52 protein-coding genes (1 of these 52 only partly in view) are annotated in these 57192 nt (G+C 70.1%); 28 read left to right on the top strand and 24 right to left on the bottom strand.

The genetic code is table 11. From position 1 onward, the window contains the following. Both FPZ41_RS05530 and FPZ41_RS05525 read left to right on the top strand, forming a co-directional pair. Positions 1-247, top strand: partial view of an FGGY-family carbohydrate kinase gene (locus tag FPZ41_RS05530; protein ID WP_152859679.1) — the 3' portion only. It extends 1232 nt beyond the left edge of the window; 247 of the gene's 1479 nt are visible here — the last part of the coding sequence; its start codon lies beyond the left edge, outside the window; the stop codon is at positions 245-247. Between the two features lie 207 nt (positions 248-454). Continuing rightward, a complete protein-coding gene (locus FPZ41_RS05525) occupies positions 455-1132 on the top strand; it encodes an NUDIX domain-containing protein (RefSeq protein WP_152859754.1) in 678 nt (225 codons plus the stop codon). A 40-nt stretch (positions 1133-1172) separates the two neighbouring features. On the opposite strand, the gene FPZ41_RS05520 is transcribed toward FPZ41_RS05525, so the two are convergent. Next, positions 1173-2081, bottom strand: coding sequence for a LysR family transcriptional regulator ArgP (locus tag FPZ41_RS05520; RefSeq protein ID WP_322619856.1), 909 nt, complete (start codon positions 2079-2081; stop codon positions 1173-1175). Positions 2082-2147: 66 nt separating this feature from the next. Between FPZ41_RS05520 and FPZ41_RS05515 the strand changes: the two genes are divergently transcribed. The 4 genes from FPZ41_RS05515 to FPZ41_RS05500 all read left to right on the top strand — a co-directional run bounded on the left by FPZ41_RS05515 (position 2148) and on the right by FPZ41_RS05500 (position 5996). Further along, positions 2148-2759, top strand: coding sequence for a LysE/ArgO family amino acid transporter (locus FPZ41_RS05515; protein WP_322619855.1), 612 nt, complete (start codon positions 2148-2150; stop codon positions 2757-2759). A 126-nt stretch (positions 2760-2885) separates the two neighbouring features. Beyond that, a complete protein-coding gene (locus FPZ41_RS05510; RefSeq protein ID WP_322619854.1) occupies positions 2886-4211 on the top strand; it encodes an MFS transporter in 1326 nt (441 codons plus the stop codon). A 97-nt stretch (positions 4212-4308) separates the two neighbouring features. After that, positions 4309-5271 carry an aldo/keto reductase gene (locus tag FPZ41_RS05505; protein WP_152859675.1) on the top strand — a complete coding sequence of 321 codons (963 nt, stop codon included), beginning with the start codon at positions 4309-4311 and terminating at the stop codon, positions 5269-5271. A 41-nt stretch (positions 5272-5312) separates the two neighbouring features. Further along, entirely contained in the window at positions 5313-5996 is a 684-nt protein-coding gene (locus tag FPZ41_RS05500; protein ID WP_152859673.1) for a formylglycine-generating enzyme family protein, read from the top strand. Between the two features lie 36 nt (positions 5997-6032). Here the strand turns inward: FPZ41_RS05500 and FPZ41_RS05495 are convergent, their stop codons facing one another. The 3 genes from FPZ41_RS05495 to FPZ41_RS05485 all read right to left on the bottom strand — a co-directional run bounded on the left by FPZ41_RS05495 (position 6033) and on the right by FPZ41_RS05485 (position 8765). Then, the gene (locus tag FPZ41_RS05495) at positions 6033-6569 is read right to left on the bottom strand and encodes a DUF6624 domain-containing protein (protein WP_152859671.1); all 537 of its coding nucleotides are present in this window, start codon (positions 6567-6569) and stop codon (positions 6033-6035) included. A gap of 14 nt (positions 6570-6583) precedes the next feature. Further along, positions 6584-7006 carry an ATP-binding protein gene (locus FPZ41_RS05490; RefSeq protein WP_152859669.1) on the bottom strand — a complete coding sequence of 141 codons (423 nt, stop codon included), beginning with the start codon at positions 7004-7006 and terminating at the stop codon, positions 6584-6586. Between the two features lie 334 nt (positions 7007-7340). After that, complete coding sequence (locus FPZ41_RS05485; protein WP_152859667.1) at positions 7341-8765, bottom strand: tetratricopeptide repeat protein; 1425 nt, start codon at positions 8763-8765, stop codon at positions 7341-7343. A gap of 304 nt (positions 8766-9069) precedes the next feature. Here FPZ41_RS05485 and FPZ41_RS05480 point away from each other — a divergent pair, with 304 nt between their 5' ends. The 4 genes from FPZ41_RS05480 (at position 9070) to FPZ41_RS05465 (ending at position 12523) form a co-directional block, all read left to right on the top strand. Continuing rightward, complete coding sequence (locus FPZ41_RS05480) at positions 9070-9891, top strand: helix-turn-helix domain-containing protein (RefSeq protein WP_152859750.1); 822 nt, start codon at positions 9070-9072, stop codon at positions 9889-9891. Position 9892: 1 nt separating this feature from the next. Then, a complete protein-coding gene (locus FPZ41_RS05475) occupies positions 9893-10138 on the top strand; it encodes a DUF397 domain-containing protein (RefSeq protein WP_131561118.1) in 246 nt (81 codons plus the stop codon). Between the two features lie 817 nt (positions 10139-10955). Continuing rightward, complete coding sequence (locus FPZ41_RS05470; RefSeq protein ID WP_152859748.1) at positions 10956-11765, top strand: SAM-dependent methyltransferase; 810 nt, start codon at positions 10956-10958, stop codon at positions 11763-11765. 74 nt (positions 11766-11839) lie between these two features. Continuing rightward, entirely contained in the window at positions 11840-12523 is a 684-nt protein-coding gene (locus tag FPZ41_RS05465) for a Clp protease N-terminal domain-containing protein (RefSeq protein ID WP_152859665.1), read from the top strand. Here FPZ41_RS05465 and FPZ41_RS05460 read toward each other — a convergent pair. The 4 genes from FPZ41_RS05460 to FPZ41_RS05445 all read right to left on the bottom strand — a co-directional run bounded on the left by FPZ41_RS05460 (position 12520) and on the right by FPZ41_RS05445 (position 16397). After that, the gene (locus FPZ41_RS05460; RefSeq protein ID WP_152859663.1) at positions 12520-12975 is read right to left on the bottom strand and encodes an RpiB/LacA/LacB family sugar-phosphate isomerase; all 456 of its coding nucleotides are present in this window, start codon (positions 12973-12975) and stop codon (positions 12520-12522) included. The two genes, FPZ41_RS05465 and FPZ41_RS05460, sit on opposite strands and share 4 nt — an antisense overlap. A gap of 14 nt (positions 12976-12989) precedes the next feature. Next, on the bottom strand, positions 12990-14144 hold the full coding sequence (locus tag FPZ41_RS05455) for a glycoside hydrolase family 64 protein (RefSeq protein ID WP_152859746.1): 1155 nt from the start codon (positions 14142-14144) through the stop codon (positions 12990-12992). Between the two features lie 327 nt (positions 14145-14471). Next, entirely contained in the window at positions 14472-15623 is a 1152-nt protein-coding gene (locus tag FPZ41_RS05450) for a PP2C family protein-serine/threonine phosphatase (RefSeq protein ID WP_322619853.1), read from the bottom strand. 66 nt (positions 15624-15689) lie between these two features. Continuing rightward, positions 15690-16397, bottom strand: a complete 708-nt coding sequence (locus FPZ41_RS05445) for a TetR/AcrR family transcriptional regulator (protein WP_152859660.1) — start codon at positions 16395-16397, stop codon at positions 15690-15692. Between the two features lie 239 nt (positions 16398-16636). Here FPZ41_RS05445 and FPZ41_RS05440 point away from each other — a divergent pair, with 239 nt between their 5' ends. The 4 genes from FPZ41_RS05440 to FPZ41_RS05425 all read left to right on the top strand — a co-directional run bounded on the left by FPZ41_RS05440 (position 16637) and on the right by FPZ41_RS05425 (position 22229). Then, positions 16637-17989 (top strand): cytochrome P450 family protein, encoded by a 1353-nt coding sequence (locus FPZ41_RS05440; RefSeq protein WP_152859658.1) that lies wholly within the window; start codon positions 16637-16639, stop codon positions 17987-17989. Positions 17990-18228: 239 nt separating this feature from the next. Beyond that, a complete protein-coding gene (locus FPZ41_RS05435; RefSeq protein WP_322619852.1) occupies positions 18229-19461 on the top strand; it encodes a glycosyltransferase in 1233 nt (410 codons plus the stop codon). 189 nt (positions 19462-19650) lie between these two features. Continuing rightward, a complete protein-coding gene (gene helR, locus FPZ41_RS05430; protein WP_152859656.1) occupies positions 19651-21840 on the top strand; it encodes an RNA polymerase recycling motor ATPase HelR in 2190 nt (729 codons plus the stop codon). Positions 21841-22088: 248 nt separating this feature from the next. Beyond that, positions 22089-22229 (top strand): hypothetical protein, encoded by a 141-nt coding sequence (locus tag FPZ41_RS05425; protein WP_322619851.1) that lies wholly within the window; start codon positions 22089-22091, stop codon positions 22227-22229. A 17-nt stretch (positions 22230-22246) separates the two neighbouring features. Here FPZ41_RS05425 and FPZ41_RS05420 read toward each other — a convergent pair whose 3' ends face one another. Both FPZ41_RS05420 and FPZ41_RS05415 read right to left on the bottom strand, forming a co-directional pair. Then, a complete protein-coding gene (locus FPZ41_RS05420) occupies positions 22247-23440 on the bottom strand; it encodes a cytochrome P450 (RefSeq protein ID WP_152859654.1) in 1194 nt (397 codons plus the stop codon). 175 nt (positions 23441-23615) lie between these two features. Then, positions 23616-24503 carry a Gfo/Idh/MocA family protein gene (locus FPZ41_RS05415; RefSeq protein WP_152859652.1) on the bottom strand — a complete coding sequence of 296 codons (888 nt, stop codon included), beginning with the start codon at positions 24501-24503 and terminating at the stop codon, positions 23616-23618. A gap of 296 nt (positions 24504-24799) precedes the next feature. Between FPZ41_RS05415 and tgmA the strand changes: the two genes are divergently transcribed. Together tgmA and FPZ41_RS05405 are read left to right on the top strand one after the other, a co-directional pair. Next, positions 24800-24991 (top strand): putative ATP-grasp-modified RiPP, encoded by a 192-nt coding sequence (gene tgmA / locus FPZ41_RS05410; RefSeq protein WP_131566970.1) that lies wholly within the window; start codon positions 24800-24802, stop codon positions 24989-24991. 12 nt (positions 24992-25003) lie between these two features. Next, positions 25004-25960 carry an MvdC/MvdD family ATP grasp protein gene (locus FPZ41_RS05405; RefSeq protein ID WP_322619850.1) on the top strand — a complete coding sequence of 319 codons (957 nt, stop codon included), beginning with the start codon at positions 25004-25006 and terminating at the stop codon, positions 25958-25960. Between the two features lie 15 nt (positions 25961-25975). Here the strand turns inward: FPZ41_RS05405 and FPZ41_RS05400 are convergent, their stop codons facing one another. Both FPZ41_RS05400 and FPZ41_RS05395 read right to left on the bottom strand, forming a co-directional pair. Further along, positions 25976-27187, bottom strand: coding sequence for an acyltransferase family protein (locus FPZ41_RS05400; RefSeq protein WP_152859650.1), 1212 nt, complete (start codon positions 27185-27187; stop codon positions 25976-25978). A gap of 142 nt (positions 27188-27329) precedes the next feature. Then, positions 27330-28427: a LacI family DNA-binding transcriptional regulator gene (locus FPZ41_RS05395; RefSeq protein ID WP_407698751.1), complete on the bottom strand. Its 1098-nt coding sequence runs from the start codon at positions 28425-28427 to the stop codon at positions 27330-27332. A gap of 225 nt (positions 28428-28652) precedes the next feature. On the opposite strand from FPZ41_RS05395, the gene FPZ41_RS05390 reads away from it, so the two are divergent. The 8 genes from FPZ41_RS05390 (at position 28653) to FPZ41_RS05355 (ending at position 39661) form a co-directional block, all read left to right on the top strand. Further along, a complete protein-coding gene (locus tag FPZ41_RS05390) occupies positions 28653-29579 on the top strand; it encodes a carbohydrate ABC transporter permease (protein ID WP_152859646.1) in 927 nt (308 codons plus the stop codon). 4 nt (positions 29580-29583) lie between these two features. Continuing rightward, positions 29584-30531, top strand: a complete 948-nt coding sequence (locus FPZ41_RS05385; protein ID WP_152859644.1) for a carbohydrate ABC transporter permease — start codon at positions 29584-29586, stop codon at positions 30529-30531. 79 nt (positions 30532-30610) lie between these two features. Then, positions 30611-31954 (top strand): ABC transporter substrate-binding protein, encoded by a 1344-nt coding sequence (locus tag FPZ41_RS05380; protein WP_152859642.1) that lies wholly within the window; start codon positions 30611-30613, stop codon positions 31952-31954. A gap of 66 nt (positions 31955-32020) precedes the next feature. Next, the gene (locus FPZ41_RS05375) at positions 32021-34066 is read left to right on the top strand and encodes a beta-galactosidase (RefSeq protein WP_152859640.1); all 2046 of its coding nucleotides are present in this window, start codon (positions 32021-32023) and stop codon (positions 34064-34066) included. Positions 34067-34166: 100 nt separating this feature from the next. Beyond that, a complete protein-coding gene (locus tag FPZ41_RS05370) occupies positions 34167-36239 on the top strand; it encodes a glycoside hydrolase (protein WP_152859638.1) in 2073 nt (690 codons plus the stop codon). A gap of 119 nt (positions 36240-36358) precedes the next feature. Further along, on the top strand, positions 36359-37051 hold the full coding sequence (locus FPZ41_RS05365; RefSeq protein WP_152859636.1) for a DUF2238 domain-containing protein: 693 nt from the start codon (positions 36359-36361) through the stop codon (positions 37049-37051). A 124-nt stretch (positions 37052-37175) separates the two neighbouring features. Further along, positions 37176-38561, top strand: coding sequence for an LCP family protein (locus FPZ41_RS05360; RefSeq protein ID WP_322619849.1), 1386 nt, complete (start codon positions 37176-37178; stop codon positions 38559-38561). A gap of 173 nt (positions 38562-38734) precedes the next feature. Beyond that, positions 38735-39661, top strand: a complete 927-nt coding sequence (locus FPZ41_RS05355; RefSeq protein WP_152859634.1) for an ion transporter — start codon at positions 38735-38737, stop codon at positions 39659-39661. A 69-nt stretch (positions 39662-39730) separates the two neighbouring features. Here FPZ41_RS05355 and FPZ41_RS05350 read toward each other — a convergent pair whose 3' ends face one another. Next, positions 39731-40666 carry a hypothetical protein gene (locus FPZ41_RS05350; RefSeq protein ID WP_152859632.1) on the bottom strand — a complete coding sequence of 312 codons (936 nt, stop codon included), beginning with the start codon at positions 40664-40666 and terminating at the stop codon, positions 39731-39733. A 164-nt stretch (positions 40667-40830) separates the two neighbouring features. Between FPZ41_RS05350 and FPZ41_RS05345 the strand changes: the two genes are divergently transcribed. Further along, the gene (locus tag FPZ41_RS05345; protein ID WP_152859630.1) at positions 40831-41421 is read left to right on the top strand and encodes a TetR/AcrR family transcriptional regulator; all 591 of its coding nucleotides are present in this window, start codon (positions 40831-40833) and stop codon (positions 41419-41421) included. A gap of 25 nt (positions 41422-41446) precedes the next feature. Next, positions 41447-42634 (top strand): GDSL-type esterase/lipase family protein, encoded by a 1188-nt coding sequence (locus FPZ41_RS05340; RefSeq protein ID WP_152859628.1) that lies wholly within the window; start codon positions 41447-41449, stop codon positions 42632-42634. 24 nt (positions 42635-42658) lie between these two features. Here the strand turns inward: FPZ41_RS05340 and FPZ41_RS05335 are convergent, their stop codons facing one another. From FPZ41_RS05335 to FPZ41_RS05310, 6 genes are all read right to left on the bottom strand, one after another. Continuing rightward, entirely contained in the window at positions 42659-44140 is a 1482-nt protein-coding gene (locus FPZ41_RS05335; protein WP_152859736.1) for a dihydroorotase, read from the bottom strand. 41 nt (positions 44141-44181) lie between these two features. Next, complete coding sequence (locus FPZ41_RS05330; protein ID WP_152859626.1) at positions 44182-44976, bottom strand: ABC transporter permease; 795 nt, start codon at positions 44974-44976, stop codon at positions 44182-44184. Then, positions 44973-45755 carry an ABC transporter ATP-binding protein gene (locus tag FPZ41_RS05325; RefSeq protein WP_152859624.1) on the bottom strand — a complete coding sequence of 261 codons (783 nt, stop codon included), beginning with the start codon at positions 45753-45755 and terminating at the stop codon, positions 44973-44975. Before FPZ41_RS05325 ends, FPZ41_RS05330 begins: the two co-directional genes overlap by 4 nt. Before the next feature lie 39 nt (positions 45756-45794). Then, entirely contained in the window at positions 45795-46922 is a 1128-nt protein-coding gene (locus FPZ41_RS05320) for an ABC transporter substrate-binding protein (protein ID WP_152859622.1), read from the bottom strand. A 246-nt stretch (positions 46923-47168) separates the two neighbouring features. Continuing rightward, positions 47169-50036 carry a type 1 periplasmic-binding domain-containing protein gene (locus tag FPZ41_RS05315; protein WP_152859620.1) on the bottom strand — a complete coding sequence of 956 codons (2868 nt, stop codon included), beginning with the start codon at positions 50034-50036 and terminating at the stop codon, positions 47169-47171. Positions 50037-50276: 240 nt separating this feature from the next. Further along, positions 50277-50495, bottom strand: coding sequence for a hypothetical protein (locus tag FPZ41_RS05310; RefSeq protein ID WP_152859618.1), 219 nt, complete (start codon positions 50493-50495; stop codon positions 50277-50279). 122 nt (positions 50496-50617) lie between these two features. On the opposite strand from FPZ41_RS05310, the gene FPZ41_RS05305 reads away from it, so the two are divergent. Together FPZ41_RS05305 and FPZ41_RS05300 are read left to right on the top strand one after the other, a co-directional pair. Beyond that, on the top strand, positions 50618-50866 hold the full coding sequence (locus FPZ41_RS05305) for a helix-turn-helix transcriptional regulator (protein WP_131560972.1): 249 nt from the start codon (positions 50618-50620) through the stop codon (positions 50864-50866). Further along, positions 50863-51393 carry a hypothetical protein gene (locus tag FPZ41_RS05300; RefSeq protein WP_152859616.1) on the top strand — a complete coding sequence of 177 codons (531 nt, stop codon included), beginning with the start codon at positions 50863-50865 and terminating at the stop codon, positions 51391-51393. The genes FPZ41_RS05305 and FPZ41_RS05300 overlap by 4 nt, the downstream gene beginning before the upstream one ends. Positions 51394-51483: 90 nt before the next feature. Here the strand turns inward: FPZ41_RS05300 and FPZ41_RS05295 are convergent, their stop codons facing one another. From FPZ41_RS05295 to FPZ41_RS05270, 5 genes are all read right to left on the bottom strand, one after another. After that, on the bottom strand, positions 51484-52482 hold the full coding sequence (locus FPZ41_RS05295) for a sugar phosphate isomerase/epimerase family protein (protein ID WP_152859614.1): 999 nt from the start codon (positions 52480-52482) through the stop codon (positions 51484-51486). Between the two features lie 25 nt (positions 52483-52507). Continuing rightward, the gene (locus FPZ41_RS05290; RefSeq protein ID WP_152859612.1) at positions 52508-53704 is read right to left on the bottom strand and encodes a Gfo/Idh/MocA family protein; all 1197 of its coding nucleotides are present in this window, start codon (positions 53702-53704) and stop codon (positions 52508-52510) included. 86 nt (positions 53705-53790) lie between these two features. Further along, positions 53791-54648: a sugar phosphate isomerase/epimerase family protein gene (locus FPZ41_RS05285; RefSeq protein ID WP_322619848.1), complete on the bottom strand. Its 858-nt coding sequence runs from the start codon at positions 54646-54648 to the stop codon at positions 53791-53793. Between the two features lie 137 nt (positions 54649-54785). Then, entirely contained in the window at positions 54786-55805 is a 1020-nt protein-coding gene (locus FPZ41_RS05280; RefSeq protein ID WP_152859610.1) for a sugar ABC transporter substrate-binding protein, read from the bottom strand. Between the two features lie 463 nt (positions 55806-56268). Continuing rightward, the gene (locus FPZ41_RS05270) at positions 56269-56724 is read right to left on the bottom strand and encodes a PaaI family thioesterase (protein WP_322619847.1); all 456 of its coding nucleotides are present in this window, start codon (positions 56722-56724) and stop codon (positions 56269-56271) included. Positions 56725-57192: the final 468 nt, after the last annotated feature.

The raw sequence follows: 57192 nt of genomic DNA, 5'->3' as shown, positions 1-57192 counted from the left end.
CGGCCTGGACCAGGAGATCAGGAGCGTCACCCTCGGGGCCAGCTACGGCGCCGCGTTCCTGGCCGCGGGCGCGCTCGGGGCGGCGCGCATGGACGCCTGGAACCCCGTACGCGAACGCGTCACACCCGATGCCCGACTCCGGTGCCGGTACGACGAGTTGTACGAGCTCTACCGCCGCCTGTACCCGGCGACGCGCGACATCGCGCACACCCTGGCCCGGCACCAGCGCGACGCCCCCGCAACCTGAAGGAGGACGCGGGGCGTTCCGGCGGCCGCCGACGGCGCCGCACCGCGGGCGACACGCGCCGAACCCACCCGTGGGGGGAACGCCTGACACCGGCCGGACCGGAATGGTAGAAGCGATCATGACCAAGTTCAGCTGTGTCTGTTCCCCGTGTTGTCCCTGCTCGCGCACGGTTCCCGGGGTTCCCTGCTCGCACCCGGCCCGCACGCGATGACCGCGGGCATCGACACCCCGGACCGCCGCGGCCGTACCGGACTCGACCGCGTCGGGCGGGACCTGACGGGCAACCCGCGGATCAAGGTGCGGGACGTGAAGCTGCTGTCCTGCCACTGGTACGTGGAGCGCACCACCACCTTCGAATTCCAGCACGCCGACGGCACCTGGAGCACCCAGGAGCGCGAGACCCACGACCGGGGCAACGGCGCCACCATGCTGCTGTACGACGCGGACCGGCAGACCGTGCTGCTCACCCGGCAGTTCCGCTACCCCGTGTACGTCAACGGCCACCCCGACGGGATGCTGGTCGAGACGCCGGGCGGGCTGCTCGACGAGGAGGACGAGCACCCCGAGGTCGCGGTGCGGCGCGAGGTCGTCGAGGAGACGGGCCACACCATCGGCGAGGTCCGGCACGTCTTCGACGTGTACATGAGCCCGGGTTCCGTCACCGAGCGGGTGAGCTTCTACGCCGCCTCGTACGGCCCGTCGACCCGTACGCACGAGGGCGGGGGACTGGACGAGGAGGGCGAGGACATCGAGATCGTCGAACTGCCCTTCCGCCGGGCACTGGAGATGATCCGCACCGGCGAGATCGCCGACGCGAAGACCATCATGCTGCTCCAGTGGGCGGCGCTGGAGGGCCCGTTCAGCGCCGGGGCCGGCGGAGCCTGATCCCCTGCCCCGTCGCGGCCGCTGCGGCGGGGCGCCGGCATCAGGTGCCGAGCGCGCCGGCCGCCGCGGCCGCGACGGCCTCCGCGACGGCGGTGAGCGCGGGGGAGTCGAGTTTCCACTGCTGCCAGAACAGGGGGACTTCCGTGCTCCGGTCCGGTGCCAGAAGAACCAGCCGGCCGACGTCGAGCAGCGGCTCCGCCTGTGCGGCGGGCAGCATGCCCCAGCCCATCCCCGCGGCGACGGCATCGACGAAGCCCTCCGAGGTCGGCACGAAATGCCGTTGCGCGCTTGCGCGGTGACCTCGCCTCAGCTTTTGGACGAACGCGTCCTGGAAGTCGTCCCGCCGGTCGAAGGCCACGACCGGTGCGTCGGCGATCACCTCGCGCAAGGGCACGTCGGACCCCGCGCCGAGCCAGCGCCGCGCGAAGGCGGGGGAGGCGACGGGGAGGTACCGCATCCGGCCCAGCGCGCGCACCGAGCAGCCGGCCACCGCGTCCGGTGACGAGGTGACCGCGGCCATCACCAGCCCCTCGCGCAGAAGCTGGGCCGTGTGGTCCTCGTCCTCGCGCCGCAGCTCGTAGCAGGCCCGCAGCTCCTCGGGCACCCGTGTCAGGGCAGGCAGGAACCAGGTCGCCAGCGAGTCGGCGTTCACCGCGATCGACACACGCGTGGTCTCCGCGGAGCCGGTCATGCCGAGGGCGGTGTGGGCGTCCTGTTCGAGACGGGCCAGCTGACGGGCGAACCGCACGATCACCGCGCCCGACTCGGTGGGCCGTACCGGCTTCGTGCGGACCAGCAGCACCCGGCCGGTGCGCTGTTCGAGCGCCTTGACCCGCTGGCTGACCGCCGAGGGCGTCACGTGCAGAGCGCCGGCCGCCGCGTCGAACGTCCCCTCGTCCACCACCGCGAGCAGGGTGCGCACCAGGTCTATCGGAAGGTCTGACATCACGATCGCTAATGTTACGTAAGAATCTTTAGCTGTACTGCTGTATGCCCGACCCTTAGCGTCGGGCGGGTGAACACCGCTCTCATCACGCTGGCCGCCGGGTTCGGCACCGGCCTCTCCCTCATCGTCGCGATCGGCGCCCAGAACGCGTTCGTCCTCCGCCAGGGCATCCACCGGGACGCGGTGCTGCCTGTCGTGGCAATCTGCGCGCTCTCCGACGCGGTGCTGATCGCCCTCGGGGTCGCCGGAGTCGGCGCCCTGGTCGTGGCCTGGCCCGCGGCCCTGACGGCGGTGGCACTGCTCGGAGGCGCCTTCCTCCTGGTCTACGGCGTCCTGGCCGCGCGACGCGTCCTGCGACCCGGGGCGTTGCGTCCGGAGCCCGGTTCGACCGGTTCACGCCGCCGGGCGGTCCTCACCTGCCTGGCGCTGACCTGGCTCAACCCCCACGTCTACCTCGACACCGTGTTCCTGCTCGGTTCCGTCGCCGCCGAACGCGGCCCCCTGCGCTGGACCTTCGGTCTCGGCGCCGCCGCCGCGAGCCTGTGCTGGTTCGCCGCCCTCGGCTTCGGCGCCCGCCTCCTCAGCCGTTTCCTGTCCCGGCCGTCGGCGTGGCGGGTACTGGACGGTCTCGTCGCCGCGACCATGCTCGCCTTGGGCGCGACTCTGATCGCCAGGGCGTGAGCGGCCACCGGCGACTGAGCGCGCGACCGTCCGCCGGCCGGGTCCACCACCCGCCTGCCGAGCCCGCCGCCGGGTGGGCGATAGTGATGCCCGTACCGAAAGATGTAGCGAGCAACCAGGACGCCGGTGGACACGAGCGAGAACAGTACGAGCAGCGATACGGGACCGGACGGCGACACAGACGGGACAGGGGAGCCGGCCGGGTCCCGCACCCGCGGGTGGCGCCGCTGGGCGATGGACACCCGCCCGCTGCGCCGCCCCGCCTACCGCCGCCTGTGGTCCTCGACCATCGTCACGGCGGTCGGCAGCCAGCTGACCGCCGTCGCGGTACCCAAGCAGATCTACGACATCACGGGTTCCTCCGCTTGGGTCGGCTACGCGAGCCTCGCCGGGCTCCTGCCGCTGATGGTCTTCGCGCTGTGGGGCGGCGCTGTCGCCGACAGCATGGACCGCCGCACGCTCATGCTGATCACCAACGCGGGCATAGCGGTCACCTCCGTCCTCTTCTGGCTCCAGGCCGTCACCGGACTCGACTCGGTCCCGGTGCTGATGGTCCTGCTCGCCCTCCAGCAGGCGTTCTTCGGCCTGAACGCACCGGCCCGCAACGCCTCCATCGCCCGCCTGGTGCCCGGCGACGAACTCGCCGCGGCCAATGCGCTGGGCTCCACCGTGATGCAGACCGGCCTCGTGGTGGGCCCGCTCCTCGCCGGCGCCCTGATCCCGGTCGTGGGACTGGCGGAGCTGTACCTGATCGACGCGCTGGCCCTGTGCGTCACCGTCTGGGCGGTCGCACGGCTCCCCGCGCTGCCGCCCCTGACCACCGCCGGTTCCGGGCAGCGGCGGGCCGGCTGGCGCGAGGTCGCCGCGGGCTTCCGCTACATCTCGCTGCACAAGGTGCTGCTGCTGTCCTTCCTCGCCGACATCATCGCCATGGTCCTCGGCATGCCCCGCGCCCTCTTCCCCCAGCTCGCCGCCGAGACGTACGCCCCCTACGGGGAGGGCCTCGCGCTCGGGCTGCTGTTCGCGGCGATACCCATCGGTGCCGTGCTCGGCGGGCTGTTCTCGGGCACGTTCTCCCGCGCGCGTCGGCACGGTCTCATGGTCATCGCGGCCGTTGTGGCCTGGGGCGTGGCGATCACGGGGTTCGGGATGAGCACGAGCCTGTGGCTGGCGGTGGCGTTCCTCGCCGTCGCAGGAGCGGCCGACATGGTGTCCATGGTCTTCCGCGGCGCCATTCTCCTCTCGGCCGCCACCGACGAGATGCGCGGCCGAATGCAGGGCGTCTTCACGGTCGTCGTCGCGGGCGGCCCACGCCTCGCCGACGTCCTGCACGGCACCGCCGGTTCGGCCTTCGGCCCGCGCGTGGCCGTGGCGGGCGGCGGACTCCTGGTCGTCGTGGCGATGCTCCTCCTGGCCACGACGACACCGGCCCTGCGCCGGTACCGGGTCTGAGAGCCGTCGACCCGCCCGGCCGCCTCCAGCGCGCTTTGCCGCACGCTTCGTACGCTGCTCCTCAGGATCACCCCCCCCGATGACAGGAGTGGCGACGATGCGGTACGTGAAGCTCGGTTCGACGGGTCTGGACGTGTCACGGATCTGTGTGGGCTGCATGAGTTTCGGGCTGCCCGATCGCGGTCCTCATGAATGGACGCTGGACGAGGAGGCGTCACGCCCGCTGATCCGCCAGGCGCTGGAGGCCGGGATCAACTTCTTCGACACCGCCAACGTGTACTCCGACGGCACCAGCGAGGAAATCGTCGGCCGGGCGCTCGCCGAGTACGCACGGCGCGAGGAGATCGTGCTCGCGACCAAGGTGTACGGCCCCATGCACGAGGGCCCCAACGCCCACGGTCTGTCCCGCAAGGCGATCATGACGGAGATCGACGGGAGCCTGCGCCGCCTGGGCACCGACTACGTGGACCTGTACCAGATCCACCGCTTCGACCCCGACACTCCCGTCGAGGAGACCATGGAGGCCCTGCACGACGTCGTCAAGGCGGGCAAGGCCCGCTACATCGGGGCGAGTTCGATGTACGCCTGGCAGTTCTCCAAGGCCCAGTACACCGCGCGGCTGAACGGCTGGACGCAGTTCGTGTCCATGCAGAACCACTACAACCTCCTTTACCGGGAAGAGGAGCGCGAGATGCTGCCGCTGTGCGAGGACCAGGGCGTCGGCGTCCTGCCGTGGAGCCCGCTCGCCCGGGGCCGCCTCGCCCGCGAGTGGGACACCACCACGCAACGCAGCCGCACGGATCAGTTCGGCAGCACCCTCTACCAGGAGGGCGACCGCGACATCGTCGAGGCCGTCGGCCGCACCGCCACCGAACGCGGCGTCCCACGTGCGCGGATCGCCCTCGCCTGGCTGCTGCGCCGGAGCACCGCCCCCATCGTGGGGGCCACCTGGCCGCAGCACCTTGAGGACGCGGTCGCCGCCCTCGACATCGACCTCACCGACAAGGAGATCGAGGACCTCGACCGGCCCTACACACCGAGGGCGATCAGCGGCCACTGAGCCCGGCCCGCTCCCGGGCCACGCCCCGTAGGATCACGTCGATGGACACGCGTACGGACAACGGGATGATCACTGTCTCGCAGGGACGAGTGACACTGTCGGACCGCCGGACACAACGGCGTTGGACGGTCGACGTGGCACCCTACGAACTCTGCGCGTTCCCGGTCACCCAGGCGCGGTACGCACAGGTCACCGGTGAGCGGCCGAGCACCGCGGAAGGCGACCGGCTGCCCGTCGAGACCGTGTCGTGGTGGGACGCGGTCCGCTACTGCAACTCCCTCTCCCTGAGCGAGGGTTTGACACCCGCGTACCGCCTCCTCGAAGAGGAACGCGTCGAGTGGGACAGGGGCGCCGACGGGTACCGGCTGCCGACCGAGGCGGAGTGGGAGCACGCCTGCCGGGCCGGTACCACCGGCCCGCGCTACGGCGCCCTCGACGAGATCGCCTGGCACCGGGGCAACTCGCACGAGCGCATCCATGACGTCGGCGGCAGACGTCCCAACCCGTGGGGCCTGTACGACATGCTGGGCAATGTCTGGGAGTGGTGCTGGGACGTCTACGACGCGGAGGTCTACGGCTCCTACCGGGTGCTCCGGGGCGGCGGCTGGTTCGACGAGCACTGGAGCTGCCGCGCCTCCGTACGCCGCCGCAGCCACCCGACGCTACGGATCGACGACACCGGCTTCCGCGTCGCGCGTTCACTCCTGGGCCACGGCGCGCACTGACGGGAACCACTCGCCCGCTCGCCCGAGCGTGCTTCGTCAAAGCTCCCCCGTGGCCCCCAGACCGCCCCGCAGCGCCCGCAGATGGTCGCCCAGCGGACCGAGTCCCACATCGTGGCGGCGCTCGTCGACGGTCCCCGGGCGACGGATGGGGTACGGGTGGAGCGTGACCGGGTTGATGCGCGTGCCGTAGAACTGCGGCTGGTCCAGCTCGACGGCGCAGTGGTCGGCGATGTAGGCGTGGTGCACGGCCGGACAGGTGCCGTCCGCGACGGCCTCCGCGATCAGGTCGCGGCAGGTGAGCTGGAAGCCCAGGTCCGAGGCGTGCAGCAGGATCATCAGCGCGGCCGTCGACGCGGGTTCGCCGACCATCTCGGAGGTGGGCCAGCCGTGGCCGGCGACCATCGCTCCGAGGGCTTCCGCGTTGTCCTTGCGGCACCGGGTGATGCGATGACGGCCGACCGCGGCCGGCACCGAACGCGCCTCGCGGGCCAGCCGGTGCTCCTCCTCGATCCTGTGGACCAGTTCGGCGGCGAGTGCGTGCTCCCGTACGGAGGCCCTCTGTTCGTGTCCCATGGACGGTGCGCCCCTCATGTCGTCCCCCGGACGGCGATCGAGAACCACACCTTCTTGCCGATGTTGCCGGGCGAGGGCGGGTCGGTACCCCGGTCGTCGGCCAGTGCCTCGACGATCGCCAGTCCGCGACCCGTTTCGGCGCCCGCGTCCGGCGTGCGCGGCCGGGGCGGCGCGGGCGACGAGTCGGCGAGGGTGACGCGTACCTCGTCGCCGGAGTACTCCAGTGACACGGCGACGGTGCCGGAGGGGCCGGTGCCCGCGTGCCGCACCGCGTTGGCGAACAGCTCGTCCGTCGCCGGCACGACATCGTCGATGAGGTGGGGGAGCCGCCACAGTCTGAGGTGGGCGGCGACCATGCGCCGTACTCCGCCGGCGAACGAGGGGTCCGCGGCCACGGCCACCTGGAAGAGGCGCGGCGCCCTGCTGAGCGAGATCAAGGGAGCGTCACCCCGTCGGTGGATAACCCCGGTCCGTCCCCCTGCCCGGGGGCGGCCGCATGCGCGGCGCACGAGCGCCACCGGATGCCGTGTGCTGGTGTGGCAGGGAACCGGCGGCGACGTGCGCCGACACTGGCTGCCGTCATCGTGTGCCTCCTTACGTCTGGGGCGTGCCCGGGCGGCGGCCGCCGGTGCTGTTGTCGAAGACAACAGCACCGGACACAACTGGGTCGAGGTGGTGAGGGGGTTGTTCGGCTGCGGGCACGTGGTGGTGTGACCTGTACGTTCGCCGCCGTGGTGAACCGGGGCTGTGGTGAGCACTCACGCATGGTGTTCAGGCCGCCACCCCCAACACCGGCCGCGACCTCAGCTCGAACTCCCGCACAAGCGGCTCGTCACGGCGCGACGCCAGCCGCCCGCGGAAGTCGCGCAGGGCCTGGATCGACCGTTCGCTGTGGACACCGCTCAGCGCGTCGAGCGCTTCGGTGGCCGTGGCGACGGCCTCGTCCAGGCGGTTCTGCTGGAGGTGCGCCGTCGCCAGCACCGACCGGCTGATGGCCTGGCGCCGGCGCCGGTCGGCGTGCGCGCGCACGGACTCGCTCGCGGTCTGCTCGGCCTGCGCGGCGAGGCCCAGATCGCGGAAGCACACGGCGGACTCGGCCTGCAGGTAGTGGTGGTCGATGAAACGGACCCACGGCGACTCCTGGGCGGCCCCGCGGCTCGTGTCGAGCTGCTTCTCGGCGGCGCGCAGCGCCTCGGTGGTCTCGCGCGGCCGGCCGAGCGCCGCGTGACCGCGCGCGGACATGGCGTACAGGCGCATCAGCCCGAGCGGGCTGCCGGCGTCGCGCGCGGTGGCGATACCGGCCCGGGCCAGCGCCACCCCCTCGTCGGGCCGGCCCAGGCTGGTCGCCAGGTGGGACAGACCCGCCAGGATCTGCCCGCCCAGTACACGGTCGCGGCCCTCCGCGCACAGCCGCAGCGCCTGCGTCATATAGCGCTGGCCCAGGCCGTACTCCCCGGCGTCGTACGAACTCCAGCCCGCCATCGCCGCGAGCCGGGCCCCCGCGGCGAACAGCTCCCGCCGCTGCTGCTCGGTCGTGCCGCGCTGCTGCAGCATCGGGACGACCTCGGCCGACAGGTACTGCACGATGCTCGTGCGCACCCCGCCGCCGCCGTAGTGGTTGTCCATCTCGTCGAACAGGGCGATCATCGCGTGGACCTGCTCCACCGGCCCGGCATCCGACAGGGACGCGAGCCGGGCCGGGGTCTCCTCGCTCTCCACCAGCCAGAGCAGCCAGGCCCGTTGAGGGCTCATCAGGGCGCCCGGCACGAAGGGCACCGCGCCGAGCAGGGTGCGCCGGGAGATGTCGGTGGAAGCGAGTTCGACCAGGGTGTGCAGTGTCTCCGCCACGTTGTCTCCGTACACCAGCGCCCGCCCCACGACCGGGCGCCCGCCGTCGAGCGGGAAACCGAGGTCCGCGGGCGTCAGCGGGCGGCCCAGCCGCTCGCCGAGGACCGCCGCGATGACCTCCGGCGTGTTGCCGCGGGGCTGCTGGCCCTGGAGCCAGCGCGTGACGGACGCCTTGTCGTAGTTGGTGTCCGCGCCCTGACAGCGGCCCAGTTCGTTGACCCGGAGCGCGAGCGAGGCGTAGGAGCATCCGGCTTCCTTGAGGGCGGCCGCCAATGCCTTGTTGGGGCCGCCAGAGTCCTTGGCACCCTTTCCTGCGTTTCTCGGTTGTCCGTTCGTCACGGCGGCCATCCAGGTCTCGCTTCATGTCGGCGCGCGGCTTGACCCGTACCCGCTTCAGGCGCCAACTCCCGGGCGGGCCGGACGAGTTCGAATGACACTGCCGCGCATGTGCGCCAGGTCACTCGATCACTATGGTGGCCGACAGACTCAGCTCGCAACCAGCGTTCTGATAATTTCAGAATGAACCGCAAGGACCTGTCGGTGTCAACGGATGGCGTGGCACACTGCACGCTGTGAATCCCGTCCTGGGAGGCAGCACGTGAGTGAGACCCGCTCAGGAGGCGGCGCCCCGGCGGCCCCCACCGTCCTGCGCATGGTGCTCGGCAAGCGGCTCAGGCAGCTGCGTGAACAGGCCGGAGTGTCCTTCGAGGAGGCGGCACGGGTCATCGAGGTCACCGCCCTGACGGTCCGACGCATGGAGAAGGCCGAGGTCGGACTCCGCATCCCCTACGTGAAGGAGTTGCTGCGCACCTACGGGGTCTCCGCCACGGAGATCGAGGACTTCGTCTCCCTCGCCCGCGAGGCCAACCAGCCCGGCTGGTGGTACAAGTACCGCGACGTACTGCCGGAATGGTTCAGCGCCTACGTCAGCCTGGAGAGCGAAGCCGCGGTCATCCGGCTCTACGAACCCCAGTACGTCCCCGGCCTGTTGCAGACCCCGGACTACGCCGCCGCGCTCATGCGCGTCGGCTTCCCCAACGCGACCGAGGAGGACATCGCACGCCGGGTCTCGCTGCGCCTGCGGCGCCAGGACCTGCTGGCCAAACCGGAGGCACCCGCCATCTGGGCCATCCTCGACGAGACGGTGCTGCGCCGGCCCGTCGGCGGCCCCGAGGTGATGCGGGCCCAGATCGACCGCATGACCGAGATGCTTGCGAGCCCGAGGGTCAGGATCCAGATCATGCGCTTCGCCGCAGGACCCCATCCGGGAGCCTTCGGCCCCTTCCACTACTTCCGGTTCGGGTTCTCCGAACTCCCGGACATCGTCTACACCGAAAGCCTCGCGGGCTCCCAGTACGTCGACCAGCCCGCCGACGTCGTCACCTACCTGGAAGTACTGGACCGGATGTCCGTGCAGGCGGAACCGGTCTCCCGTACCAGGGACATCCTGGCAGCACTGCGTAAGGAGCTGTGACATGGCAACCGACGGCCCCATCTACAACGGCATGCCCGCCCGCGACCTCGGCACGGAGGGCTGGCACAAGCCCTGGAGCGGCACGAACGGTGGTTCCTGCGTCGAGGCCAAGCGACTGCCCGACGGCAGCGTCGCCTTCCGGCAGTCCACGGACCCGACCGGCCCCGCGCTGGTCTACTCGCGGGACGAGATGATCTCGTTCCTGGAGGGAGCGAAGGCGGGCCAGGCGGACTTCCTGATCGCCTGACCCAGTCCGGTGCGGGCGTCGAAACGGCCGTCGAAGCCACTACGCCCGCACAACCGGACAACCCGCCCGCGCACTCCCCCTGGTACGGAAGCGCCTCCCACACTGGGAGAGTTGCCCTCCGCCCCGCATCACTCGAAGGGAGCGGCATGCGTACGTCGCCTCGCGACCGGAGACGAGCGGTGCCGCTCGGCGGGCGAGTTCGCACCCCTGGCTCTCCCGATGGCTCGCCCGAGGGACGGGGATGACCCTGCCTCCCCTCCTCACCCAGTACCGGACCGTGATCGTCGAGGGACACGAAGGCACCCGCAGGGACGCCCTCGTCGCCGAGCTCGCCCGCCTCGGCTTCCTGGTCCGTCGCATGCCGGCGACCCTGCACCACCTCGATCCGGCCCTGCCCTACCGCGAACTCCTCGCCGCTCCGGGCCGGCTCGTCATCGACGGCAGCATCATCAGGGAACTCGTCTACGGACCGTTGCGCCGGGGAAACTCCCGGGTGACCTGGATCCAGGCCCTCGACTTCGCCGAGGCCGTGGCCGAGCGCGACGGAGCGATGCTCCACCTCACGGCGTCGCCGCCCGCCGGGTGCGAGCAGCGGCACGGCGCGGAGAGGGCCGACGCGACGGCGGCGTACGCCCGCGTGTTCCTGACCCTCGCCCAGCATGTGCCCGTGGTGACGCTGGACGTCGGAAGCGGCGCCGTCGAGCCGGCCGGCGCGCCCCATCCGTGCCCGCCCTGCCCAGGAGTACCAACCGCCAGGAGACGCACGACAGTTGACGGTAAGTTGGCGACGACCGCGATGCGAGGCAGGAGACTCCCCATGACAGACGGCCGCCCCACCCCCGACCAGGAAGCCCTGTCGAAGATCGACACCACGGTGCCGCACTCGGCCCGCATCTGGAACTACTGGATGGGCGGCAAGGACAACTACGAGGTCGACCGCGTCGCGGGTGACGCCTACCGCGAGATCGCCCCCAACATCGAAACGATGGCCAGGGCCTCGCGCACCTATCTGATCCGCACGGTCACCTTCGTGGCCCGCGAACGGGGCATCCGCCAGTTCCTCGACATCGGCACCGGCCTGCCCACGTACGACAACACCCACGAGGTCGCCCAGAAGGCCGCCCCCGATTCCCGCATCGTCTACGTCGACAACGACCCCCTCGTCCTGCGCCACGCCCAGGCCCTGCTCACCAGCACCCCCGAGGGCGTCACCGACTACGTCGACGCCGACCTGCACGACCCGGAGGCCATCCTCGAATCGGCGGGCAGGATCCTGGACTTCGGCAAGCCCGTCGCCCTGATGCTCATGGGCATCCTCGGTCACATCCAGGACTACGAGAAGGCCAAGTCGATCGTCAGCCGCCTCCAGGCGGCGCTTCCCTCGGGCAGCTACTTCGTGCACTACGACAGCACGGACACCGACGAGGAACTGAAGCGCGCCCAGGACGGCTACGACGACACCGGCGCCGTCCCGTACGTCCTGCGCAGCCCGGCGCAGCTCGCCGCGTACTACGAGGGCCTGGAGCTCCTCGACCCCGGCATCGTCTCCTGCCCCCTGTGGCGCCCGGAGTCCGGTACGAGCCCGACGCCGACGGACGTGTACGGGGGAGTGGCCCACAAGCCCTGAAGCACCCCGACGGAGGTCTGCGGTGAAGGCAAGTGCACCTTGACAATTCCGAACTGTCAAGGCGTACTTGCGTTATGCCTCTCCCGGATCTTGACGATCTCATCGCCGAAGTGGACCGGACCTGCGCCACGGCGCACCGCCCCGGCGGACAGGAACAACCCGACTGGCTTGCCCTGTTGACGGCGGCCGCGCAGATATCGGGCCAACTCCAGTCACTGGCGGACGACTTGGTCGAGGACTACGTCGAGCACTGCCGTATGCACGGCTGTTCCTGGACGGACATCGGCGCGGCCCTCGGAGTGACCCGGCAGGCCGTGCAGCAGCGTTTCCACGCCCCCCACAAGCGCTACAGCCCCGACACGATGACGGAAGCCCTCCGCGCGGCGATGGCGCACGTCAAGCGGGCGGCCGTGCAGAACCGGAACAACTACATCGGCACCGAGCACCTCCTGTGGGGGCTCACGGTGGAGGACAACAGCGCCACCCGGCTTCTGCGGGACGCCGGAGTCCCACCCGAGCGCGTCCACGAGGCCGTGGCCGCCCGGCTGAGCATGGGCGCCTCCCAGGCGGCCGAGCGGATCGCGTGGACGCCGTACTCCCGCAAGGCGATCACCCTCGCGGAAGCGCGCTCCGGAGCAGGGGGTTCCGACCTCATCGACTGCGACGACCTGCTCGTCGGCCTCGCCCAGGTCGGGCGCGGAGCGGCGGCCGCGGTCCTCACGGACGCCGGCTTCGACGCGGCGGCCCTCGCCGTCTAGGGAGCGGTCCGGGGGGTGTCCAGGCGTCCGACGCGGTCCACGTTCGCCCGGTCGTCGGCGTCCTCACTGGCCTCGGCGGCGAACCAGGCGTCGAGGATCTCCTTGAGCAGCGGCTCGGAGGTCAGCCGCAGGCTGAGCGCGAGCACATTGGCGTCGTTCCAGCGGCGTGCGCCGTCCGCCGTGTACGCGTCCGTGCACAGGGCCGCCCGGACCCCCGGCACCTTGTTCGCGGCGATCGACGCGCCCGTGCCGGTCCAGCAGCACACAACCGCCTGGTCCGACGTGCCGGAAGCGACCTCGCGGGCGGCCGCCTCCGAGCAGGCCGCCCACTGGGGGTCGTCGCCGGGGCTCAGCGCCCCGTGCGCCACCACCTCGTGGCCGCGCCCCCGCAGTTCTGCGAGCAGGAGGCGCGCCACGGGTTCGTCCATGTCCGAGGAAACGGAGATCCGCATGCCATGGAGGGTACTCAGTTCAGCGGGTCCAGCGTGAGGTACGCCTCCCGCGGGCTGCCGTCGTGCACGAGCGACTCGTGGTTGCCGACGTCGTCGAAGGCGAAGGCGTACGCCTTGCCGTCGGCCATCTGGGCGTGGATCGCGCGGGCGTAGTGGTTGGTCACCCCGTCCTTGTAGAAGTCGGCCGAGGTGGCGTCGGGCTGGTTGGGGTTGGTGAGGAGGGTGGAGCGGTTGAAGCCCGCGCACAGGGTGCGGGAGATCGGGCCGCGCACCGCGTCGTTCGGGGCGTCGAGCAGCTTGTGGCAGCCGAAGACGCTGTCCGCGTCGGGCTTCTGGAAGGTGGTGACCACGGCTCCGGCACCGTTGGTGAAGTTCATGACGTCGCCCGACACCCGGCCGGAGTACTTCGTGCCGGGCTGGTCGGTGAACGGCGTGACCGTCAGCGTCGTCGTGGCGTACTTCTGCCAGACACGGTTGATGTAGTCGTCCATCACGGCCCTCGGGAGGGCGCCGGTCTCCAGCCCGTAGAGCGGGGAGAGTGCGCGCAGGACAGTGCCGTCGGAGCGGGTCTGGATCAGGTTGCCCCAGCCGCCCTGCTGGCTCCGCAGCGCGTTGAAGAAGCCGTTGTAGCCGCCCGGCTTGAGATGGCCCGTGGTGGCCGTGCTGCCGTCGGCGCGCTGCACGCCGACCGCGTAGGGCGCGGAGACCATGTCGACCTGGGTGCTGTTGAGCCACAGCCCCGAGTCGTTGAGGGTGTACTCGGACCAGTTGAAGAGGATGTCGCGGTTCGGGTCGCTCGGGTTCTGCACGGCCGGCTGCACGAGTCCGCCGGTCGTCAGCCTGAAGTCGAGTTTCCGCCCGTACGAGAAGTAGATCCGCCCCGAGAACTTGGGCACCTGGATCGTCGTCGACTGCCCTGCGGCCGGACCGGTGATCGAGGCGTCCGGTGCCGGCGTGGGCGGGTTGCCGCCGGCGGGCCACGCGTGGAACACCCCGTTCGCGTCGGCCCAGCCCTGCTTGCCGGTCGAGAGTTGGGTGCCGAGGTTGTAAACGTAGACCGGTTCGCTCCGGCCCGAACTGTTGGTGATCTTCAGGGGGATGGTGTCGGGGACCGCGGCATGGGCCGGTGGCCCCGTCCCGGGTGTGCCGAGGGCCAGCGTGAGGGCCATGCCGATCGCCGCGGTGATGGCCAGGGTCCGGTGCTTGTGTCGTCCGATCTGCACTCTCCGCCTCCTGTACGAGAGCCGTAGTGGGGGGTTGGTCCGTACCTGTTGAGAGCGCTCTCAGATTGTCGTCGAGCTGCGTACATGTCAACGGTCTCGACAGCATCACCCGTTACCGCCCCCATGGTGTCCGGGATGCTGGAGTGACGGATGGGGCGTGAAGGGGCTGATGCCGGACGTGTTCTCCGCAGGGGTGGCCGACTCATGCGCTCGACCCGCTGACCCGCTGACCCGTTGACCCGTTGCGCCGCTTCGTGGCCGTGCCTGGTGTGATCAGTGGCCGTTCGTGAGGTCCTCGGGGCCCGCGGGGCCCGCGTGGTCCGGCGTGAGGACGAGCATCGTCGCGTCGTCCCGGATGACGCCGCAATGACGGACCAGATCGGCCCAGACGTGCTCGGTCAGCGTCGCCGGGTCCCCATCGTCGAGGGAGGCGATCCGGTCGACCAAGGGATAGAACGCACCGCTCTCGTCCCTGGCCTCCAGGACTCCGTCGGAGGCCAGGAACAGACGGTCACCGGGCCGCAGTTCCACCGAGAGCTCCTCCGCCGGGGGGCCGTCGCCCAGGCCGAGCCCGAACGGCAGCCCCGGTGCGACCGCCAGCTCGGTGGCGTGCCCGTCGCGCATCAGCAGCGGCGGTGGGTGACCGCAGGCCACGATCCGTACCGTGTGGGCGTCGGCGGAGAATTCGAGCAGCATGCCCGTCGCGAACAGCTCGGCGTGCTGTACGGCCGCGGAGTCCACCACCAGCCTGCGGTCCAGGTGGGCCGCGACCGACTCCAGGTCACGTTGGTCGAGGACCGACTCCCGGAACGCCCCCAGCAGTGACGCGACCGTGGCGACGGCGGACAGGCCGTGCCCCTGGACATCACCCATCACCGCCCGGACACCGTACGGTCCGTCGCGCACGTCGAAGAAGTCGCCGCCGACGAGTGTCCCGCGCTGCGCCGCCCGATACAGGCCCGCACACCGCACCGGTCCCACCCGCTCCGGCAGCGGCGGCACGACGGCCCGCTGGGCGGCCTCGGCGACCGTGCGCACGGTGACCAGCTGGGCGTCGCGGTGGCTGCGCACGAAGGCCACGAACACGCTCAGCACGGCGACAAAGATGAGGGTCAGTAGATCGCTGTTGCCCGGGCGGTTCAGTTGCAGGGCGGGAACGTGGAACAGGCCGATCACCAGGGCGCCGAGGATCGCGGTGGCCGCGGGCCCGTACGACAGCACGGCCAGCGGAGGGATGGCACCGAGCAGGAACCCGATGTCGAGCGGTTCGCGGCTCGACAGCGTGGCCGCGCACACGACCCCCAGCAGGGCGACCGGCAGCACCCGCACCCATATCGGCGGCGGCGCGGCGCCGCGCAACCAGCTCCGCCGGTCCCGGTCCCGGTCCGGGTCCCGGCGCAACCGCTCGATACGCACCCGACTCACACCACCACGCTCCTACCTCGGCCGGGATTGCGCACGCGGGAGGTCCGCGACGGGTGCTCTCCGTCCTCAGACCGGACCTGCCACCGGCCCACGGGGTGCGCGGTGTGGGCCCAACCCTCGCAGGACATCGCCGAGTTGGGGAGCGGTGAGCGAAGGGGAGGGGAGAGGGGACGCGGCCGGCGAGGCGCGCAGCCCGTCGAGGAGCAGAGTGAGGGGGCGTCGCCAGGCGTCCGGGGCGGCCGCCGAGGCGAGGGCCGGGACAGCCCGGCCGAGAGCGGCAAGGGAGAACAGGACGTCCTCCGTGGTGACGTCCGCGCGGACGGTCCCCTGGTCGCGGCCACGGCTCAGCAACAGCTCGATCGTCTCCCGGTTGTGGGCGTGCACCGACTGCAGTGCGTCGACGCCCTCCAGGTGCGTGGTCATCAGGTCGTTCGTGCCGCGGTCGGCGGCCAGGACCGAGAAGACCGCCTCCAGGTAGCCGGTCAGGCCCGCCCAGGCGTCCTCGACGGCCCGTGCTTCCTCACCGACGGTCATGGTGTCCGTCAGTACGTCGCGGAACACGGCGTCGACGAGGGCCGGGCGGCTGGGGAAGTGCCGGTACAGAGTGGCGTTGCCGATCCCCGCCCGGCGGGCGATCACGTCCAGCGGTGCTTCGAGCCCCTGCTCGGAGAACACCTCGTGTGCCGCCTCGATCAACAGCTCCCGGTTGCGCCGCGCGTCACGCCGCCGCCCCGGCGTCCTCGCGGCGTTGGCACTGCTGGCGCCGACCGTCATTCTCGCCCTCCGTCCTGCCGGGAAGCTCTCCCTGTCATCGGGGAGTGCTCCCCGGAAGAGATGCTATCGTCAGGACATGAAGTGGGGAGTGCTCCCCGTTTTTCGGGGGGAGCCTGCGGTGACCCTGTCGCCGGGGCTGGGCACGCGCCGCGGACCATGGCCGTCGACGCCGTCACGGCCATCGGCACAGCCTTCCGGTATCCCGCCAACCGAGAGACCGGCACCGAAAGGGAAGCAGCATGACAGCGCCCACCCTGCGGGACCTGGCCCCCGAGGGCCACGACCTGGCCGCGGACCCGTATCCCGTCTACGCCGCCCTGCGCGCCAAAGGTCCCGTACACCGCGTCCTCGTACCCGGAAGCGGTGAGTGCTGGCTGGTCGTCACGCGTGGCGCGGCCCGCGCCGCACTGACCGACCCGCGCCTGCGCAACGACATCCGGCACTCGGCGTCCTGGCGCAGCGACGGCGGCCACGCCATCGGGCGCAACATGCTCCAGACCGACCCGCCGCAGCACACCCGGCTGCGACGTCTCGTCGCGGCGCACTTCACCGCTGGACGGATCGCCGCGCTGCGCCCGCGGATCGAATCCGTGGCCGGTGAACTGCTCGACGCGCTCCCGGAACGCGGGCCGGTGGACCTGGTGAGCCGGTACGCGCTACCGCTGCCGGTCACCGTGATCTGCGACGTGCTGGGGGTCCCCGACCCTGATCGTGCCCGCTTCCACACCTGGTCCAACGAACTCGTCATGCCCACCTCGCCAGAGGCGGCGACCTCGGCAGCGGCAGCCCTGACGGCCTACCTGACCGACCTCATCGAGGCCAAGCGCGACGCGGTCGTACGTGACCCGGGAGCGCCGGACGCCGACCTGCTCGGCGGTCTCGTCGCGGCTGCCGGGGAAAACGCGGCCGACGCCGGCGCCCGCGCACCCCACGACGACGCACCCCACGACGACGCACCCCACGACGACGCACCCCACGACGACGCACCCCACGACGGCGCGCCCCGCGACCCCGCGCTTCACGACGGGACGGCCCACCCGGCTCCCGCGCACCTCACCGCCGAGGAACTGCTCGGCATGGCCTTCCTCATCCTCGTCGCCGGCCACGAGACGACGGTCAACCTGATCTCCTCAACCGTTCACGCCCTGCTGGCCCACCCCGACCAGTTCGCCCTCCTCCGCGCCGATCCGGGCCTCACGGCGGCCGCGGTCGAGGAGTCGCTGCGCTACAACTCACCCGTCAACGCGACCGCGTTCCGTTTCGCGGCCGAAGCGCTGGACCTCGCGGGCACGCGCATACCGGCAGGCGACCCCGTGCTGATCTCGCTCGCCGCGGCTTCCCGCGACCCCCTGCACTTCCCCGAGCCCGACCGTTTCGACATACGGCGCGAGGGACCGGCACACCTCGGATTCGGGCACGGCCTTCACCACTGCCTCGGCGCGCCCCTGGCCCGCGTCGAAGCGACCGTGGCCCTGCGCCTGCTCCTGGCCCACCGCCCCACGCTCACGCTCGCCACCGACCCGACGGCACTCACCTGGCGAACCAGCACGCTGCTCCGTGGCCTGACCGCGCTGCCCCTGTGCTTCGACTGACGGCGGAAGACGGCGCAGAAACTGAGGAGCTGAGTTCGCGGCGCGCTGCCGCTGCCCGGGAGGGCTGCCCGTCCACAGCGGACACAACAGGGCGCAACAGGGCAAAAAAAGAGGGCAAGGAGAACACCCATTCCTTGCCACTCTCAACTTATAGCGCACTGGGGGGCTTGCCGCAAGACCCGGGTCGTGCCGCAGAATCACCGGCCGAAGCCACAACCTACGGAAACGGGTGTTGCGAAGTGCGTGTGGTGCTGTCGACGTATGGGTCGCGCGGGGACGTCGAACCGCTGGCGGGACTCGCCGAGCGGTTGCGGGCACTCGGTGCGGAGGTGCGGGTGTGCGCGCCACCGGACGAGGACTTCGCGCAGCGGTTGGCCGGGGTCGGCGTGCCGCTGGTGCCGGTCGGCCCGTCGGCGCGCGCACTGACGACCGCGGCGCCGCCGCCGTCGTCCCTGCCCGAGCGCGCGGCCCAGCTGATCGCCCACCAGTTCGACGCGGTCACCGCGGCGGCCGAGGGATGCGATGTGCTGGTGGCGACCGGCCTGATGCCGGCCGCAGCCGGCGCGCGATCGGTGGCCGAGAAGCTGGGCATCCCCTCCGTGTCCGTGACCTTCCAGCAGCTCACCCTGCCGTCGCCGCACCACGCGCCGTTGGCGTATCCGGGCCGGCCGTTCCCGCCGGAGGTGACCGACAACCGGGTGCTGTGGGACCTGGACGCCCAGAGCATCAACGCGCTGTTCGGTGCGGCGCTCAACACGAACCGAGCGGCGAACGGCCTGCCACCGGTGGACAACGTCCGCGACTACGTCATCGGCGACCGGCCGTGGCTGGCGACGGACCCGGTGCTGGACCCGTGCCAGGAGACGCCGGACTTCGACGTCGTCCAGACCGGCGCATGGATCCTGCCCGACGTTCAGCCGCTCCCGGCCGAGTTGGTGGCGTTCCTGGACGCCGGCACACCACCGGTGTACGTGGGCTTCGGCAGCATGCCCATGCACACCTCGACGGACGTCGCCCGGGTGGCCATCGAGGCGGTTCGCGCGCAGGGCCGCCGCGCGGTCGTCGCCCGCGGCTGGGCCGACCTGGCCCTGATCGACGACCGGGACGACTGCTTCGCCGTCGGCGAGGTCAACCAGCAGGCGCTGTTCAGCCGGGTGGCCGCCGTCGTGCACCACGGCGGGGCGGGCACCACGACGACGGCGACCCGGGCCGGCGCGTCCCAGGTGGTGGTACCCCAGGGCACGGACCAGCCGTACTGGGCCGGCCGGGTGGCCGACCTGGGCATCGGCGCGGCACACGACGGTCCGACGCCGACTTTCGAGTCCCTGTCGGCCGGACTCAGGACGGCTTTGACCCCCGAGACCCGCGCACGCGCGACCGCCGTGGCCGGCATGGTCCGCACCGACGGGGCGACGGTGGCCGCGCAACTGCTGTCCGAGATCAGCCGCGAAAGGCCGCCAGTGCCCGCGTGAGTCACGTAGGACCGTCGAGCCAGTACCCGGAACACGAGAACCCGTACACCCTGGCGATCTGAACCGACAACGGCCCGGGGGCCACGTCAGGCGGAGCGTCGCCCGTCGTGGCCCCCGGGCTCGGCACGCCGGTCCGGACGCCGTGCCGCACGCCATGACCGCGAGCGGCCTCAGATCGGAACTGATGACATGGAACCCCTGACCACCAGCGCGTTCGCTCTTCCCGACCGCCTCGCCCCCAAGGCCGAACCGAAGCTGATCGCCGACGACGAGCAGCACTTCACGGCCATCGCGGAGTGCCTCGCGCAGACGATCGCCGAACTGTCCGACCGCCTCGACGCCCAGCGCAGGGCGCCCGGCGGCATGGGCCAGCAGGCGATGGACCGGGACTCGGAGATCCACCGGCTGACCGCTCGCCTGCGCACACTGCGTCGCTTCGGTCTGGACCTGTGCCTCGGCCACATGGTGGGCGCAGACGACTCCGAGCCCGTGTATGTCGGACGACTCGGCCTCACGGACAGTGCGGGGCGTCGGCTGCTGGTCGACTGGCGCTCCCCGGCGGCCGAGCCGTTCTTCGGAGCCACCCACGCCAACCCGATGGGTCTGGCGAGCCGCCGCAGGTACCGCTGGACCGATGGCCGGATCAGCGACTACTGGGACGAGGTGTTCACCTCGGACGGGTTCACCGCGCACGCCGCGCTGGACGACCAGTCCGCCTTCATCGCCAGCCTGGGCAGCGACCGGTCACCGCGGATGCGAGACGTGCTCGGCACCATCCAGGCCGACCAGGACGCCATCATCCGCGCGGGATCCCGCGGCGCTCTCGTCGTCGACGGCGGTCCGGGTACGGGCAAGACCGTCGTCGCTCTGCACCGCTCCGCCTACCTCCTCCACTCCGATCCCCGTCTCGGTCACCGCCGGGGCGGCGTGCTGTTCGTCGGTCCGCACCGGCCCTACCTGGCCTACGTCGCCGACGTCCTCCCCAGCCTCGGAGAGGAGGGCGTGCAGATCTGCACCCTGCGGGACCTCGTCGCCGAGGGAGCCGAGGCGACGGTCGAGGCCGACCCGGACGTGGCCCGCCTGAAGTCGTCCGCGGACCTCGTGAAGGCGATCGAGAAGGCCGTCAGGTTCTACGAGGAGCCGCCCACCGAGTCGATGGCGATCACCACCCACTGGTCCGACATCCGGCTGAGCGCCGACGACTGGGCCATCGCCTTCGAAGCGGCGGAACCCGGTACTCCGCACAACGAGGCGCGCGACCAGGTCTGGGAGGAACTGCTCACGATCCTGGTGGACAAGCACGACGACGACGCCGCGGCGGTCGACGGCGACGTCTCGGCCGACCTGCTCCGCAGATCGCTGACGCAGAACAGGGAGCTGCTCACGGCCTTCAACCGCGCGTGGCCGCTACTGGAAGCGGCCGACCTCGTCGGCGACCTGTGGTCGGTCCCCGCCTACCTGCGGATGTGCGCTCCCTGGCTCAGCCGCGACGACGTTCAGCGGCTCCAGCGCGCGGACCCCCAGGCCTGGACTGTGTCCGACCTGCCGCTCCTGGACGCGGCACGGCAGCGGCTCGGCGACCCGGAGGCGGCACGGCGCAAGCGCCGGCACGAGGCCGTCCTCGCCGCCCAGCGCGCACGCATGACGCAGGTCGTCGACAACCTCATCCAGGCCGCAGCCGACTCCGGCGCCGACGGTGACGAGGGCGAAGGCCTGGTGAGGATGCTGCGTGGCGAGGACGCCAAGGTCAGCCTCGTGGACGAGTCGGAACTGTCCGTCCTCGATCCGGACCTTCTCGCCGGTCCGTTCGCTCACATCGTCGTGGACGAGGCCCAGGAACTGACCGACGCGGAGTGGCAGATGCTGCTGCTCCGGTGCCCGTCCCGAAGTTTCACCATCGTCGGGGACCGAGCCCAGGCCAGGCACGGGTTCACGGAGTCGTGGCAGGAACGGCTCGATCGGATCGGGCTCGACCGGATCAACCTGGCCTCCCTGACCATCAACTACCGGACGCCGGAAGAGATCATGGCGGAAGCCGAACCGGTCATCAGGGCCGTGCTCCCGGACGCCAACGTGCCGACCTCCATCCGCAGCGGCGAGATCCCCGTCGTACACGGATCCACTTCGGATCTGAGCTCGATCCTCGACGCCTGGCTCGCCGAACATGCCGACGGTATCGCCTGCGTGATCGGCGATCCCACGTTCCGGACGACGTCCCGCGTCCGGTCGCTGACCCCGGAGCTGTCGAAGGGGCTTGAGTTCGACCTGGTCGTCCTCGTCGACCCGGAGGAGTTCGGTGAGGGCGTCGAAGGAGCCGTCGACCGCTATGTCGCGATGACCCGGGCCACCCGGCAACTCGTCATCCTGACGAGCTCCTGACGTGACCCTGAGCCCGGGCGCCCCGTGAGACCGGACCGGAAGAGCGAGCGACTACCCGGCCCGTAGTGCGTCGATCCCCGCGCCCACGGCGATGACCCGGCGGTCGCCTTCCACCTGGTCGTGCCGTCACTGCCGGGTTTCGGTTTCTCCACCCCACCGGCCGGACAGTGCAGTGATCGCGCGGTTACGGAACATGTGGAAGGCAAGCGGCAGTTCGGGCATCGCGCCCATGCTCCTCCACCCACGACGTGACCGTCCGCCGCCGGGCCGAGCGCGACCACTACGTCGTCCGGTGGACCGAACTCGACCCCGGCGGACACTTCCTCGCCACGGAGGCACCGGACCTCCTCGTCGGCGACGTACGCGAGTTCTTCGCCAAGACGCGCTGACCCCGGTCAGGCCCGGGTCAGGCCCCGCCCAGCGCCACCGTCAGGCCGCGGATCTCGTAACCCCCGATGTCGTCCTTGAAGGAGATACGTGGGTGCGCCGTCATCCGGACGCCGTCCAGAGCGAAGAGACGAGTGAGAAGGATGTCGGCCTCCTGGATCGCGACGACCGCCCCGGGACAACGGTGCGCGCCGTCGCCGAAGGACAGACCCGCCGCGCCGGGGCCCTCCGCCAGGTCTCGGCCCGGCTGGACCCGCAATGGCCGGTAACCCACCACGTCCGCATCGGTGTTGGCGTCGTCGAGGAAGATGTCGACGAACTCGCCGGGCCGCACGAGAACGGGCCCGTCGGCCGAAGGCACCCGCAGTTCGGCCGTTGCCCGGCGGCGCAGCCTGCCGACCACGGGCTCCAGCCGCAGGATCTCGTGGAGGACAGCGAGGCGTCCTGCCTCGTCCGCGGCCCGGTAACGTCCGAGCAGCTCCGCGTCGCTGAACAGGTGCCACGCGGCCACGGAGATGAACTCCCGCGTGGTGACCATTCCGGCGGCGGCGAAGGTGAGGCACTCGCCGAGGATCTCGGCGTCCGTGCAGCCCTCGTCGATCAGATGCGAGATCAGATCATCGTGTGCGCGGCGCCGGTGCGCGCGGATGGCGGGGCGGACGTCGGCGAGGTAGATACGGAGCCAGTTGGTGTTCTGCCGGAAGAACCAGTAGATGCCCCGCGCACTGGTCAGACCCGGTTCACCGAACTTCTCCGGGAAGAAGCGCTCCAGTCGTCGGCGGATGCCCGGCCTGCTGTACCGCAGGCCGACGATCTCGCTCACCACTCCGATGGCCATGCCGAAGCCCAGGTCGGCCAGTTGTGTCTCGCCCTTCGTACGCAGCGTCTCCAACTGCTGCTCCGCGATGCGCTCCATGAGCTCGCGGTAGTGCTCGTCCACCCGGCGCGGGGTGAAGAAGCGCGCGGTCTGCCGCCGGTGTTCCCGGTGTTCGGGGCCGTCCCGGTACAGCACCGGGCGACGGACGTTCGGTGGCAGTTTCTCCACGGTCTCGATGCCCAGCCCGGCCTGCACGGTCCCGGAACTGCGCAGCACCGATCGCGCGGCCGTATAACCGTGCACCTGCCACGATCCGTCGTCCGCCCGGCGGACCGGACAACCCGGGTGGGGGCGCCCCCTGTCGATCTTCCGCGCGTCGTCCTCGGCATCGCTCATCGGACCGGATCCCCCACAGCCACAGCCAGCACCGGGCAGCCTCCTTCGCCGTCGTGTGTGACATGAACGAGTGCGGCCCACAGCATCCGTCACTGCGGTGCGTGTCGACCAGCCCTCGTAGCGGCCGAGTTGTGGCGCGGTGTCGTGCGGAACGAGACGGTACGCGTGGTCAGCGCTACTCGTCCGCACCGCCCAACTGTCCCTCGGCCTCGGCGAGTATCTCCGTCACCCGCAGGCCGAAGGCGGCGTCGCAGTCGTGCGGGCGGCCGGTCTCGACGGCGGAGAGGAGGGCGTCGGCGGCCCGCTGGAGAGCCTCCACCGGTCCCTCGGAGGACGAGGGCAGAACCGTGACTCCGGCCTTGCCGCGCAGCTCCACCGTGGCCCCGGCGGCCGCCGGCGGAGCCGTGAGGCCGAGGGTCAGAGTGCTCGACGCCCCGCCCGCGTGTTCGAGGACCAGATGGACGGTGTCCTCCGGGCCGCGTGCGGCGGCAGCCACCCGCGCGACGTCGCCGAGCACCGGCAGCAGCAGCGACAGGGCGTGCGGACCGACGTCCCACAGGCCCCCCTTCTCCCGGCGCCACGGTGACGCCCCGAACGGACTGTCGCTGGTGAACACCGAGCCGAGCCACTCCGCCCGCGCCGTGAACCAGCCGTCCAGGGCCGCCTGTTCGGTGATCCAGGCCTGTGTCGCCGTCTGGAAACGCGAGGTGAAGAACACGACCGAGGAAACCCCGGTCTCGCGGGCCGCCTCGACGACGGCCCGCCCCTCCTCGACGCTGGTCGCGACGGGCTTGTCCAGCAGCAGATGGCACCGCGCCCGCGCGGCACGCACGGCGAGCGGGGCCTGTACGGATGGAGGCAGCGCGACAGCGACCGCGTCCACCTCGGCGAGCAGCGCGTCGACGTCCTCGTACGCCCGTGTGCCGTGCCGGCCGGCCAGTTCCTCGGCCGCCTCCGCGCGCCGGCCCCACACCCCCACGAAGTCCAGTCCGGGATGCCCGCTCAACGCCGGGGCATGGGCCATGTCGGCCCACGGTCCTGTACCGAGCAGTCCGATGCGCATGCCGCCGCCTCTCCTGTGCCGATCCCGTACGTCACCGACCCCTGACGGAGACCGTGCGGGGCGAGCCTTTCACGCGGGGCCTGACCTTCACCACCATGCGCCGGGATCGTGAACGGGATGCAACCCGCGTCTCTGACGGCTCCTCAGGACCCGTGCACACAGGGGGCGGACGCAAAAACGAGCCCCGAGGTTGATGTGATGACCTTCACCCTGATGTGGCGGAAAGTGATGAATTCCTTACGACATACGGACGTTAAGGAATGCGTACAGACATCGTTCGACCTGGGAGGTTCGCCTTGCGACCGTTCACCTTGAACTACGTCCGGCCCAGAGCCCTGCCGATCGTGGTGGAGCCCTACAGCTTCGACGCTTCGTTGCAGCTGAACGTGCTCGGCGACGGCCGTCCCGCCGTCGCCGACCGGGACCTCCTGCTCGCGGTCGGCACCACGACGTCCACGGCGGGCTCCCAGACACACTTCGACGACTGACAGCCGCCGCCCGTGACCGTACTGATCCTCACGTCGGAGCAGGACGTCACCGCCGATATGGTGGTGGCGGAGCTCAACAGGCTGGGCGCGCCGGTGATGCGCCTGGATCCGGCCGACATCCCGGGTAAGGCCGTGCTGTCGGCGGACTACGCACACGGCGACTTCGACGGCCATCTGTCGGTCAACGGGCATGTGCTGAGCATGGGCGGCCTGCGCTCCGTGTGGGTGCGCAGGCCGGGCGACCCCGCCGCCCACGCGGCCCAGCCGTCCGCATGGCTGACCGCCGAGACGCGGCAGGCGCTCTACGGCATGCTCTACTCGGCCTCGCCCGCGTGGATGAACCACCCGGGCAACGCCGACCAGGCGCGGCACAAACCATGGCAGTTGAGGGTCGCCCACTTCAGCGGCTTCGCCGTACCGCCGACCGTCTTCACCACGGCACCGAGGGTGGCCGAGCAGTTCGCCGAGCTGCACCGGGACGTGGTCGTGAAGTCGGCCTCGGGCCCACCGCCCGACGACCCCGCCGTCGCCCTGCCGACGACGCTGATCGGGCCCGGCATCGACTTCGGCGCGGTGGCCGCCGGCCCCGCGCTGCTGCAGCGGTACGTACCCAAGAGGGCCGACATTCGTCTGACCTGCGTCGGCGACCGTCTGTTCGCCGCCCGCAAGCGGGCCGCCCCCGGTCAGATCGACGGCCGCTACGGCGACACCGAGTACGTCTGGGAAGCCGTCCCGGTGCCCGACCGCATCACCACGTCGGCGTTGGAGTACCTGTCCCTCGCCGGTCTCGCGTACGCAGCATTCGACTTCGCCGAGGACGATGAGGGGGTGTGGTGGTTTCTGGAATGCAATCAGGGCGGGCAGTTCGGCTTCGTCGAACTGGAGACGGAGCAGCCCATCGCGGAAGCGGTCGCCCTGTGGCTGTCATGGCGCCGGCCGGAATCGCGGGCGCCCAAGCCTCGTTGGTGACGGGGCAGCGGTGGGTCAGGTGGTTCGGGGCCGCACGGAGCTGGGCTCGGGACGCATGCCGAACAGAAAGCGCGTCACACGGGTTCTGCGCACCCCGAATTCGTAGACAAGGAGGAGCACGGCCAGGGAACCGGTCACGATGACCACGTACTTGACCACGATCGGTGCGGACCACCCCACCACTCCGTAGGCGAAGGCGACCACCAGGGGCTGGTGCAGCACGTACAGCGGCAGCGCGGCGACCGCGAAGTACGCGAGCAGGTCCCGTCCGCGCCCGGGCCGGTCGAGGGCGGACGTGCCCGGTTCGCGTGGCCGGTCGAGGAACCCGAGGACGGCGGTCACCCAGCACCACCCGGCCGCACCGAAGAGGGCCCGCGTGGCCATCGCGGTCCAGGTCCGAGCGGTGAACGGGTCGTCGCCGGAGAGGAAGCCGGGCGCGGTGGCGGCGAACAGGACGAGCCCGAGCACGCCCACCGGCAGCGCGAGGCGGCGCAGGACGGCGCGGACCTGGTCGTCGTCGGCGAGGGTGTAGCCGCAGAGGAAGAAGATCAGATACGCCCAGCGGTTCCAGCCGGCGTACCCCTCCTCCATGCCGAGCAGGGAGTTGACCGCGGCGAGCGGCAGCGCGGGCAGCAGGAGCAGCCACGGGCGGCGCGCCACCGCCCTCCCCGCACCGTCGGTGCCGGCCGGGAGGAGGGCGGCGAGGGGGGCGAGGAGCAGACAGAAGGTGAGCAGGAGAACGACGAACCACAGGTGTCCCGTGTCGAAGTGGTCCCCGTCGAGGAGGAACGGGAAGTCACCGAGGTCCAGGTGGACGGTGAGGAAGCGGGGCCAGAAGCTCCAGTACGACTCGTGGTGGCCGGGATCGGCTGCCCGCGCCCGCAGCCACTGGGGGAGGGGATTGAGGACGACCGTGACGAACACCAGCGGAACGCCCAGGCGCAACAGGCGTTCACGGGCGAAGCGCCCCGCACCACGGCGGCGGACGGAGTGCCGGGCACCGAGACCCGCGACGAGGAACAACATGGGCATCGCCCACACCACGGCCAGACCCGCCAGGACGGTGACGGCTTCGGTCGTGTCCGCGTTCTTGACGTAGAAGTCGTCCCTGGGGTCGAACACCAGGGCGGCATGGAAGAAGACCAGACCGAGCACCACGAGCGTCCGGAGGACGTCCAGTTCACGACGACGAGGAGCGGAAGTCCGCTGCTCGGGCTCGGCGTTCATACGGCTCCCCTCCGCGGGATCCGAACCATTGTGGGGGAGAGGCCGCACGGACGACAGGATTCCCGTCCCGCGTCGCCCGGGGAACCCGGAATTCGCGAAGGCGGCCAGGACCTGTGACGGAAGTGGCGTCGCCCAGCAGGCGTCACTTCCGACACAGGCCCTGGGCGAGCGAAGGCGGCGGAGCCGTGCTCTCCCGTACCACCAGCCGGGTCGGCACCAGGGTCGTGCCGCGCTCCGCGCCCTCGTGGCGCATCTTGCGCAGGACGTTCTCGACGCAGAGCCGCCCCACCTCGGCGAAGTCCTGGTGGAGGGTGGTGAGCGGGGGCAGGAAGGAGCCCGCCTCGGGGATGTCGTCGAAGCCGATGACGCTGACGTCCTCGGGGACGCGCCGGCCGCGTTCGTGGAGGGCCCGCAGCAGCCCCAGCGCCATCTGGTCGTTGGCCGCGAAGACGGCGGTGCAGTCCTCGTGGTCGGCGAGGACGAGCCCGGCGCGGTAGCCGGACTCCGCCGACCAGTCGCCCCGGACCAGCGGCGGCGGCGTGCGGTCCGCCTCGATGAGGGCCGCGTGCCAGGCGTCCGCTCGGCGCTGGGCGGCGAAGGATCCGTCCGGGCCGCCCAGGTGCCACACCGTGGCGTGGCCCAGGTCGAGCAGGTGCCGTACGGCGGCGTGGCTGCCGCCGGCCTGGTCGGTGTCGACGACGGTGTAGCGGTCGCCGGCGTCGGAGTCGACGACCACGACCTGGACGTGCGGCGGCAGCGCGATGGTCGCCGCGTCGAGCAGATGGACCTCCATGATGACGATCACCGCGTCGACCGCGAGCTCCTCAAGGCGGGAGAACGCGCCCCGGACCTCGTCCTGGGTGGGTACGGCGACCGGCAGCAGCGTCACCGCGTACCCCTCGTGGGCCGCCGAGTTGGCGATCGCCTCCAGGGTGCGGACGTTGCCCGTGGTGGAGAGCGAGAAGGTGATGACGCCGATCGTGCGGAACTCGCCCCGCTTGAGGGCCCGGGCGGCGCTGTTGGGCCGGTAGCCCAACTCCTTCATGGCCGCCAGCACCTGCTGCCGGGTCTCCTCGGTCACCCCGGCGTAGCCGTTGGAGACGCGTGACACGGTCTGCGAGGAGACCCCCGCCAGCCGGGCGACGTCGGCCATGGAAGCGGTCTGGGACCTGATCCCGGCCCGGGATCGTCTTCGACCACTACCGGGGACGCCCGTCGGCGTTCTGTCAGCCGTGTCCATCCCTCGGCCGCCTCCTCTCCTGCGCAGCTTGCGTCACGGATTCGCCAAGGATCCCTTGACCGCCGTGATCGGGGCGGTGTAGACATTCCGCCATTAGATGTTTACGTAAACATAACAGCGCACGGCCTCCTTTCCGAGGAGATGTTTACGTAAACATCGCGCGGTGCGGCCTCCTCGACATCGGGCGGCACCGCCGGTTCCGGGATGTGACGAGCGAGGAACGACATGACGACGCAACAACCTCCGGCGGCCGTGGAACCGCGACCGGCGCCGCCCCCGGCGAGACGAGACCGCCGCTCCTGGACCGGGTGGGGTTTCCTCGGCCCCTTCGTGGCCGTGTTCGCCCTCGTCTTCCTGGCGCCGATCGCGTACTCGATCTATCTCAGCCTCTTCCGTGACCAGCTGATCGGCGGCACCACCTTCGTCGGCCTGGACAACTACACGCAGGCCCTGGAGGACGACCGGTTCTGGGCCTCCCTCGGACGGGTCTCGCTGTTTCTCGTCGTCCAGGTACCGATCATGCTGGGCATCGCCCTGCTGATCGCTCTCGCCCTGGACAGCGGCCGCCTCTACGGCAGGGACTTCTTCCGCATCGCGATCTTCCTGCCGTACGCGGTACCGGCCGTGGTCGCCACCTTGATGTGGGGCTTCATGTACGGCACCCGCTACGGTCTCGTCGGGGACATCAACGAGGCCTTCGGTGTGACCCTGCCCGACCCGCTCTCGCCCGACCTGGTGCTGGCGTCGATCGGCAACATCGTCACCTGGGAGTTCGTCGGCTACAACATGCTGATCTTCTACTCCGCGCTCCGTGTCATCCCGCACTCCCTCTACGAGGCCGCGGAGATCGACGGCGCCGGACAGATCCGCGTCATCACCGCCATCAAGCTCCCCGCCATCCGCGGAGCCCTCGTCATCGCGACGATCTTCTCGATCATCGGCAGCTTCCAGCTGTTCAACGAGCCGAACATCCTCCGGCAGCTCGCACGCAACGCCATCACCACCGACTTCACCCCGAACTTCTACACGTACTCGCTGTCCTTCAACGGCCAGCAGCAGAACTACTCCGCGACGGTCGCGATCATCATGGGACTGATCACCATGGTGATCGCCTACATCGTGCAGCTGCGCGGCATGAGCAAGGGAGCGTGACCCGATGAGCAGCCCCGTCACCACCGCTTCCGAGTCCATACCCGCCCGGGCCGCCGGCGCGGGCAAGGGCGCGTCCCGTCTGCGTACGCCCCGTCGGCACACTGCCGGGCGCCCCAAGCGCAGCGTTCTGCTGACCGTGCTCACCGGTCTGATGCTGCTCTACACCGTGGTGCCGCTGATCTGGCTCGTCATCAGCGCCACCAAGACCCAGGAGGGGCTGGCCGATTCGGGCGGGCTGTGGTTCGCCGACGACTTCGCCCTCTGGGACAACATCAGGGACACGTTCACGTACAACGACGGCGTCTTCACGCGCTGGCTGCTGAACACCCTGCTGTACGTCGTGGTCGGTGCCGGTGGGGCCACCTTCCTGGCGATCCTGGGCGGTTACGCGCTGGCGAAGTTCGACTTCCCCGGGAAACGTGCCGTGTTCGCCGTGGTCATCGGCGCGGTCGCCGTCCCGGGGACCGCCCTCGCGGTGCCGACGTTCCTGATGTTCAGCAAGATGGGGCTGACCGACACCCCGTGGGCGGTGATCATCCCCTCGCTCGTCTCGCCCTTCGGCCTGTACCTGATGTGGGTCTTCGCCACCGAGGCCATCCCCACCGAACTGCTGGAAGCCGCCCGGATGGACGGAGCGAACGAGGCGCGCACCTTCTTCCAGGTCGCCCTGCCGCTGCTCGCCCCCGGCATCGTGACGGTGCTGCTGTTCACGACAGTCGCGACCTGGAACAACTACTTCCTGCCGTTGATCATGCTCAAGGACTCGGACTGGTACCCCCTGACCCTGGGCCTGAGTGTCTGGAACTCCCAGGCCGAGACGATCGGCGGGGACGTGATCTTCAACCTGGTGATCACCGGATCACTGCTCACCATCGTGCCGCTGATCGCCGCGTTCCTGCTGCTGCAGAAGTACTGGCAGTCCGGGCTCGCCGCGGGAAGCGTCAAGGAGTAGCCCTCCTGCGCACCACCCCCTCAGTCGCACCTCGTCCCACTCTCATCTGTCCCACCCACAAAGAAGTGGAAGCACCTCCATGCGCAGAACCACCGGCCGCCTGCTGCGCGGCATAGCCCTGTTCTCCGCCCTCGCCCTGGGCGCGACCGCCTGCGGCGGCTCCGACGACGAGGGTTCCGACCAGAAGCCGGTCTCCGCCGCGGACCTCAAGGCAGCCCTGGACAAGGGCGGCACCGTCACGGTCTGGGCCTGGGAGCCCACCCTCAAGACGGTCGCCGCCGACTTCCAGAAGAAGTACCCCAAGGTCAAGATCGACCTCGTCGGCGAGCGGTCCGGCGACAAGCACTACACCGCCCTGTCGAACGCCATCGAAGCCGAGAAGGGCGTGCCCGACGTCGCGCAGGTCGAGTACTTCGCGCTGGGCCAGTACGCCCTGACCAAGGGCCTCACCGACCTGGCCCCCTTCGGCGCGGACAAGCTGAAGGACAAGTACACCGCGGGTCCGTGGAACGCGGTGACCCAGGGAAGTGACGCCGTCTACGGCCTGCCGATGGACTCCGGCCCGATGGCGATGTTCTACAACAAGAAGATCTTCGACAAGTACAAGGTCGCGGTCCCGACCACCTGGGACGAGTACGTCGACGCGGCCCGCAAGCTGCACACGGCGGACCCCAAGGTCTTCATCGCCGCCGACGCCGGCGACGCGGGCCTCACCACCAGCCTGCTCTGGCAGGCCGGTTCGCGTCCCTACCAGGTCGACGGCACCACGGTGAAGATCGACTTCTCCGACGCGGCTGCCAAGAAGTTCACCGACAACCGGCAGAAGCTCATCGACGAGAAGCTCGTCGCGCCCATCACCGGCTGGACCGACGACTGGTACAAGGGTCTGGGCGACGGCACCATCGCCACGCTGCCCAGCGGCGCCTGGATGCCCGCCAACTTCGTCACCGGTGTGCCGAACGCCTCCGGCGACTGGCGAGCGGCCCCGCTGCCCGCCTGGACCAAGGGCGACAAGGCGAGCGCCGAGAACGGCGGCAGCTCCCTGACCGTGCCCACGCTGGGCAAGAACAAGGAACTCGCCTACGCCTTCGTCGAGTACGCCAACTCCGGTGACGGTGTGCAGAGCCGCATCAAGGAGGGCGCCTTCCCGGCGACCACCGCGGACGTTCAGTCCACGGAGTTCAAGAACAAGGAGTTCGAGTACTTCGGCGGGCAGAAGGCCAACGAGATCTTCGCCGAGTCGGCCGCGAACGTCGCTGACGACTGGTCGTACCTGCCCTTCCAGCAGTACGCCAACTCGATCTTCAACGACACCGTCGGCAAGGCCTACGTGTCCGGCACCAAGCTGGCCGACGGCCTGAAGGCCTGGCAGGACGCCTCGGTCAAGTACGGCAACGAGCAGGGCTTCACCGTCGAGAAGTAGGACCGCCGTGCGAGGGGGCGGCACCATCGCGCCGCCCCCCCCGTGCGACACACCGGAAGGACCACCATGACCTCCACCCGCCTGACCCGCCTGCTGAGCGGGCCGGACGGTGACTCCACCCCCCGTCTCGGCTACGGCGCCGACTACAACCCCGAGCAGTGGCCGCGCGAGGTGTGGGAGGAGGACGTCCGGCTGATGCGCGAGGCCGGCGTCACCGTCGTCTCCGTGGGGATCTTCTCCTGGGCCCGTATCCAGCCGGCCCCGGACGCATGGGACTTCGCCTGGCTCGACGAGGTCATGGACCTTTTGCACCAGGGCGGCATCGGGGTCGACCTGGCCACCGCCACCGCGTCCCCGCCCCCCTGGCTCACCACGGCCCACCCGGAGATCCTCCCGGTGACCGCCACCGGGGAGACGCTGTGGCCGGGAGGACGACAGCACTGGCGGCCCACTTCACCGGTCTTCCGCGAGTACGCCCTGCGTCTGGTGCGGACGATGGCCGGGCGCTACGCCGGTCATCCGGCCCTGGTGGCCTGGCACGTGTCCAACGAGCTGGGCTGCCACAACGTCTACGACTACTCCGACGACGCGGCCCGCGCCTTCCGCGACTGGCTGCGTGCCCGCTACACGACGCTCGACGCGCTCAACCACGCCTGGGGCACCGCGTTCTGGTCGCAGCGCTACAGCGACTGGGAGCAGATCCTGCCGCCCCGGCTGGCCGCCTCCTACCCCAACCCCACCCAGCAGCTGGACTTCAAGCGCTTCTCCTCGGACGCGCTGAAGGAGTACCTGCGGGCGGAGCGGGACGTGCTGCGGGAGATCACCCCCGATGTGCCGGTCACCACGAACTTCATGGTGATGGGCGGCACCAAGGGCATGAACTACCCGGACTGGGCGGACGAGATCGACTTCGTCTCCAACGACCACTACGTCCACCCCGGCCCCCAGGACCGCGACGAGCTGTCCTTCTCCGCCAACCTCACCAGCGGCATCGCCGGCGGACGGCCCTGGTTCCTGATGGAGCACTCCACCAGCGCCGTCAACTGGCAGCCCGTCAACGTCGCCAAGCGGCCCGGCGATCTGGCCCGCGACTCGCTCCTCCACGTCGCGCACGGCGCCGACGCCGTCTGCTTCTTCCAGTGGCGGCAGTCGGCCGCGGGCGCCGAGAAGTACCACTCGGCGATGGTGCCGCACGTCGGGGAGGACAGCGACCTCTTCCGCGCGGTCGTGGCCCTCGGCGACACCCTCAAGACCCTGGCCCCCGTGGCCGGTTCCGAGCGCGAGGCCGCCCCGGTGGGCATCGTCTTCGACTGGGAGTCGTGGTGGGCGAGCGAGCAGGACTCCCACCCGACGTCCCTGCTCGACTACCGCCAGGAAGCGCTCGACTGGTACTCGGCGCTCCTCGCCCTCGGTGTCCGCGCCGACGTCGTCACCACCCGCACCGACCTCGACCGCTACCAGGTGCTCATCGCGCCCGTGCTCCACGTCGTCCCCGCCGACCTCGCCAAGGAGCTCGCGCGGTACGCCGAGAACGGCGGTCACCTCGTCACCACGTACTTCTCCGGAATAGTCGACGAGAACGACCACATCTGGCTCGGCGGCTACCCGGGCGCCCTGCGCGACCTGCTCGGCATCCGCATCGAGGAGTTCGGCCCACTGCTCGCCGGGGACACCGTCGAACTGGACGACGCCACCACCGGCAGCCTGTGGACCGACCGGATCACCGTCACCGACCCGGAGACGGACGTCCTGGCCGCCTACCGCACCGGCGTGCACGCCGGGCGCCCCGCCGTCACCCGCCGGTCCACGGGCAGCGGTTCGGCAGCGTACGTCTCCACCCGCCTCGGCACCGAAGGGCTCACCGCCCTGCTGCTGCGGCTGCTCGCCCCGGCCGGAGTCGAGAGCGAACTGCCCGCCCCCGCACGGGGGTTGGTCGAGCTGACCGTACGCGGCGGTCCCGGTGGCCGTTTCCTGTTCCTCGTCAACCGGACCGACAGGACGGTGCCGCTGCCCGGCCTGGCCGGAGAGGTTCTGGTCGGCGCGACCGGCGCCGACGGCTCTCCCGTCCTGCACCCCAGGGACGTCGCCGTACTGCGACAGCCCACCGCCTGACTCCTCGAACGGCTCCGCACGCGTTCGAGGGCCATCCCCTCCCGCCCCCGACGGGCGGGAGGGGCCACCGCAGCGACCACACCTGAGTTGGGAGCACACGATGGCACGCCGTACCCGCAGCAGACGGCTCCTCGGAGCCGCGAGTCTCACCGCCCTGGCGACCGGAGCCGCTCTGGTCACCGCCCCGCCGCTCCAGGCGCAGACGCCGGAGGCGGCCGCCGCCTCCGTCACCGTCCAGCCGGATCCCTCGTACCAGCAGGAGAAGTTCGAGGGCTGGGGCACGAGTCTCGTATGGTTCGCCAACGCCACCGGCGACTACCCCAAGGAGATCCGCGAGAAGCTCGCGAAGCTCCTCTTCGACGACGACGGCCTCGCCCTCAACATCGCCCGCTACAACATCGGCGGCGGCAACGCCCCCGACGTCAAGGACTACCTGCGGGCCGGCGGAGCCGTGGAGGGCTGGTGGAACGCCCCCGAGGGCACCACCCGCGAGGACACCGACTGGTGGAGCGCCGACGACCCGGCCGACTGGAAAGAGAACGCCGACCTCACCCAGCGCTGGTGGGTCGAGCGCATCAAGGACGACATCGACCACTGGGAGACGTTCAGCAACTCCCCGCCGTGGTTCATGACGGTCAGCGGCTATGTGTCCGGCGGCTTCAACGCCACCGACGACCAGCTCAAGACCGAGTCCATCGACGACTTCGCCGCCTACATGGCGGGCGCGACCAAGCGGCTGGAGAAGGCCGAGGGCATCAAGGTCGACACCATCGACCCCTTCAACGAGCCCAACACCAACTACTGGAGCACCCGCCTGGGCCCCGACGGTGAGCCCGTCGGCGGACGCCAGGAAGGGGCGCACATCGGCCCCGAGCTCCAGGACAAGGTGATCAGAGCCCTGGCGCCCGCCCTGAAGAAGGCGAAGACCAGGGCCCAGATCGCCGCGATGGACGAGACCAACCCGTCGATCTTCGCGCAGAACTGGAACACGTACTCGCCCGAGTCCCGCGAGCTCGTCGGCCAGATGAACGTCCACACCTACGGCACCGGCCAGCGCACCACCGTGCGCGACATCTCCAAGGCCGAGAACAAGCGGCTGTGGATGAGCGAGGTCGAGGGCGACTGGGGCGACGGCCAGAGCTTCACGGACATGCGGCCGGGCCTCGGTCTCGCCCAGCGCATCGTCGACGACCTGCGTGAACTGGAGCCGCGCGCCTGGGTGTTCTGGCAGCCCGTCGAGGACTACGACAACATGAAGCCCGGCGGAGAGTCCGCCAAGGGCGGCAACTGGGGCAGCATCCAGCTCCCGTTCAGCTGCACCTCCGAGGACACCCTCGAAACCTGCCCCATCTACACGAACACCAAGTTCGACACCGCGCGGAACTTCACCCACTTCATCAAGCCCGGCGACCGGCTGATCAAGGTGAACGACACCTCCAGCGCGGCCGCGGTGGCGAAGGACGGCGAGGGCGCCTCGCTCGTCCACGTCAACAGCACCACCGAGGCCCGCACGGTCACGGTCGACCTGTCGAAGTTCCGCGACGTCAGCCGGGGCGCGACCGTCACCCCGGTCGTCACCGACGCGAACGGCAAGCTGGAGAAGCACGACCCGATCAAGGTCAGCGACCGCGCGGCCACCTTCACCGTGCCCGCCCAGTCCGTGACGTCCTTCGTCATCAAGGGCGTGTCCGGCGTCGCCAAGGACGCCCCGCTGCTGCGCAAGGGCCACTCCTACACCCTGACCGGCGTCCAGAGCGGCAAGGCCGTCACCGTCGCCGACAACGGCACCAACCTGGTCATCCGGTCCGGCGCCACGGACGCCGCCGCCCCTGGCCAGCAGTGGCAGCTGCGCTCGGTGCGCTCCGGCCCCGGGGTCCTCGACCGGTACGTCTTCACCAACCCCGTCGAGGGCAAACGGCTGGCCGTCCGTGACGGTTCCCCGGTGGTGGAGCCCGACGAGGGCGAGCGCGACAAGGCCGCCCAGTGGCTCATGTCCAGCACGGGCGACGGCACCTGGACGCTCGTCAACGTCGCCACCCACCGGCTCCTGGAGGTCGGCGGCCAGGCGACCAACGAGGGCGCGGCCGTCACCACGTGGACCCCGAACTCCGGGTCCAACCAGCGGTGGAAGGTCGTCGACGTGACGAACCAGGTGGGCGACACGACCAAGTAGTACCCGGCCGGCACCCGAGGTGCCGATGTGTACCAGTGCCGATGAGTACCCGTACTCATGCCCGGCGGTCGGGAGCGACCGGAAGATGATGACCACCCTGAAACAAGGAGATCATCATCATGTCCGCCCTCCCGACCGCCGTCCGTCCCTCGGCGGAATCCCGGCCGTCCGCGGCTCGACGCCCCGGCCGTGGCACCGGACGGCGGCTGCCGGCCGCCCTGCTCGCCGTCGTCGCCCTCGCGCTCGCCGTGTCGGCGTGGCACCCGAAGGACCCGACGACCTGGCTGCTGGAGACGGTGTGGGTGATGGTCGGCCTGCCGCTGGCGGTCCTGTTCCGCAAGCGGTTCCCGCTGAGCAATCTGCTGTGCTGCCTGCTGGCCGCACACGCCCTGGTCCTCGTCGTGGGCGGCCACTACACCTACGCCGAGGTGCCCGCGGGTGACTGGGTGCGCGACTGGCTCGGCCTGGAGCGCAATCCCTACGACCGCTTCGGCCACCTCATGCAGGGCTTCGTACCGGCCATCCTGGTCCGCGAGATCCTCACCCGGACCTCACCGCTGCGCGGCAGCCGCTGGCTGGCCCCGCTCACCGTGTGCGCCTGCCTCGCCTTCAGCGCGGTCTTCGAGATGCTGGAGTGGGCCGCGGCCGTGACGGGCGGTCACGCCGCCGACGCGTTCCTGGCCACCCAGGGCGACGCGTGGGACACCCAGTGGGACATGTTCTGCGCCCTGATCGGCGCCACGTGCTCGCTGCTGCTCCTCAGCCGGGTCCACGACCGCCATCTCGCCCGCCTCGGCCCGGGACACCACTGAACGCGGTGACCGCGTCCAAGTGTCCCTGCGTGGGCCTAGAGTTACGTCGTTCGATGCGCACCGGCATCGGACGTGCAGAGGGAGTTGACCGGCCCGGTGCGGCCGAGACGGGGGAAGGGCGCCGGTGGGCAACAGGGGGAAATCGAGGAGTACGCCGCGCGAGGGCCGGCCGACGCGGCTGACCAGGCGGGGGCGGATCGTCGTGTGGGGCGCCGGGGGACTGGCCGTGTGCGCCCTCGGCGTCGGCGGGGTCGGTGCCTGGATGTACCAGAGCCTGGACGACAACATCGGGTCCGCCGATCTCGACAACAAGCTCGGCGGGAACCGTCCCGTCAACCTCAGCCCCGGTTCGAAGAACATCCTGGTCGTCGGCTCGGACAGCCGTGACGGTGCCAATGCCGGGTACGGCAAGGGCCTCACCACCATGCAGTCGGACACGCTGATGGTGGTGCACATCCCGGCGGACCGGAAGTGGGCCACGGTGGTGTCGTTCCCGCGTGACTCGTGGGTGGAGATACCGGAGTGCGACAGCGGCGACGGCGCCACTTCCGCAGCCCAACACTCCAAGATCAACGCGGCGTTCGCGATCGGGGGCACCGGCGGCGAGGTCGCCGACGCCGCCGCCTGCAGCATCAGGACGATCGAGGCCAACACCGGCCTGCGTATCGACCACTTCATGTCCGTGGACTTCCAGGGCTTCAAGGGGATGGTCAACGCCCTGGACGGCATAGAGGTCTGCCCCGAGCAGGCCATCCACGACGAGAAGGCGCACCTGGATCTGGAAGCCGGCTGCCAGACCGTCAAGGACGAGAAGGCGCTCGGCTACGTACGCGCCCGCTACAGCGTCGGCGACGGCTCCGACATCGGCCGTATCGGCCGCCAGCAGGAGTTCATGAAGGCCCTGGCGGAAAAGGCACAGTCCAAACTGACCAGCCCCAACGCGCTGTACGGCTTCCTGGAGTCCGCCACGAAGTCCCTGACCACGGACGAGGACCTGGCCGGTATCAAGCCGCTCTACGGCCTCGCCTCCGAACTCAAGGGCATACCGAGCGACCGGCTGACCTTCCTCACCGTCCCCAACTACCCGCGCGAGGCCGACGTGGCCACCGACAAGGCCAACGTCGTGTGGCAGTACCCGCAGGCCGCCGACCTGTTCACCTCCCTCGCCAAGGACCGCGAGGTCGACAAGGAGAAGCTGACGGCGGACGGGAAGAACCCGGTGTACGCCTCCTCCGTACGCATCCAGGTCCTCAACGGCACGGGCGTCACCGGGCGAGCCGCCGCCGTCGCCGAGAGGCTGCGTGAGGCCGGACTCACCGTCGTCGGAACGGGCAACGCTCCCGAGACCACCCGGACCACCAAGGTCACGTACCCGGGCGAGCTGCGTGAGCAGGCCGAGGTCCTGTCGTCCCGGCTGCCCGACACCGAGGCCACACAGGACGCGAGCGCCGCCGCGGGCGTGGTGACGCTCGTCGTGGGGACGGACCTCGATCCCGCCGCCATACGGTGACGTCGCCGCGACACCGGGCGGCCCGCCCCTGACCCGTTCGGATGGCCACCCGCGCGATATGCGTATCTACAGTGCTGTAAAAGTCTCTCCTGGAGCATGATCGCTCGACAGGCCCGCCCGCCACCCCGGTTGGGCGGGAATGTCGCGCTGCGCGAAGGAGCAGGTACAGCAGGATGATCGACCGTCACGACCGTACGGCCAAGGCTTGGTGGGGCTCCCGCCCGGCGCTGGCACAGTGGGCACGCACCGTCACGGAGGCCCGGTGGTTCGCCCTCACCGTCTTCATCCTCATCCTCACCAATGGGGCCCTGCTGGGAGTGGAGACGTACAGCGCACTCGCCGAGGACTGGCGGTACTGGTTACGCCTCGCCGAACACCTCTGTCTGGCCGCCTTCACCGTCGAGATACTCCTGCGTGCCTGCGCGCACGCCGACCGTCCGCGCGAGTTCTTCCGCGACCCGTGGAACCTGTTCGACCTGGCCGTGGTCGCTTCCGCGTTCCTGCCCGTCGTCCGCGAGAACAGCACGGTCCTGCGGCTGCTGCGCCTCGCGCGTGTCCTGCGCACCGCCCGTTTCCTGCCGCAGCTGCGCGTCTTCATGGTCGCCGTGGGCCGCAGTCTTCCCGGCACGTTCAGCTTCCTGGTCGTCGGCGCCCTGCTGCTGTACGTCTACGCCATGGTCGGCTGGGTCTTCTTCGCCGACGCCAACCCCGAGCACTACGGCTCCCTCGGCCGCGCGGTGCTCACCCTCTTCCTCCTGATGACCCTGGACGGCCTGGGCGACGCGGTCCGTGCCGGTCTGGAGATCTCCCGCTGGAGCATCGTCTACTACGCCTCCTACGTCCTGTTGGCTTCCTTCGTCCTCGTGAACGTCCTCATCGGTGTGGTCATCAGCTCTCTGGATGAGGCACGCGAACTGGAGCGGGAACAGGGCGACGAGAACCGGCGGCCCGGGACGGCTCTTCCCGCGTCCGCCGGGCCTCCGGCCGACGCCGAACGCGAACTGCGCGCCCGCATCACAGCCGCGCGCCAGGCCCTCGACGACCTGGAGGCGAGTCTTCAACGTGAACCCGTGCAACGTGAACCCGTACAACAGCGTTGACCAGGATCGATGAGTCCCGATCTCGGGACTCGTCGGTCCTCTCCCGCCACGATGCCGGTGGCTTCCGCCTCATGAGCGTTGCCCCCTGCCGAGGCGCTGCACTTCGCGCGCGGTCTCGCGGGCCTCTCGTTCGGCGCGGGCGAGCGCGTCGGCGGAGGCCCGGAGCTGTTTCTCCGCCTGCCGCTGTTCGCGGCCGGCCGGCTTGAGGGCCTCGCGCGCCTGCTGCACCTGCTGTTCCGCGTCAACCACCCGCTGCTGAGCCCGGTCCTGGCGGTCGCGTGCCTGCTCCAGCGAGGCTTCGGCAGCCGCGTACTCCGTGCGCTGGTCGCGGAGCCGCCGCACGGCCTCTTCGGCCGCCCTGTGGGCCTGGGCGAGTTTCTCCTCCCGTGCGCGTCGCCGCTCGGCGAGTTCGTCGGTCCGCTGCGCCCGGGGCGACGGAGGTGCGGTCGGGCTTGCCGCCTTCCGCCGGGTCCCGGCCGCCGGAGCAGTGCCGGACGGGAAGGCCGCCGGTGGGGTGAGGGCGCTGTGCAGACGGCCGGTGGCCCACAGGTCGGCGGCGTCCGGGTCGGCGAGCACCGCGTTCAGGGTGGATTCGACCTCGTGCCGCACCGAGTCCGACAGCCGGTGCCCGGCATCGAGGGCGAGCTGTGCCGCCTGCCGGGACAGGGCGGCGACGACGCGCCGCCGCTGCCCGGACAGGTCCTTGATCGCGCCGGGGTCCATGGTGCGGTGGGCCTCGCGCAACGCGCTCCCGAGCTCCAGGAACTGCCGGCTTTCCTGCGGCTTGGAGCGCAGGAGCAGGTTCGCGGCCCACGCCGCCAGTGTGGGGCGGCGGGCCGATCGGATCCGGCGGGAGTCCTCGGCGCGGCCCGCCGTCCGCGCCGCGGCGGCCAACTCCTCGCGGCGCGGGACGAAGTGGGCCGGGGGAGTGGTGTAGAGCTCGTCGAGCACGGCGTCGACATCGTGCTCCCTGCCGCCGCGTCGGCGTGCGCCCTTGAGCTCCATGCACCTCAGACTCCACCGGGCGGGGCGTCGGCGCACGTCGGCCCCGGGGTGCGACGGATTGCGACTGATTGCGACGTACGAGAGCCGTCTCACACACGGCTACCCTGGTTGCCTAAAGGCTTTAGGTAATTGCATAATCGATGTAGTTCAACGAGGGGATGGTTATGGCGCGCGCAGGGCTGACCCGGGAACGCCTGGCCCGGGCGGGTGCGGAACTGGCCGACGAGGTCGGCTTCGACGAGGTGACGGTCTCGGCGCTCGCCAGGCGGTTCGACGTCAAGGTCGCGAGCCTGTACTCACACGTGAGGAACTCCCACGACCTCAAGACCCTGATCTGTCTGCTCGCCCTGGAAGAGCTCGCCGACCGGGGTGCCGCCGCGCTTGCCGGGCGGGCCGGCAAGGACGCCCTGGCCGCCTTGGCGAACGTCTACCGTGACTACGCCCGGGAGCACCCCGGCCGCTATGCCGCAGCCCAGTTGAGGCTCGACCCGGAGGCGGCGGCCGCCAGCGCGGGTGTCAGACACGCCCAGATGACGCGGGCGATCCTGCGCGGCTACGACCTGACGGAGCCGGACCAGACGCACGCCGTCCGGCTCCTGGGCAGCGTCTTCCACGGCTACGTCAGCCTGGAACTGGGGGGAGGGTTCAGTCACAGCGCCCCCGACACGCAGACCACCTGGACACGCATCGTCGACGCCCTCGATGCCCTGCTCCGGAACTGGCCGGCACCGACCGCCCAGGGTCCCGCACACTGATCAACAAGTTGAGGCAGCACACACCATGGACAACCACTGGATCACCACGCCCGTCACCGCGGAGCTCCTGCGCGGCGCCCTGGACGTGGAGCGCACCGAGTACGGCGTCCTGCCGCACCGGCTGCCGGCCCGGGCCCGCGCCCAGTGCGCCGACCCGCAACTGGCCATGGCCGAGGCCCAGCCGTCGGGCGTACGCCTGGTCTTCCGCACCCGGGCCACCGCGGTCGAGCTGGACACGCTGCCCACCAAACGTGTCTACGTGGGCGCTCCTCCCCGCCCGGACGGCGTGTACGACCTGATCGTCGACGGCCGCCTGGCCGGCCAGGGCAGCGTGACGGGCGGCAACACCCTGACCATCGACATGTCCACCGGAACGGCCGAGCAGTACTCCGGCCCTCCCGGCACCCTCCGCTTCACCGGACTTCCCGGCACCGTCAAGGACGTCGAGATCTGGCTGCCGCACAACGAGACCACCGAACTCGCCGCCCTGCGCACGGACGCCCCCATCGAGCCTGCCGTGGATTCGGGCCGCAGGGTGTGGCTGCACCACGGCAGCTCGATCAGTCACGGCTCCGACGCCGCCGGCCCCACCACCACCTGGCCCGCACTCGCCGCCTCCCTCGGCGGTGTGGAACTGATCAACCTGGGCCTGGGCGGCAGCGCCCTGCTCGATCCGTTCACGGCCCGTACCATCCGTGACACTCCCGCCGACCTGATCAGCGTCAAGATCGGTATCAACCTGGTCAACGCCGACCTCATGCGTCTGCGCGCCTTCACTCCCGCCGTCCACGGCTTCCTCGACACCATCCGCGAAGGCCACCCCACGACACCGCTGCTGGTCGTCTCGCCCATCCTGTGCCCCATCCACGAGGACACGCCGGGGCCCAGCGCCCCGGACTTCAGCAACCTCAGCACCGGCCGACTGCGGTTCGTCGCCATGGGCGATCCGGCGGAACGCGCCCTCGGGAAGCTGACCCTCGGCGTCATACGGGACGAGCTGGCCCGCATCGTGGAGCAGCGGGCGGCCGAGGACCCGAACCTCCACCACCTCGACGGCCGCGACCTCTACGGCGAGGCCGACTTCGCCGAGCTGCCGCTGCCCGACGAGCTCCACCCGGACGCCGCCACCCACCGCCGCATCGGCGAACGCTTCGCCAAGCTGGCCTTCGACACCCACGGCGCCTTCACGGACCGCAGCGGCTCAAGCGACTGAAGCGGCGTCCGAAACGGACACCGCCTACGTGGTGCGGGCCGGGGTGCGGGCCGGGCGATGCAGGTAGGCGCCGACGGGCTCACCGACGACCTTGCCCGCCCGCAGGACGTGGTGGCCCCTCAGGAAGGTGTCGGTGACCCGCGCGGTCAGCTCGAAGCCCTCGAAGGGGGTGTACTCCTGCGTCGACTCCGACTCCGCGGCGCGCACGGTCCAGGTGCGGCCCGGATCGACCAGGGCGATGTCCGCGTCGAAGCCGGGGGCGATGGCGCCCTTGGTGCGCAGCCCGTAGCGCCGGGCCGGGTTCCAGGAGGTCAGCGCGGCGATCCGGCCCAGCGACAGGCCGCGCCTCGTCCCCTCGGTGATCACGCCCGCGAGGAGGTACTCGGCTCCGCCGAATCCGGACCTGGCGAGGAAGACATCGTCCCTGGGCTCACCGAACTTCACCTCCTCGCGGCAGCACGCGTGGTCGCTGACGACCCAGTCGACCGTACCGTCGAGTACGTACTCCCACAGCGCCTCGACGTCGTCACGGGGCCGCAGCGGCGGGTTGACCTTGCCGCCGAGGCCGTGCGCGGTGGTGATGTCGGCGAGCAGATGCCCGACGGTGACCTCGCGGCGGAAGTCGATGTGCGGGAACGCCCGGCTCATCCGTACGGCGGCGTCGACCGCCTTGCGCGAGGACAGGTGCAGCAGGTTGATGGTCGGCAGCTCCGTCTCGTGCGCCAGGTAGGAGGCGATGGAGACCGCGAGTCCTTCGGAGTGCTGTGGCCGGGAGGCGCTGTACGCGGCGAGCCCGGTGAGGTCGCCCGTCTCCTCGACCAGCTTGGTGTAGGCGGTCATGATCTCGGCGGTCTCGCAGTGCAGGGAGAGCGAGATCTCGTCGGCGAGGCCGGGGAACCGCTCGCGTGCGGCCTGCACCCCGCGCATGACGAACTCGAAGTGCGCGTAGTCGTACCGTTCGTCCTCGGGGAGCATGAGGAACGCGTTCTGGTCGTCGGACCTGCCGTGCAGGCCGTGGCCGCCGTAGAACATGAAGACCTTGAACGAGCTGACGCCGAACCGCTCGATCAAATCGGGGATCTCGGCTATGTGAGCGCGTGACATCGGCGCGAGGTGGAAGCCGTAGTCGATGTGGGCGCGGCCCGAGACGGCGTCCAGTACCTCGGGGAAGAAGTCGGCGTACGCGCCGCCCCTGTTGAGGTAGTACCGGCCGGTCCGCACGTAGGTCAGGGCGGTGGTCACCCCGCCCTGCGCGCACGCGCGGCTCTCGGTGACCGCGTCCTCGGCCGGCGGGTTGTAGATCCCCCAGTGCTGGTGGGCGTCGACCACGCCGGGGAACGCCAGCCTGCCGCCGGCGTCGACCACGCGACGGGTGTCTCCCACGGCGATGCCGGGAGCCACGGCGGCGATGCGCCCACCGCTGACGGCGATGTCCGCGGTCCTGGCGTCGTCACGGTCGTGGGTGACGACGCGGGCGTCCTTCACCACCAGGTCATACTCTGTCATCTCAGCCACGCCGGCCTCCTGCCGCTGTTGTCCCGAGCTCCTCATGCGCCGATCACCCGGTTCTCCTCGGCCCAGAACACCAGGCGCCGCTGGGCGAACCGGATGATGAAGTGGGCGATCAGCCCCAGTACGGAGAGCACCACCAGCACGGCGAACATCCCCGCGATGTCGAAGTTGTAGTTGGTCTGCAGCAGGAGGTATCCCAGGCCCTCCTTCGCGCCGATGAACTCGCCGACGACGGCGCCGAGGATCGAGAAGACGATCCCGATGTCGAGGCCGGCGAAGATGAAGGGGAGCGCGCTCGGCAGACGCACCATCCTGAAGACCTGGAACCGGCCGGCGCCGAACACCGTGAGCATCTGGATCCGGTCGGCATCGGCCGAGCGCAGCCCCTCGATCACATTGACCAGCATCGGGAAGAACGAGATCACCGCCGCCATGACGACCTTGCTCGTCATACCGAAGCCGAACCACACCACGAACAGCGGCGCGAGGGCCACCTTGGGCACCGTCTGGAAGGCGACGACGTACGGCATGAAGGTGCGCTCGATCAGCCGCACCTGCGAGATCGCCGTACCCAGCACCAGCGCCGCCCCCACGCCGAGGAGAAAGCCGTACAACGACTCCAGCACCGTGACCTTCAGATGGCCCCAGAACAACGGGTCGCCCAGCTGCGTCAGCAGGGCGTCGAAGATCTGGGAGGGGCGCGGCAGCACATAGTCGTCGATCCCGAAGGCGGGGACGGCGAACTCCCAGGACAGCACGACGATCGCGAAGACGCCCGGAACCAGCAGCAGTTCGGGGCGTTCTCTCAGGTCCACGCGGAAGCGCTTCATGAGTCGATCACCCACGTGGCGTTGAAGTGTCTGCGGATCCGGCCCACATGGGCCCCGGCCCGGTGCGAGGCCATGGCGCCGATCGAGCGCGGGCGTTCCAGCCCGATGTCGACGATCTCGGCGACGCGGCCGGGACGGGGACTGAGAACCACCACCCGGTCGGAGAGGAAGACCGCCTCGGGGATGGAGTGGGTGACGAACACGATCGTCTGGCCGCTCTCCCGCCAGATCCGCAGCAGCTCGACGTTCATGTACTCGCGGGTCAGGGCGTCCAGCGCACCGAAGGGCTCGTCCATCAGCAACACGGCCGGGTCGTGCACCAGGGCCCGGCAGATTCCGGCGCGCTGCTGCATCCCGCCGCTCAGCTCATGCGGGTACTTGCCCTCGAAGCCGTCGAGGCCGACCATCCCGAGCAGCCTCTCGGCCCGCTCCCGGTACACACGGGCGTCGAGCTTCCGCACCTCCACGGGCACCATCACGTTCTGCAGAATCGTGCGCCACGGCAGGAGGGTGGCCGCCTGGAAGACCATGCCCACTTCGGGCAGTGGCCCTGTCACGTCGCGGCCCGCGACACGGACCGTCCCCTCGCTCCCGCGGACGATCCCGGCGAGGATCTTCAGCAACGTGGTCTTGCCGCACCCCGAGGGCCCGACGACCGAGATGAACTCACCGCGCCGGACAGTGAAGGTGATGTCCGAGAGTGCGTGGGTCGGCCGGGACTTGCGCGGCCGGTAGATCTTGTGCAGTCCGTCGACTTCGATCCAGCGGTCTTCGTCCATAACGGCGTCCTGATCTCCCTGCTGGTGGCGTCGGGTCGCTCACTGTTCGGCGGCTTTCGCCTTCTCGATCACGGCCGTGTTGTCGAAGTCGTTGGCGCCCTGGAGCAGGCTGTCGTCCCACAGTTCCGCGAGATCGGTGTCCTGGGTGGTCTGGCCGGACGCCTTGGTGTAGGCGACCGTCTTGTTCCACTCCGCTTCGCTGATCGCACCCCAGTTGCTGAAGCCCTCGGGCTCACCGGCGGCGGGGACGGCGGTCCTGATCCACGCGTTGAGGCTCCTGCTGTCGTCGCCGACACGGTCGTCGGCCTTCTTGCCGGTCAGCAGCCGCGGGAAGACCTCGTAGCCGTCGCGCATGGCGGCCTCGGGGTTGACGGCGGAGAAGAGCAGTGCCTTGTACGAAGCGCGCAGATAGCGCGTCAACACGTCCTTCTTCTCCTTCAGGGTCCTCTCGGTCACCGCGAACGTCAGGGAGCGGATGCCCTCGAAGGCATCGGAGTTGTCCAGGTAGCGGAACTCGGCGCCGGTGTTCTCGATCGTGGTGTACGCCTGTGTGAACAGCGCGAGCACGTCGACCTTGCCGTCCTCCAGCGCGGACAGTGCCTGCGCACCCACACCGACCGGCAGTAACTCGACGTCCTTGGCCGCGTCCAGTCCGGCGTCGCCCGCGTACGCCCGGGCGTAGATGGCCGAGCCGGAGGCGAGGCTGATGACCCCGACCTTCCTGCCCTTGAGATCGGCAGGGGTCCTGATCTCGCTGTCCGGCCGGACGGCCATGCGCCACGGCCAGTTCCGCACCAGGCCGCCTACGGCCTTGACGGGGACGCCCTTCTCTCGCGCGGCGAGGATGGCTCCCGCGTCCGCCGGCGTGATGTCGGCGCTGCCCGAGGCGACGGCCTGGACCGCGGCGACCGAGCCGTCGGTGTTGATCACGTCGACCTTCAGCTTCTCCTCGGCGAAGTAACCCTCGGCGTCGCCCACCGCGTACGTGGCGACCTCCTCCTTGGGAGCGACCACGGCCGAGGGGATCGCGACGTTGAGCGTCGCCGGGGCACCTGACGCGTCTCTGGGCGACGACGAGGACGCTGAATCCCCGCCTCCGCAGGCGGAAAGCGCGGCGAGGATGGCAAGGGCGGCGGCACTGACGCCGAGCCGCTGGGAGTGCTTCATGTCCGGCACCTCTTTCGATCCGGTGGACTGATCCGGTGGGCTGATCCCGTGGGTGACCCGGTGGGCCATGGGTGGGGGAGCTGTCGCGCTGTTCGTCGGCCGCCGGGCCGTACGCCCTGGCGGTCCTCACCGAAGAGCCACCGGGAGGTGTCGACCGGCCCGGCGGCAGGCCTCCAGCATGTCGGAGGCGAACAAGTGGCGGAAGAACGACTCGTGGGTGCGCCCGGCGTGCTCGTGGAGCGTGGCTCAGCCGCGACGCTCGATGGCGCACTCCTTCACGGTCAGGGCCCGCGCGTCGCCGGCCACCCTGCTGCACACGACACGAGACTTCGAGTCCCCGTCGGCGGTGCGCCAGACTTCCGTGAGGACGATGCCGTGGCCCTTCCTGTCGCCGAAGAGTGGCGCGTCGGTGAAGTCGATCGTGCCCGTGGCCATGCCCTGAAGCTTGACGGTTCTGAGGTTCACCCAGGTCGCCGCCCGGCTCTGGGGGGCGTTGTCGAGGGAGGCCGCCCAGTACAGGGCCTGCGTCGCGTCGTGTGACAAGGCCGTCTGGCCGCTGGCGAACGCGGGCGTGTCGGGGCCGACACGCTGCTCGCCGAGCCCCGGAAGGTAGGTGCGGGCGTCCTTGTAGAAGTCCGTGTCCCGGGCCGCCTTGGCCAGTTCGGCGAGCGCGGCGTGGTACAGCGTGACGTTGGGGGCCACGCCGTCCTCGCCCTGCGAGAAGTTGGCCTTGGAGAGGTCGTCGCCCGTGATGATGGACATCTTCTTCCCCGCACAGCCGGGTTCCGTACCGAGCTGGGTCATCAGCGGATCGACGTCCTCGACACGGCCCGCGAAGTAGATCACGGACGGTACGCGCGTCCCCCGGCAGAGCTCCTCGGTGTGCCGGCGGAACTCGGGCTTGCCGCCGCTCAGGGTGTAGTGGCGCTCGGACAGCAGCGTGAAGCCGTACCTGTCGAGCATCCTCCCGCCGTAGCGTGCCTGCTCGGTGGTGTAGCGGTCGTCGGTCTTCTTGGTGTCGCGGGTCAGCACCAGGCCGTACTGGGTGCGGGCACGTGTACGCAACTGTTGTGCTATCAGGCCGAGTTGGGCGGACTGCCATTCGTCGGTTGCGGCCAGGCTGAACCAGTTGGCGAAGTCGCGTGGCAGGTAGGTGGCGGAGTTCGTCCCCGACACGACGGGCAGCCCGGCGTTCCGGAGCTTGAGGGTCGTCGCCGCACTGGACTTGAGGTCGCGCCCGGTGCCGACGACGCCCACCACCGTCGGGTCCTTCGCCGCGTACGCCGCTATGGCGTCGGCCATGTCGGTCTGGTGGTGCAGATCCACGCCCCCGTTGGCGACCAGGACGCGCAGCTTCACGGGGAAGGTGTCGTTGATGACCGCCTGCGCCAGGTACACACCCGCAAGTTCCTCCAGGCCCTTCACCGGTGAGGAGCCGCCGTCGGGGTCGGCGCTGAGCGGGCCCGCGTACACCAGGGTGACGTAGCCTCGTTCCTCGCCGAGGACCTCGTCGTTCTGCCGGGCGATACGGTCTTCCAGCTCGGCGAGGGTCCAGGGCGCCCCGCTCCCGTCGGCCTGTGCCCTGGTGTCCGGCTCCTTGGCGTCGTCCGGCAGCCAGTCGGCGAAGCGCACGCCGCCCGTGGCGATCCCTATGCACTCCGTGTCGCCGTCGGGCGCGGGTCTGCGTTCCGTGTCCCGGTTGGCGGACAGGACGGACGAGGAGCAGTACTCCTTGGAGAGTCTCTCGGCGCGCCAGGCCGTGGTCGCGGCGCTCAGGACCAGCACCAGGGCGAGGGTGTGCAGGGCCCACACCATACGGGCGACCGAGGGCCGTGCGGGAGCCTTCACACAGTGCCGCTGTCTGTCCGGGAGACGTCTCAGCTCGTCCCGGGGGAGCGGGATCTTCAACACCCAGGGCAGAACCGCTCGTTCGCGGCTCGGTGACTGTTCCGCGCGCAGGTTCCTCGCCCACTCGTCGTACCAGCCCCGCAACCGGGTCTGGAACCCCTGCTGGTCCGGCCCGTCGGCACGCGTCCCCTGGACGACGCTGCGCTCCAGTCGCCGTACGTCGTCAGCGCCCACGGCCGCGACGAGAAGCAGCGGATCCAGTTCGCTCCGGCGGCTGCGCACGTCGCTCACGGCTTTGATCAGCTCGATGCCGCCGTTGTCCGTGCCGGCCCCCGGTACGAACAGCAGCGGCGGTCGCAGCCGTTTGAAACCGCGCAGATCCCAGCTGCGCCGACGGTGGTTGTCCCGCAGGTCCTCGAACAGGGCCAGCACATAGAGCTGGAGCTGGAACTCGTGGCCCGCCTTCAGTGCCTCCGCCACGTCGTACGCGCGCGCCGCGATCGCCTTCCAGGAGCGGACCGGCCGCAGCAGCGAGACCTCGGTGGGACGGTCCTGCGCCGCTGCCCTGAGGAAGGTCGTGGTCATGAACCAGCGGCTCTCCCGGCGCAACCACAGGAAGATCGGCGCGCGCCCCGGCAGTACGTAGTTGAGCACCGCGAGCAGCAACAGAAAGCCGACGCCCGACGCGACCGCCATGTACCAGTCGCTTCGAGCGAGGAGCGCGGCAAGTACCGTCACCAGGCTGGCCGGGAGTATGTGCGCCATGTCGAACATGGGCAGCCCCGAATGCCAGCGCGCGGCCCCCTCGGGCCGCCACCGCTGTCTGGCCAGCTGGTTCAGCAGGGCCTGCGCGGGATCATGCCCGGCCTCCGGTGCCGCGGATCCGGCCGGCGGACCGGGCCAGTCGGCGCCCAGTGCGCGGACGGCGTCCTCGATGGCGTGCACGAGTCGAACGCGCGGGAACGCGTACCGCCGGTAGATCGAGTGCCGGTTGCCCCATCGCTTCGGATCGCCGAGTTCGCGCACGAGACGGGCGGCCCGTAGGACCTCCGTCGGGCCCTCCTGCGCCGGGGGCGCGACGGCGCAGCGGGTTCCATGTGTGTCCTGCCCGTCGCGCAGTTCGGCGACAAGACCCGTGACCTGGGTGTCGTCGGCTCCTTCCTCGGCGTGCAGGACCACGACCGGCATCGGCGGCTCACTGGTGCGGAAGTCCCTGACGAGCGTTTCCAGCTGCCGTTGAACCTCGATCCCGCCCTCGGTCGACATCCCGGGATGATCCGCCGAGCAGGTCGGCAGTCTGTCACGATCCCCGTTGCGCATGTCCGTTCCCCCCGGTCAACTACGGCCACCAACAAGGTCAATTGACTTCCTGAAGGTCAATTGACTTCCTGTGGGACAGAAGTGGTTTCCCTCGCACCTACGTGCACTAAACGAACTCGAAGGCAGCGAAACGGCAACCTCGCGGAGGGCGGCGGATCCACTTGTGGAGGGCTGGTGCGCAGGCCGCTACGCGGCGCCGTTCCAGTCGTACGGTCCGCCGCCGCGCCATTCGATCAGCTCGGGATCGTCGACGGCCCGGTCCTCGGTGGGCAGACCGGCATCGCGCAGCAGGTCCAGCACGTCGAACAGGCTGTACGCGATGCCCACGTCCTCGCCATGGATCGTCACCTGCCGCCCACCGTCCGGCGAGGGCGGCAGCACCACTACAGGTGCGTGGCTGTCCATGCCACCACCATGCACTGGAACCGGCCGCCACGCAGTTCCACAGCCCCAAGCGGGTGCGGACGGCAGTGAGACGGCAGCGAGTGGGATTGCAGTTGCCCTCTGAAATGTAGTACTTCTTATACATGAGCGAGCAGGTGCACAACAGGTTGGCGATGGTGCGTGCCGAACGGAAGGTGTCGCGCCAGAGCCTGGCCGAGGCGGTGGGGGCGCACTACCAGACCATCGGCTACATCGAGCGGGGGCAGTACAACCCGAGCCTCGACCTGGCGCTGAAGATCGCGAAGCACTTCGAGCTGCCGGTGGAGGCGTTGTTCTCCCTCGAACCGTTCCGGCCGCTCACGGACGAGGTCTACGGGAGGAAACAGCCATGACGACGACGCGGATGACCGGCTACGACCGGAGCATGCTGAAACTGATGAACGACCCCGCGGGGCGGCCGCTGTACGCCACGGCCGCGCGCCGGCGGGTGGTCGTGGCGGTGCATGTCGCGCTCACCGTGGCCATGGAGGCGCTGGTGGCCTACATCTACCTGGCGAACGCGGAGCCCCTGTGGGCCATCATCGCGACAGCGGTACTGCTGCTGCCCTGGATGGTCGCCACCGGGGTGATCAACGGCGCCACCCGCGGCCTGCTGGAACTGCGCGAACGGGCCCTGGACGAGCGCCAGTCGGCCGAACGCCGCCGGGTCCTGGCCGTTTCCCACAGGGCGATGACCCTGCTGCTGGCCTCGGCCGTGGCCGGCCTGCTGATCGTCGGCGGGATCGGTGGAGACGCGCTGCGGGCGTACGTGGCGCCCGTACTCATCGCCGTGCTCGTGACCCATTGGCTGATGCCGTTGTGGGTGGCCGGTCGCATGGCCCAGGACGAGCCGGTCGAGGACGAGGCACTGGCGGGTTAGCCGCAGGATTCCTGGCCACAGCCCGCAGGATTCTTGGCCACAGCCATAACCCCGTGCCCGCCGACCGGGCACGGGGCCACGCAGGCCGGGTCAGAGAGCCGCGGCGGCGGCGTGGAGGTTCTTGGCAGCCAGGGCGAGTCCTTCGGTCTGGGAGTAGGCGGCGTCCTCGTGCTCGATGTTCACGGCCATGTCCGGGTCGATCTCGGCGAGGGCGCGCAGGAACTCGGTCCAGTAGGGGACGTCGTTTCCGATGCCGACGGCGACGAACTTCCACGCCGGGTTCTCCGGCCAGGCGTTGCACCAGAACCCGTAGCCGGTGGGCACCTTGCCGGGCGCGTCGGCGGGCACGCGGGTGAACGACGTGTCGAGTACGCCGCGGATGTCGGCGCCCGTGCAGAGCGTCGCGTCCTTCGCGGCGGCGTGGAACACCAGCGGGCCCAGCCACTTGATGCACGCGATCACGTCCATGCCCTGCCACATCAGGTGGGACGGGTCCATCTCGGCGCCGATGTTCGTCGTGCCGGCCTCGTCGACGAGCCGCTTCAGGGTGACCGGGGAGAACACCAGGTTGTGCGGGTGCATCTCGATGGCGACCCGGACGTCGTTCTCGCGGGCGAGGGCGTCGATCTCCTTCCAGAACTCGACGGCCACGCCCCACTGGTAGTCGAGGACGTCCATGTAGACGCCGTCCCAGGGGTTGACGACCCAGGAGGGGTACTTGGCGTCGGGGTCGGAGCCCGGGGTGCCGGACATCGTCACGACGTGCCGCACACCGAGCAGGGCCGCGAGGCGGATGGTCCGGCGCAGGTCGTCGGCGTGCTTCGGGCCGACCCCCGGGAGTGGGTTGAGGGGGTTGCCGTTGCAGTTGAGCCCGGTCAGTTCCATGCCGCGGTCGGCGAAGGCCGCAAGGTACTCCTCGCGGGCGGTGGCCGAGGACAGCAGCAGGTCGACCGGGCAGTGAGGGGAGGGGATGAAGCCGCCGGTGTTGACCTCCACGGAGGTCAGACCGTTCTCCTTGAGGATGTCGAGGGCCTCGGTGAGGGTCCGGTCGTGCAGGCAGGCGGTGTAGGCGCCGAGCTTGAGAGGCATGGGATCGCTCCTTGGATGCGGGTGGTCAGACGGCGGGCGGAACGGGGGTGGCCGCGCCGCCGCCGAGGGAGGAGTCGACGACTGCCTGGATGATCTCCATGGTGCGCAGCGCGTCGGCGAAGGTGGCGCAGGCCGGCAGCGGGTGGGCGACGCCCGCGATCCGGTCGAGGAAGGCCCGGGCCTGGAAGGTGAACATCTCGGCGTTGCCGCCGCCCACACCCGGCGCCTCCATCGGGTAGCCGCCCGCGAAGTACGGCAACTGCGGGCCGGCGATGATCTGGCGGGCGCCGCGTGTGCGGGCCTCGGGCTGCGCGTCGTCGAAGAGGTACTCGGCCGGCCGGTGCTGGTCGAACGCGGCCCGGCCGCCGAGGCCCAGGACGTCGAAGGAGAGCCCGTTGGGCAGGCCGAACGCGGTGCGGGACACCGAGAAGGTGCCTACCAGGCCGGACTCGAAGCGAGCGGTGAAGGACGCGGTGTCCTCGTTCTCGACCTCGCCGAACTCGTCGGAGACGGGAGCGGCGTTGTGCCCGACGACCGCGCCCAGCGGCAGGGGCCGCTTGGGGATCTGCGTCGACAGTGAGGCGCCGGAGACCGCGGCGATGGGACCTGCGATGTACTCGGCGGCGTCGATCACATGCGCGCCGATGTCCCCGAGCGCACCCGAACCGGGGCCTCCCTTGTACCGCCAGCTCAGCGGCACGTTCGGGTCGGTGGCGTAGTCGCACCAGTACCGGCCGCTGAACAGCGTGAGGTCGCCGAGCTCGCCCCGCTGTACGTGGTCACGGATCGCCGCGATGGCCGGGGAACGGCGAAAGGTGTACCCGACGGCGGTCACCACGTCGGCGGTGCGCTCCAACTCGGCCATCGCACGGGCGTCTTCGAGCGATCCGGCCAGCGGCTTCTCGCACAGCACGTGCTTGCCCGCCGCGACCAGCGCCTCCGCGATCGGGCGGTGCAACGCGTTGCCCACGACGATGCTGACGGCGTCGATTGTCGGGTCCTCGACGACGGCCTCCCAACTCGGCAGCGCCCTCTCGAACCCATAGCGACGGGCGGCGTCCTCCCCGAGTTCGGGGTTGGCATCGGCGATCGCGGCCAGCCGGACCGGAGGCAGGCCGGCGCCGAAGACCGTGTTGACGTTGCGGTATCCGGCGGCGTGGCTGCGGCCGGCCATACCGGCTCCGATCACTGCGACGGAAAGCGGTTTGGCGGACGTGGTCATGGCGGTGCCTTCCAGAGAGATACGAAGAGATACGAAGGGGGTCGAAGAATGCCGAAGGAGTCCGAAGGGGCTCATGACCACGGCCGTCAGGACCAGCCGGCCAGGTATTCGTCGATCTTCTTCCGCATGAACGCGGAGGATTCCTTGGCTCGTTCCTCCCAGGCGAAGACGCAGGCGGTGAGGGTGCCGTCGAAGTCGTTGGCGCGGAGCTCGCGGAAGAGTTCGTCGAAGTCGACCTCGCCCTCGCCCATGTCGAGGTGCTGGTGGATGCGGGCGGGGGTGCCGGGCGGGTTGAGGATGTAGCGGTTGCCGGAGGAGGCGGTGTGGTCGAAGGCGTCGGCCAGGTGCACATGGGTGAGCAGGTCACCGGCGTACCGGATGATGCCCGGGGCGTCGTTGCCGATGTGGAAGGTGTGCGGGGCGCAGTAGAGGAAGGTGACGTGGGGGTGGTTGATGCCGCGGATGAGGTTGACCGCGTCGTAGCCGTTCTCGATGAAGTCGTCCGGGTGGGGTTCCAGGGCGAGCTTGATGCCCTCGCGTTCGAAGAGCGGGAGCAGTTCCTCCATCGAGCGCCAGAACTGCGCCTCGCTGCGCTCTGCGGCCTCCGGGCGGCCGTTGAACTCGGAGATCATGCTGTCCACGCCGAGGTCGGAGCAGATCTGGACGGCCCTCTTCCAGTAGCGGACGGCCGCCTGCCGGTCGTCCTCGTCGGGCCCCGACCAGTGGAAGAGAGGCAGCATTGACGAGATCCGGACGCCCGCCGCGTCCAGGGCCTTGCGGAACCTGCGGACCGTGCCGTCGTCGACCCGGGGGTGGCGGAAGAAGGGGATGAAGTCCTCTCGGGGCGAGAGCTCGATCCATTCGTAGCCCAACTCCGCTACCACGGTCGGGAGTTCGAGGAGCGGGAGGTGCCGGATCATGTACGGGTCGAGTGCGATCTTCACGAGAGAGTGCCTTCCGGTAAGTCATTGAGGGGCGGAGCGACGGCCATCACGCCGTGTCCGCAGGGCGGTTCGCTTGGGTCCGGAGGCCGGCGGTGTCTCCACTGCCCACGTGGCCTCGGCCTGTCGGGTCACGCTCGTCACCGAGTGCCCTTCGCGGCGAACTTGGCGACCGTCTCGACGTTGGACTTGTCCACGAAAGCCGGACCGGTCAGCACCGGGGCCTCGCCGCCGCCCATGTAATTGCCGTTGTTCCTGTACAGCCACAGCGCGTCGACCGCGAGGTAACCCTGCAGGTAGGGCTGCTGATCGACCGCGAACTCGATGTCGCCGTCCTTGATCGCGGCGACGAGGTCCTTGTTCAGGTCGAACGTGGCCACCTTGGCCTTGCTGCCCGCGTCGGACAGCGACTGCACGGCGGTCAGCGCGAACGGGGCACCCAGCGTGACGACCTGGTCGATGGACGAGTCCTGCTTGAGCTTGGCCGTGATCGTCGACTTCACCGACGGCATGTCCGTGCCGTTGACGTAGAGGTTCTCCGTCTTGCCCTCGAATGTCTTCTTCACGCCCGCGCAGCGTTGTTCCAGGCCGACGTGTCCCTGGACCTGGACGACACAGATGGCGTGCTCGGCACCGGTCTCGTTGAGCTTCTTGCCAAAGGCCTGGCCGGCGACGGACTCGTCCTGTCCGAAGAACTCCAGCATGCCCTGTTGCTTCCACTGGTCCATGCCGGAGTTGAGGCCGACCACGGGGATGCCTGCCTTCTCCGCCTTGGCCACGACGCCCTTCATGGCGTCCGGCTTGGCCAGGGTGACCGCGATGCCGTCGACCTTCTGGTCGATCGCGTTCTGTACCAGGTTCGCCTGGTTGGCGGCGCTCTCGTCGCTGGAGTAGATGAGCTTGACGTTGTCCTTGGCCGCGGCCGCCTCGGCGCCCTTGCGGATGATGTCCCAGAAGGTGTCACCGGCCGGGGCGTGGGTGACCATCGCGATGGTCATACGCGGCGTACTGGCCTTTCCGGCCGACGCCACGGTCCCGCCCTCTTCGGACTTCTTGCCGCCGGAGCTGCTGGAACAGCCCACGAGCGTGAGCGCGGCCGCGGTGGCCACGGCCACGACGGGGGTGATTCTGCGGGCGAGGGGGAGGGGTGTGCCATTCATGCTTCGTGCACCTCACTGTGCAGCTGAAAGGGGTGACGTGTGCCGGGAAGGGTGACCGCCGGCGCACAGGGCGCTGTGGCAGGGGAGTCGTGCAGCGCGAGCGGTGCGGAGCCGCACTCTCGAGCCGGCTTCGTTGGAACAACAGGACAATTTAAAGCGCTTTAAGTCCTGGTACTATCGGCTCGTTTCGTGATCGTGTCAAGGGTGTTGCGCGAGGAGGTTGCCGCCGGGAGGTGCGACTGGGCGATGGGGGTCCGGGCGAGCCGGCGCCCCCCGGGGGGCGCCGACACGGTGCGTCAGAGCACCGACGAGTGCGACGCTGCCGCCCTCACCGGTGGCTGTTGTCCCGTGGTCGCCACCACGGTGGACTGTGCGGAGTCCACCGCTTTCACGCGCGGGAGACCCGCGTCGGGCCGGTCCCTGAGAACTCCGCGACGTGTGTCGGGCCGATGGCCGAGCGGAGTCACCGCCCGTTCTCGGAGAGGCGGATCAGCGTCTGCTGGCCGGACGCGACGAGTGACCTCCGGTTCCCCTGGACGCCGAACACCTCCAGTTGGCACACGGTCAGTGTCCGCCCCGACTTCAGTACCGTGCCCACGGCCTCGATGTGGTCGCCCACAGCGGGTGCGAGAAGGTTGATCTTGTATTCGACGGTGAGTACCGAGGCGTCCTCGGGAAACAACGTGAACGCCGCGTAACCGCCCGCGCTGTCGGCGATGGCACTGGTGGCGCCCGCGTGGAAGTAGCCGTCCTGCTGGGTCACTTCGGGTCGGCCGGGTAGCGCGATGTGTACACAGCCCGGTGCGATGTGCGTGATGCGTGCACCGAGATGAGTCATCAGTCCCTGGCGTTCAAAGCTGGCCTGGACGCGCGCCCGCACCTCGGGGCTTGCCTGCTCCTGCTGCTTCTGGTCTTCCACGGCTCTCCTTGAACGGTCGTCTCAGCTGGTCTGGTCCACAGGGGCGGTTACCGATGGCGATCATCATGGCGCGCGCGACCTCGAACGCACAGGTGCGATCCGCCAGTAAGCAGACGGATATGTGTGCCGCAGAAATGAAATTGCCCTTTCCGGTGGGGAGTTGTCCGCGCACGGCCCCTTGACGCCGCACTTCGCGGCTGGATACTTGCGGACACCGGGTTTCCGGAGCCACATGGACGGTTCGTTCGACAGGTGGCTGCATTCCTGCCGTCCCTTACCGGCGCCACACCCGTTCCATATCTCGAACAGTGCGTGTCGTACCGCTCAAAGTTTTTTCCCGCTATGGGCTACTCACGTTCGGAAACAAGGAAGTGGCGAAATACGGTCCTGAATTCCCGCGGCCCTCGCGAGCGGACTGGTCACGCCGTCATCCCCACACCCGACGGCCCACCCCCCCCCAGGAGGAAC

Source organism: Streptomyces acidicola (genome assembly GCF_009377235.1).
GTDB lineage: Bacteria > Actinomycetota > Actinomycetes > Streptomycetales > Streptomycetaceae > Streptomyces > Streptomyces acidicola.
This window is presented reverse-complemented; position numbering and strand designations above follow the sequence as displayed.

Coding starts and splice junctions, on each gene's coding strand:
- FPZ41_RS05525 (WP_152859754.1), top strand. CDS start 455: ATGACCGCGGGCATCGACACCCCGGACCGCCGCGGCCGTACCGGACTC.
- FPZ41_RS05505 (WP_152859675.1), top strand. CDS start 4,309: ATGCGGTACGTGAAGCTCGGTTCGACGGGTCTGGACGTGTCACGGATC.
- FPZ41_RS05500 (WP_152859673.1), top strand. CDS start 5,313: ATGGACACGCGTACGGACAACGGGATGATCACTGTCTCGCAGGGACGA.
- FPZ41_RS05495 (WP_152859671.1), bottom strand. CDS start 6,569: ATGGGACACGAACAGAGGGCCTCCGTACGGGAGCACGCACTCGCCGCC.
- FPZ41_RS05485 (WP_152859667.1), bottom strand. CDS start 8,765: ATGGCCGCCGTGACGAACGGACAACCGAGAAACGCAGGAAAGGGTGCC.
- FPZ41_RS05480 (WP_152859750.1), top strand. CDS start 9,070: ATGGTGCTCGGCAAGCGGCTCAGGCAGCTGCGTGAACAGGCCGGAGTG.
- FPZ41_RS05475 (WP_131561118.1), top strand. CDS start 9,893: ATGGCAACCGACGGCCCCATCTACAACGGCATGCCCGCCCGCGACCTC.
- FPZ41_RS05470 (WP_152859748.1), top strand. CDS start 10,956: ATGACAGACGGCCGCCCCACCCCCGACCAGGAAGCCCTGTCGAAGATC.
- FPZ41_RS05465 (WP_152859665.1), top strand. CDS start 11,840: ATGCCTCTCCCGGATCTTGACGATCTCATCGCCGAAGTGGACCGGACC.
- FPZ41_RS05460 (WP_152859663.1), bottom strand. CDS start 12,975: ATGCGGATCTCCGTTTCCTCGGACATGGACGAACCCGTGGCGCGCCTC.
- FPZ41_RS05455 (WP_152859746.1), bottom strand. CDS start 14,144: ATGGCCCTCACGCTGGCCCTCGGCACACCCGGGACGGGGCCACCGGCC.
- FPZ41_RS05445 (WP_152859660.1), bottom strand. CDS start 16,397: ATGACGGTCGGCGCCAGCAGTGCCAACGCCGCGAGGACGCCGGGGCGG.
- FPZ41_RS05440 (WP_152859658.1), top strand. CDS start 16,637: ATGACAGCGCCCACCCTGCGGGACCTGGCCCCCGAGGGCCACGACCTG.
- helR (WP_152859656.1), top strand. CDS start 19,651: ATGGAACCCCTGACCACCAGCGCGTTCGCTCTTCCCGACCGCCTCGCC.
- FPZ41_RS05420 (WP_152859654.1), bottom strand. CDS start 23,440: ATGAGCGATGCCGAGGACGACGCGCGGAAGATCGACAGGGGGCGCCCC.
- FPZ41_RS05415 (WP_152859652.1), bottom strand. CDS start 24,503: ATGCGCATCGGACTGCTCGGTACAGGACCGTGGGCCGACATGGCCCAT.
- FPZ41_RS05400 (WP_152859650.1), bottom strand. CDS start 27,187: ATGAACGCCGAGCCCGAGCAGCGGACTTCCGCTCCTCGTCGTCGTGAA.
- FPZ41_RS05395 (WP_407698751.1), bottom strand. CDS start 28,427: ATGGACACGGCTGACAGAACGCCGACGGGCGTCCCCGGTAGTGGTCGA.
- FPZ41_RS05390 (WP_152859646.1), top strand. CDS start 28,653: ATGACGACGCAACAACCTCCGGCGGCCGTGGAACCGCGACCGGCGCCG.
- FPZ41_RS05385 (WP_152859644.1), top strand. CDS start 29,584: ATGAGCAGCCCCGTCACCACCGCTTCCGAGTCCATACCCGCCCGGGCC.
- FPZ41_RS05380 (WP_152859642.1), top strand. CDS start 30,611: ATGCGCAGAACCACCGGCCGCCTGCTGCGCGGCATAGCCCTGTTCTCC.
- FPZ41_RS05375 (WP_152859640.1), top strand. CDS start 32,021: ATGACCTCCACCCGCCTGACCCGCCTGCTGAGCGGGCCGGACGGTGAC.
- FPZ41_RS05370 (WP_152859638.1), top strand. CDS start 34,167: ATGGCACGCCGTACCCGCAGCAGACGGCTCCTCGGAGCCGCGAGTCTC.
- FPZ41_RS05365 (WP_152859636.1), top strand. CDS start 36,359: ATGTCCGCCCTCCCGACCGCCGTCCGTCCCTCGGCGGAATCCCGGCCG.
- FPZ41_RS05355 (WP_152859634.1), top strand. CDS start 38,735: ATGATCGACCGTCACGACCGTACGGCCAAGGCTTGGTGGGGCTCCCGC.
- FPZ41_RS05350 (WP_152859632.1), bottom strand. CDS start 40,666: ATGGAGCTCAAGGGCGCACGCCGACGCGGCGGCAGGGAGCACGATGTC.
- FPZ41_RS05345 (WP_152859630.1), top strand. CDS start 40,831: ATGGCGCGCGCAGGGCTGACCCGGGAACGCCTGGCCCGGGCGGGTGCG.
- FPZ41_RS05340 (WP_152859628.1), top strand. CDS start 41,447: ATGGACAACCACTGGATCACCACGCCCGTCACCGCGGAGCTCCTGCGC.
- FPZ41_RS05335 (WP_152859736.1), bottom strand. CDS start 44,140: ATGACAGAGTATGACCTGGTGGTGAAGGACGCCCGCGTCGTCACCCAC.
- FPZ41_RS05330 (WP_152859626.1), bottom strand. CDS start 44,976: ATGAAGCGCTTCCGCGTGGACCTGAGAGAACGCCCCGAACTGCTGCTG.
- FPZ41_RS05325 (WP_152859624.1), bottom strand. CDS start 45,755: ATGGACGAAGACCGCTGGATCGAAGTCGACGGACTGCACAAGATCTAC.
- FPZ41_RS05320 (WP_152859622.1), bottom strand. CDS start 46,922: ATGAAGCACTCCCAGCGGCTCGGCGTCAGTGCCGCCGCCCTTGCCATC.
- FPZ41_RS05315 (WP_152859620.1), bottom strand. CDS start 50,036: ATGTCGACCGAGGGCGGGATCGAGGTTCAACGGCAGCTGGAAACGCTC.
- FPZ41_RS05310 (WP_152859618.1), bottom strand. CDS start 50,495: ATGGACAGCCACGCACCTGTAGTGGTGCTGCCGCCCTCGCCGGACGGT.
- FPZ41_RS05305 (WP_131560972.1), top strand. CDS start 50,618: ATGAGCGAGCAGGTGCACAACAGGTTGGCGATGGTGCGTGCCGAACGG.
- FPZ41_RS05300 (WP_152859616.1), top strand. CDS start 50,863: ATGACGACGACGCGGATGACCGGCTACGACCGGAGCATGCTGAAACTG.
- FPZ41_RS05295 (WP_152859614.1), bottom strand. CDS start 52,482: ATGCCTCTCAAGCTCGGCGCCTACACCGCCTGCCTGCACGACCGGACC.
- FPZ41_RS05290 (WP_152859612.1), bottom strand. CDS start 53,704: ATGACCACGTCCGCCAAACCGCTTTCCGTCGCAGTGATCGGAGCCGGT.
- FPZ41_RS05280 (WP_152859610.1), bottom strand. CDS start 55,805: ATGAATGGCACACCCCTCCCCCTCGCCCGCAGAATCACCCCCGTCGTG.